Source organism: Loktanella sp. D2R18 (assembly GCF_003318235.1).
Taxonomy (GTDB): Bacteria; Pseudomonadota; Alphaproteobacteria; order Rhodobacterales; family Rhodobacteraceae; genus Yoonia.
In genome coordinates, this window is the sequence record NZ_QOCG01000029.1 from 1 (window position 1) to 55,498 (window position 55,498).

General features: G+C 54.7%; 63 protein-coding genes, 2 tRNA genes and 1 pseudogene (1 of these 66 cut by a window edge). 27 read left to right on the forward strand and 39 right to left on the reverse strand.

The window, feature by feature from the left end:
• The 13 genes and pseudogenes from DS901_RS12965 to DS901_RS18785 form a co-directional block, all read right to left on the reverse strand.
• Positions 1-243 (reverse strand): annotated as a pseudogene (locus tag DS901_RS12965) (tyrosine-type recombinase/integrase); the annotation flags it as partial.
• 383 nt (positions 244-626) lie between these two features.
• A tRNA-Phe gene (locus tag DS901_RS12970) sits at positions 627-701 on the reverse strand.
• Positions 702-795: 94 nt separating this feature from the next.
• Entirely contained in the window at positions 796-981 is a 186-nt protein-coding gene (locus DS901_RS12975) for a DNA gyrase inhibitor YacG (protein ID WP_113777365.1), read from the reverse strand.
• Positions 981-2,015 (reverse strand): ribonuclease E/G, encoded by a 1,035-nt coding sequence (locus DS901_RS12980; protein WP_113777366.1) that lies wholly within the window; start codon positions 2,013-2,015, stop codon positions 981-983. The genes DS901_RS12975 and DS901_RS12980 overlap by 1 nt, the downstream gene beginning before the upstream one ends.
• Positions 2,012-2,590, reverse strand: coding sequence for a Maf family protein (locus tag DS901_RS12985; protein WP_113777436.1), 579 nt, complete (start codon positions 2,588-2,590; stop codon positions 2,012-2,014). Before DS901_RS12985 ends, DS901_RS12980 begins: the two co-directional genes overlap by 4 nt.
• Positions 2,591-2,668: 78 nt before the next feature.
• Positions 2,669-2,887, reverse strand: coding sequence for a translation initiation factor IF-1 (gene infA, locus DS901_RS12990; protein ID WP_090196658.1), 219 nt, complete (start codon positions 2,885-2,887; stop codon positions 2,669-2,671).
• Positions 2,888-3,021: 134 nt separating this feature from the next.
• Entirely contained in the window at positions 3,022-3,504 is a 483-nt protein-coding gene (locus DS901_RS12995) for an arsenate-mycothiol transferase ArsC (protein WP_113777437.1), read from the reverse strand.
• 1 nt (position 3,505) lies between these two features.
• Positions 3,506-3,985 (reverse strand): UPF0262 family protein, encoded by a 480-nt coding sequence (locus DS901_RS13000; RefSeq protein WP_113777367.1) that lies wholly within the window; start codon positions 3,983-3,985, stop codon positions 3,506-3,508.
• Positions 3,982-5,292 carry a histidinol dehydrogenase gene (gene hisD / locus DS901_RS13005; protein ID WP_113777368.1) on the reverse strand — a complete coding sequence of 437 codons (1,311 nt, stop codon included), beginning with the start codon at positions 5,290-5,292 and terminating at the stop codon, positions 3,982-3,984. The genes DS901_RS13000 and hisD overlap by 4 nt, the downstream gene beginning before the upstream one ends.
• A gap of 184 nt (positions 5,293-5,476) precedes the next feature.
• Positions 5,477-5,824 carry a CPCC family cysteine-rich protein gene (locus tag DS901_RS13010; protein ID WP_113777369.1) on the reverse strand — a complete coding sequence of 116 codons (348 nt, stop codon included), beginning with the start codon at positions 5,822-5,824 and terminating at the stop codon, positions 5,477-5,479.
• Between the two features lie 141 nt (positions 5,825-5,965).
• Positions 5,966-6,439 carry a DUF2948 family protein gene (locus DS901_RS13015; RefSeq protein ID WP_113777370.1) on the reverse strand — a complete coding sequence of 158 codons (474 nt, stop codon included), beginning with the start codon at positions 6,437-6,439 and terminating at the stop codon, positions 5,966-5,968.
• Positions 6,439-7,704: a UDP-N-acetylglucosamine 1-carboxyvinyltransferase gene (gene murA / locus DS901_RS13020; protein ID WP_113777371.1), complete on the reverse strand. Its 1,266-nt coding sequence runs from the start codon at positions 7,702-7,704 to the stop codon at positions 6,439-6,441. Before murA ends, DS901_RS13015 begins: the two co-directional genes overlap by 1 nt.
• A 6-nt stretch (positions 7,705-7,710) precedes the next feature.
• Positions 7,711-7,860 (reverse strand): hypothetical protein, encoded by a 150-nt coding sequence (locus DS901_RS18785; protein WP_181820867.1) that lies wholly within the window; start codon positions 7,858-7,860, stop codon positions 7,711-7,713.
• Positions 7,861-7,946: 86 nt separating this feature from the next.
• Between DS901_RS18785 and DS901_RS13025 the strand changes: the two genes are divergently transcribed.
• From DS901_RS13025 to DS901_RS13045, 5 genes are all read left to right on the forward strand, one after another.
• Positions 7,947-8,021 (forward strand) — tRNA-Thr (locus DS901_RS13025).
• Between the two features lie 358 nt (positions 8,022-8,379).
• Positions 8,380-9,267, forward strand: coding sequence for a hypothetical protein (locus DS901_RS13030; RefSeq protein ID WP_113777372.1), 888 nt, complete (start codon positions 8,380-8,382; stop codon positions 9,265-9,267).
• Between the two features lie 180 nt (positions 9,268-9,447).
• Positions 9,448-10,497 carry a pyridoxal-phosphate dependent enzyme gene (locus DS901_RS13035; protein WP_113777373.1) on the forward strand — a complete coding sequence of 350 codons (1,050 nt, stop codon included), beginning with the start codon at positions 9,448-9,450 and terminating at the stop codon, positions 10,495-10,497.
• A complete protein-coding gene (locus DS901_RS13040) occupies positions 10,490-11,650 on the forward strand; it encodes a M24 family metallopeptidase (protein WP_113777374.1) in 1,161 nt (386 codons plus the stop codon). Before DS901_RS13035 ends, DS901_RS13040 begins: the two co-directional genes overlap by 8 nt.
• Positions 11,647-12,393 (forward strand): maleate cis-trans isomerase family protein, encoded by a 747-nt coding sequence (locus DS901_RS13045; protein WP_113777375.1) that lies wholly within the window; start codon positions 11,647-11,649, stop codon positions 12,391-12,393. The genes DS901_RS13040 and DS901_RS13045 overlap by 4 nt, the downstream gene beginning before the upstream one ends.
• Before the next feature lie 70 nt (positions 12,394-12,463).
• On the opposite strand, the gene DS901_RS13050 is transcribed toward DS901_RS13045, so the two are convergent.
• Positions 12,464-13,834, reverse strand: coding sequence for a tetratricopeptide repeat protein (locus DS901_RS13050; RefSeq protein ID WP_147249931.1), 1,371 nt, complete (start codon positions 13,832-13,834; stop codon positions 12,464-12,466).
• A 134-nt stretch (positions 13,835-13,968) separates the two neighbouring features.
• Here DS901_RS13050 and thyX point away from each other — a divergent pair, with 134 nt between their 5' ends.
• The 6 genes from thyX to DS901_RS13075 all read left to right on the forward strand — a co-directional run bounded on the left by thyX (position 13,969) and on the right by DS901_RS13075 (position 17,226).
• A complete protein-coding gene (gene thyX / locus DS901_RS13055) occupies positions 13,969-14,874 on the forward strand; it encodes an FAD-dependent thymidylate synthase (protein WP_113777438.1) in 906 nt (301 codons plus the stop codon).
• A complete protein-coding gene (locus DS901_RS13060; RefSeq protein WP_113777377.1) occupies positions 14,871-15,458 on the forward strand; it encodes a hypothetical protein in 588 nt (195 codons plus the stop codon). The genes thyX and DS901_RS13060 overlap by 4 nt, the downstream gene beginning before the upstream one ends.
• A 267-nt stretch (positions 15,459-15,725) precedes the next feature.
• Positions 15,726-16,049, forward strand: coding sequence for an arsenate reductase family protein (locus DS901_RS13065; protein ID WP_113777439.1), 324 nt, complete (start codon positions 15,726-15,728; stop codon positions 16,047-16,049).
• A 202-nt stretch (positions 16,050-16,251) separates the two neighbouring features.
• Positions 16,252-16,413, forward strand: a complete 162-nt coding sequence (locus DS901_RS18790) for a hypothetical protein (protein ID WP_181820868.1) — start codon at positions 16,252-16,254, stop codon at positions 16,411-16,413.
• A 72-nt stretch (positions 16,414-16,485) separates the two neighbouring features.
• Positions 16,486-16,815, forward strand: a complete 330-nt coding sequence (locus DS901_RS13070) for an arsenate reductase family protein (RefSeq protein ID WP_113777378.1) — start codon at positions 16,486-16,488, stop codon at positions 16,813-16,815.
• A gap of 42 nt (positions 16,816-16,857) precedes the next feature.
• Positions 16,858-17,226, forward strand: a complete 369-nt coding sequence (locus DS901_RS13075; protein WP_113777379.1) for a hypothetical protein — start codon at positions 16,858-16,860, stop codon at positions 17,224-17,226.
• Here DS901_RS13075 and DS901_RS13080 read toward each other — a convergent pair.
• The 8 genes from DS901_RS13080 to DS901_RS13115 all read right to left on the reverse strand — a co-directional run bounded on the left by DS901_RS13080 (position 17,210) and on the right by DS901_RS13115 (position 23,651).
• Positions 17,210-17,761, reverse strand: a complete 552-nt coding sequence (locus tag DS901_RS13080) for a DoxX family protein (protein ID WP_113777380.1) — start codon at positions 17,759-17,761, stop codon at positions 17,210-17,212. The two genes, DS901_RS13075 and DS901_RS13080, sit on opposite strands and share 17 nt — an antisense overlap.
• 11 nt (positions 17,762-17,772) lie before the next feature.
• A complete protein-coding gene (locus DS901_RS13085; protein WP_113777381.1) occupies positions 17,773-18,504 on the reverse strand; it encodes an HvfC/BufC N-terminal domain-containing protein in 732 nt (243 codons plus the stop codon).
• A complete protein-coding gene (bufB, locus tag DS901_RS13090; protein WP_113777382.1) occupies positions 18,501-19,355 on the reverse strand; it encodes an MNIO family bufferin maturase in 855 nt (284 codons plus the stop codon). The genes DS901_RS13085 and bufB overlap by 4 nt, the downstream gene beginning before the upstream one ends.
• Positions 19,356-19,417: 62 nt before the next feature.
• Positions 19,418-19,717 carry a BufA1 family periplasmic bufferin-type metallophore gene (locus DS901_RS13095; protein ID WP_113777383.1) on the reverse strand — a complete coding sequence of 100 codons (300 nt, stop codon included), beginning with the start codon at positions 19,715-19,717 and terminating at the stop codon, positions 19,418-19,420.
• A 235-nt stretch (positions 19,718-19,952) separates the two neighbouring features.
• The gene (gene thrS / locus DS901_RS13100; protein ID WP_113777384.1) at positions 19,953-21,899 is read right to left on the reverse strand and encodes a threonine--tRNA ligase; all 1,947 of its coding nucleotides are present in this window, start codon (positions 21,897-21,899) and stop codon (positions 19,953-19,955) included.
• A 126-nt stretch (positions 21,900-22,025) separates the two neighbouring features.
• Positions 22,026-22,445: an MAPEG family protein gene (locus DS901_RS13105; protein WP_113777385.1), complete on the reverse strand. Its 420-nt coding sequence runs from the start codon at positions 22,443-22,445 to the stop codon at positions 22,026-22,028.
• A 1-nt stretch (position 22,446) separates the two neighbouring features.
• Positions 22,447-22,893: an SRPBCC domain-containing protein gene (locus DS901_RS13110; protein ID WP_113777386.1), complete on the reverse strand. Its 447-nt coding sequence runs from the start codon at positions 22,891-22,893 to the stop codon at positions 22,447-22,449.
• Positions 22,894-22,907: 14 nt separating this feature from the next.
• Positions 22,908-23,651: an ArsR/SmtB family transcription factor gene (locus DS901_RS13115; RefSeq protein WP_113777387.1), complete on the reverse strand. Its 744-nt coding sequence runs from the start codon at positions 23,649-23,651 to the stop codon at positions 22,908-22,910.
• A gap of 91 nt (positions 23,652-23,742) precedes the next feature.
• Here DS901_RS13115 and DS901_RS13120 point away from each other — a divergent pair, with 91 nt between their 5' ends.
• The 3 genes from DS901_RS13120 (at position 23,743) to DS901_RS13130 (ending at position 26,180) form a co-directional block, all read left to right on the forward strand.
• Complete coding sequence (locus DS901_RS13120; protein WP_113777388.1) at positions 23,743-24,504, forward strand: alpha/beta fold hydrolase; 762 nt, start codon at positions 23,743-23,745, stop codon at positions 24,502-24,504.
• Positions 24,497-25,369: an alpha/beta hydrolase gene (locus tag DS901_RS13125; protein ID WP_113777389.1), complete on the forward strand. Its 873-nt coding sequence runs from the start codon at positions 24,497-24,499 to the stop codon at positions 25,367-25,369. The genes DS901_RS13120 and DS901_RS13125 overlap by 8 nt, the downstream gene beginning before the upstream one ends.
• A 94-nt stretch (positions 25,370-25,463) precedes the next feature.
• On the forward strand, positions 25,464-26,180 hold the full coding sequence (locus DS901_RS13130) for an alpha/beta fold hydrolase (RefSeq protein WP_113777390.1): 717 nt from the start codon (positions 25,464-25,466) through the stop codon (positions 26,178-26,180).
• On the opposite strand, the gene phaZ is transcribed toward DS901_RS13130, so the two are convergent.
• Complete coding sequence (gene phaZ, locus DS901_RS13135; protein ID WP_113777440.1) at positions 26,177-27,451, reverse strand: polyhydroxyalkanoate depolymerase; 1,275 nt, start codon at positions 27,449-27,451, stop codon at positions 26,177-26,179. The genes DS901_RS13130 and phaZ overlap by 4 nt on opposite strands.
• 66 nt (positions 27,452-27,517) lie before the next feature.
• Here phaZ and phaC point away from each other — a divergent pair, with 66 nt between their 5' ends.
• From phaC to DS901_RS13155, 4 genes are all read left to right on the forward strand, one after another.
• The gene (phaC, locus tag DS901_RS13140) at positions 27,518-29,314 is read left to right on the forward strand and encodes a class I poly(R)-hydroxyalkanoic acid synthase (RefSeq protein ID WP_113777391.1); all 1,797 of its coding nucleotides are present in this window, start codon (positions 27,518-27,520) and stop codon (positions 29,312-29,314) included.
• 146 nt (positions 29,315-29,460) lie between these two features.
• Positions 29,461-29,907 (forward strand): phasin family protein, encoded by a 447-nt coding sequence (locus tag DS901_RS13145; protein ID WP_113777441.1) that lies wholly within the window; start codon positions 29,461-29,463, stop codon positions 29,905-29,907.
• 166 nt (positions 29,908-30,073) lie between these two features.
• Positions 30,074-30,610, forward strand: coding sequence for a polyhydroxyalkanoate synthesis repressor PhaR (gene phaR, locus DS901_RS13150; RefSeq protein ID WP_113777442.1), 537 nt, complete (start codon positions 30,074-30,076; stop codon positions 30,608-30,610).
• Between the two features lie 107 nt (positions 30,611-30,717).
• Positions 30,718-31,677, forward strand: a complete 960-nt coding sequence (locus tag DS901_RS13155; RefSeq protein WP_113777392.1) for a LysR family transcriptional regulator — start codon at positions 30,718-30,720, stop codon at positions 31,675-31,677.
• Here the strand turns inward: DS901_RS13155 and DS901_RS13160 are convergent.
• Positions 31,674-32,858, reverse strand: a complete 1,185-nt coding sequence (locus DS901_RS13160; RefSeq protein ID WP_113777393.1) for a DegT/DnrJ/EryC1/StrS family aminotransferase — start codon at positions 32,856-32,858, stop codon at positions 31,674-31,676. The genes DS901_RS13155 and DS901_RS13160 overlap by 4 nt on opposite strands.
• Before the next feature lie 68 nt (positions 32,859-32,926).
• Complete coding sequence (locus DS901_RS13165) at positions 32,927-34,231, reverse strand: NAD(P)/FAD-dependent oxidoreductase (protein ID WP_113777443.1); 1,305 nt, start codon at positions 34,229-34,231, stop codon at positions 32,927-32,929.
• Between the two features lie 82 nt (positions 34,232-34,313).
• Here DS901_RS13165 and DS901_RS13170 point away from each other — a divergent pair, with 82 nt between their 5' ends.
• A complete protein-coding gene (locus DS901_RS13170) occupies positions 34,314-34,754 on the forward strand; it encodes a GFA family protein (protein WP_113777444.1) in 441 nt (146 codons plus the stop codon).
• Between the two features lie 60 nt (positions 34,755-34,814).
• Here the strand turns inward: DS901_RS13170 and DS901_RS13175 are convergent, their stop codons facing one another.
• From DS901_RS13175 to DS901_RS13215, 9 genes are all read right to left on the reverse strand, one after another.
• Positions 34,815-35,621 carry an ABC transporter permease gene (locus DS901_RS13175; RefSeq protein WP_113777394.1) on the reverse strand — a complete coding sequence of 269 codons (807 nt, stop codon included), beginning with the start codon at positions 35,619-35,621 and terminating at the stop codon, positions 34,815-34,817.
• Positions 35,618-36,502: an ABC transporter permease gene (locus tag DS901_RS13180; RefSeq protein WP_181820870.1), complete on the reverse strand. Its 885-nt coding sequence runs from the start codon at positions 36,500-36,502 to the stop codon at positions 35,618-35,620. Before DS901_RS13180 ends, DS901_RS13175 begins: the two co-directional genes overlap by 4 nt.
• A 63-nt stretch (positions 36,503-36,565) precedes the next feature.
• Complete coding sequence (locus DS901_RS13185; RefSeq protein ID WP_113777395.1) at positions 36,566-37,288, reverse strand: transporter substrate-binding domain-containing protein; 723 nt, start codon at positions 37,286-37,288, stop codon at positions 36,566-36,568.
• 21 nt (positions 37,289-37,309) lie between these two features.
• On the reverse strand, positions 37,310-38,083 hold the full coding sequence (locus DS901_RS13190) for an ABC transporter ATP-binding protein (RefSeq protein ID WP_113777396.1): 774 nt from the start codon (positions 38,081-38,083) through the stop codon (positions 37,310-37,312).
• Positions 38,084-38,217: 134 nt separating this feature from the next.
• Positions 38,218-38,655 (reverse strand): TerB family tellurite resistance protein, encoded by a 438-nt coding sequence (locus tag DS901_RS13195; protein ID WP_113777397.1) that lies wholly within the window; start codon positions 38,653-38,655, stop codon positions 38,218-38,220.
• Positions 38,656-38,690: 35 nt separating this feature from the next.
• Positions 38,691-39,479, reverse strand: a complete 789-nt coding sequence (locus DS901_RS13200) for a 23S rRNA (adenine(2030)-N(6))-methyltransferase RlmJ (protein WP_113777398.1) — start codon at positions 39,477-39,479, stop codon at positions 38,691-38,693.
• Positions 39,480-39,494: 15 nt separating this feature from the next.
• Complete coding sequence (locus DS901_RS13205) at positions 39,495-41,138, reverse strand: CTP synthase (RefSeq protein WP_113777399.1); 1,644 nt, start codon at positions 41,136-41,138, stop codon at positions 39,495-39,497.
• A 158-nt stretch (positions 41,139-41,296) separates the two neighbouring features.
• Positions 41,297-41,647: a preprotein translocase subunit SecG gene (gene secG, locus DS901_RS13210; RefSeq protein ID WP_113777400.1), complete on the reverse strand. Its 351-nt coding sequence runs from the start codon at positions 41,645-41,647 to the stop codon at positions 41,297-41,299.
• A 77-nt stretch (positions 41,648-41,724) separates the two neighbouring features.
• The gene (locus DS901_RS13215) at positions 41,725-42,120 is read right to left on the reverse strand and encodes a DUF6524 family protein (RefSeq protein ID WP_113777401.1); all 396 of its coding nucleotides are present in this window, start codon (positions 42,118-42,120) and stop codon (positions 41,725-41,727) included.
• A gap of 138 nt (positions 42,121-42,258) precedes the next feature.
• Between DS901_RS13215 and DS901_RS13220 the strand changes: the two genes are divergently transcribed.
• Both DS901_RS13220 and DS901_RS13225 read left to right on the forward strand, forming a co-directional pair.
• On the forward strand, positions 42,259-43,551 hold the full coding sequence (locus tag DS901_RS13220; protein WP_113777402.1) for an adenylosuccinate synthase: 1,293 nt from the start codon (positions 42,259-42,261) through the stop codon (positions 43,549-43,551).
• A complete protein-coding gene (locus DS901_RS13225; RefSeq protein WP_113777403.1) occupies positions 43,551-43,766 on the forward strand; it encodes a DUF2842 domain-containing protein in 216 nt (71 codons plus the stop codon). The genes DS901_RS13220 and DS901_RS13225 overlap by 1 nt, the downstream gene beginning before the upstream one ends.
• 57 nt (positions 43,767-43,823) lie before the next feature.
• Here DS901_RS13225 and DS901_RS13230 read toward each other — a convergent pair whose 3' ends face one another.
• Entirely contained in the window at positions 43,824-45,545 is a 1,722-nt protein-coding gene (locus tag DS901_RS13230; protein ID WP_113777404.1) for a hypothetical protein, read from the reverse strand.
• Between the two features lie 121 nt (positions 45,546-45,666).
• Here DS901_RS13230 and DS901_RS13235 point away from each other — a divergent pair, with 121 nt between their 5' ends.
• Positions 45,667-46,344, forward strand: coding sequence for a thiamine diphosphokinase (locus tag DS901_RS13235; protein WP_113777405.1), 678 nt, complete (start codon positions 45,667-45,669; stop codon positions 46,342-46,344).
• Here the strand turns inward: DS901_RS13235 and DS901_RS13240 are convergent.
• The 3 genes from DS901_RS13240 to DS901_RS13250 are packed head-to-tail and all read right to left on the reverse strand — an operon-like array spanning position 46,289 to position 49,237.
• On the reverse strand, positions 46,289-47,194 hold the full coding sequence (locus DS901_RS13240; RefSeq protein ID WP_113777406.1) for a DMT family transporter: 906 nt from the start codon (positions 47,192-47,194) through the stop codon (positions 46,289-46,291). The genes DS901_RS13235 and DS901_RS13240 overlap by 56 nt on opposite strands.
• Positions 47,178-48,551, reverse strand: coding sequence for an L-serine ammonia-lyase (locus DS901_RS13245; RefSeq protein WP_113777407.1), 1,374 nt, complete (start codon positions 48,549-48,551; stop codon positions 47,178-47,180). Before DS901_RS13245 ends, DS901_RS13240 begins: the two co-directional genes overlap by 17 nt.
• The gene (locus DS901_RS13250; RefSeq protein ID WP_113777408.1) at positions 48,551-49,237 is read right to left on the reverse strand and encodes a glutathione S-transferase family protein; all 687 of its coding nucleotides are present in this window, start codon (positions 49,235-49,237) and stop codon (positions 48,551-48,553) included. Before DS901_RS13250 ends, DS901_RS13245 begins: the two co-directional genes overlap by 1 nt.
• A 156-nt stretch (positions 49,238-49,393) precedes the next feature.
• Between DS901_RS13250 and rpiA the strand changes: the two genes are divergently transcribed.
• The 5 genes from rpiA to DS901_RS13275 all read left to right on the forward strand — a co-directional run bounded on the left by rpiA (position 49,394) and on the right by DS901_RS13275 (position 55,378).
• The gene (gene rpiA / locus DS901_RS13255; protein WP_113777409.1) at positions 49,394-50,182 is read left to right on the forward strand and encodes a ribose-5-phosphate isomerase RpiA; all 789 of its coding nucleotides are present in this window, start codon (positions 49,394-49,396) and stop codon (positions 50,180-50,182) included.
• A 28-nt stretch (positions 50,183-50,210) separates the two neighbouring features.
• On the forward strand, positions 50,211-51,566 hold the full coding sequence (gor, locus tag DS901_RS13260; protein ID WP_113777446.1) for a glutathione-disulfide reductase: 1,356 nt from the start codon (positions 50,211-50,213) through the stop codon (positions 51,564-51,566).
• A 77-nt stretch (positions 51,567-51,643) separates the two neighbouring features.
• On the forward strand, positions 51,644-52,828 hold the full coding sequence (gene hflK / locus DS901_RS13265; RefSeq protein ID WP_113777410.1) for an FtsH protease activity modulator HflK: 1,185 nt from the start codon (positions 51,644-51,646) through the stop codon (positions 52,826-52,828).
• Positions 52,828-53,709 carry a protease modulator HflC gene (gene hflC, locus DS901_RS13270; protein ID WP_113777411.1) on the forward strand — a complete coding sequence of 294 codons (882 nt, stop codon included), beginning with the start codon at positions 52,828-52,830 and terminating at the stop codon, positions 53,707-53,709. The genes hflK and hflC overlap by 1 nt, the downstream gene beginning before the upstream one ends.
• A gap of 241 nt (positions 53,710-53,950) precedes the next feature.
• Positions 53,951-55,378, forward strand: coding sequence for a Do family serine endopeptidase (locus DS901_RS13275; protein WP_113777447.1), 1,428 nt, complete (start codon positions 53,951-53,953; stop codon positions 55,376-55,378).
• A 56-nt stretch (positions 55,379-55,434) separates the two neighbouring features.
• Here DS901_RS13275 and DS901_RS13280 read toward each other — a convergent pair whose 3' ends face one another.
• Positions 55,435-55,498, reverse strand: partial view of a GFA family protein gene (locus DS901_RS13280; protein ID WP_113777412.1) — the 3' portion only. It continues 320 nt past the right edge of the window; 64 of the gene's 384 nt are visible here — the last part of the coding sequence; its start codon lies beyond the right edge, outside the window; its stop codon occupies positions 55,435-55,437.

A 55,498-nucleotide genomic window follows, 5' to 3' on the forward strand; every position in this document is an offset into this window, starting at 1 on the left:
ACTGATGCGCCAGAATGGTAGAGACAGGACCTTTCGGATGATGACGACATGTTTGGATTTGGTCGATTGAGCCAGTGGCCTGTCTCGATTGTCATCAAGATGTAGCAAGTATTCACGGATCATGCCTGTCGTGATTTTCGTCACATCGTGTTTGCCAAAATAGATAATCAGTCCATCCTTCTGGCGGTTCAGCAGTTTGCCGTCGCCATCAGACCACTTCGATTTGCCCTTCTGCGCAGCCATCAGCAGTTTGGCGTAATGCTCAAAATTTGTGGACTTTTGTTGCGCAAACGCGGTGTTGGCCTTGCTACGGTAGTTGTCAGCAAACTCATGGGCGGTTTCGATGGCATCAAGGCGGGATGTCTCTTTAGATGACCGAACAATATACTTACCAGCAAGCGGATCTCGCAGCCGAATAAACCAGAAAGGGCTTCGGCCAGTCTTGTAGATGGCGAGCCCTTTACGCAGATGTTTGATCGACTTAATTGAATCGAATGACTTTTTTTGGGGTCTTCGATATTCGGGCCAATATCCGCTCTTTCAAAGTGTATAACTGTGTATAATTTATTCGAGCTTTCAATTTGCATCAACGAAAATGAATTTATCCAGTAATGTCAAGGTTTTAATGGTGCCCAGGGGCGGAATCGAACCACCGACACGAGGATTTTCAATCCACTGCTCTACCCCTGAGCTACCCGGGCACGGGATGGTGTTGCTATCTGCAACCCCTTGGGTAGCGGCGTTTTAGACGTGGGGGCGGGGGGTGTCCAGAGGGAAGTTGCGATTATTCGCACCTTAGTGTGGTTTCTTTTCGCTTGCAGCCTTCAGTTCGTTTTCGAGGTTCTCATCATCCTCAGATGCGGCTGCCGGGATCGCGTAGCTGCCGCTGAACCATTTGCCCAAATCAATATCTGCGCAGCGTTTTGAACAAAACGGGCGGAACGCTGTTTCGGTTGGCTTTTTGCAGATTGGACAGGGCATTAGAGATCCGTGAACAGCTGTTTTGGGAATGGCGGGCGTTCGCGTTTGCGCTGAAGTTCAAACAGGCCCATGGGGCTCCATCCGACAAGTGAGGTTTCAATCGGGTCGTTCCGAAACGCGGCGCGCAGCGTTTGTTCAAGCTGTTTGCGATGGGCTTTGGACATCGACACGAAATCCACCGTGATTTGCCCGGCAAGGCCGCGCAAGCGCAGGGCGCGGGGCAGGGCGCGTGCTGCTGCCAGATTGGTCTTTAGCGCGGCGGCGGGCGATGTGTCGTTGCCTGTGTTCACGTCGACGGCCACCAGCGCGCGCGTGGGTTCGACGTACATTGTGCCCTCGCCCAAACGCACCAGTGGACCGTCGAGCATTGCCAGTTGATCAAGCGCGCCGTGGGTGTCAAAGCTGCCTGGATCTGTGACGACTGTTGCCACGCTTGCCCATTCGCGCCAAGCGATTGTGTGTGGCCCGTCGCCTTCGGTCAGCGCTTCGGGGGTGGTTCCTGTGGCATCTGCAAGCACCGCATCGGCAAGTGACAGCATCGCGATGATATCGTCGGCGATTTCTTCGCCATCGGCCCCTTCGCACGACGAGCGTAGGATCAGCCCGTGTTCGCTGTCAAAGACGCTATGGGCGATGGCCATGAGGTTATCGCGTGTGTCTTCATCGGTGATCTGGCGCGAAATGTTCAGGCCCGGTTTGCCGGGGGTCACAATCGCGTAGCGGCTTTTGAACAGCACCCGGTCGGTGACGGGGACGGCTTTGCCATCTTCGGCATGACCGGTAACCTGTACCAACAATGGCTGGCCCGGGCGAAGACCTTTACTTGCACGTAAAAATGCGGTTTCGCCTTCAGGCAAGCGCAGCATCATGCCGCCTTGGCCCTTGATCGGGCGATCACAAATGCCGCGGTAGATCGCGCCTTGGCGCGGTGCATCTGGGTGGTCAATCAGCAGATCGTCTAGCTTGCCATCGATCATATAGGCCGCAACTTCGACATCGCCGATATGGTCAAGAATAATTGCGCGACCCTTCATGTGTCACCTTTGTGCAGGGGGAAACCCGCGGCGGCCAAAAGCCCAGCGGTTTCGGTCAGTGGTAGGCCAACAATGCCAGTATACGATCCGTTAATCCATGGGATGAACGCGCCAGCGGGGCCTTGAATGGCATAGCCACCGGCCTTGCCTTGCCAATCACCTGAGGCAAGATAAGCGTTCACTTCGGCGTCTGACAGGCGTTTCATTGCGACCGTGCTTTGCACATCTTTTTGCCAGACCTGATCACCGCGTTTCACAGCAACCGAAGTGATGACCTTGTGACGGCGGCCCGATAGCGCATATAAAAATGCAGCGGCTTCACCTGCATCCGCAGGTTTGCCCATGATCCGACGGCCAAGCGCCACCGTCGTATCGGCGCACAGCACGATTTCATTTTGGTTCATTGGGACCGCAGCCGCTTTTTCAGCGGCAATCCGGTTGACATAGTCGCGCGGCAATTCAGCCTTGCGCGGATCTTCGTCAATATCGGGGGCGCGGATATCGCTGGGCACGACACCAAGCTGCGCCAATAGCTCAAGCCGCCGGGGCGAGCCTGAGCCAAGTACGAGCGACAGCGTCACAAGGACACCGGTTTGCGTTTAAGATATATCAAAACGTTCACCCAAGCACGACCGCACAGCATGCGGAGCGCGCTATTTGAAGCGATAGTTGATCCGACCTTTGGTCAAGTCATAAGGGGTCATTTCGACCTGTACCTTATCGCCTGCCAAAACGCGGATACGATTTTTACGCATCTTGCCTGCCGTATGCGCGATGATCTCATGGCCGTTTTCCAGCTCGACCCGAAACGTCGCGTTTGGCAGAAGTTCTATGACGACACCTGGGAATTCGAGCAGTTCTTCCTTGGCCATGTGATCTCCTGTATTTCACTTCCGCCCAAAGTCTGGCGGACGGCGTCTAAATGCGCCCGAACCCACAAGTTTTCAAGGCCTAATCGGCAAGAGGTAGAGGATATGATGGTTTTGCCACGCAACTGCGCTGAAATTCAGTCGGTTTCAGCACTTGCGCCGGGCCCCCACCGCGCAATCAACCGCTCTTTGATTTGATCGCGGGTCTGTCGGTACATGTTGAGCCGCGCGTCGCGGTCATCACCTAGGCCTGTGGGGTCCAGAATGGGCCAATATTCCACCTCTAGATGGTAAAACTGGGTCAGATCGAGCGCGCGGCGCTGACTGGCCGGCGATAGTGCCAGCACCAGATCGAACGACGAAAGATCATCGCCCCATTCTTCCATTTCATCAAATGTGCGCGCGCGGTGACGGGACAGCTCTACGCCAATTTCGGCGCAGACGGTAATCGCAAAGCCGTCGATTTCAAGGTCATTTTTGACGCCAACGGATTGGATATAACAATCAGTGCCATAAAGACTTTTCATGATGCCTTCGGCCATAGGGGAACGCACAGAGTTATAGTCGCAACAAAACAGCACCGACTGTGGTAGGGGGGCGAATTTGGCGTCCTCCCCCAAATCAGCCACCGAAATGCAAGACACAGATCAGGGTAAACAGGCGGCGTGCCGTGTCAGTATCGACCTCGGCCTTGCCTTCAAGTCGCTCTTGCAGAATGCGTGCACCTTCGTTGTGGATGCCGCGCCGTGCCATATCGATCGTTTCGATCTGGCTGGGTGGCATGGTTTTCACCGCGTCAAAATAGCTTTCACATATCTGAAAATAGTCTTTTACAACCTGCCGAAACGGCCCCAGCGACAGGTGGAATTCGCCAGCGGGGTCTTCGGCTTCGGTTTTGATATCAAAGACAAGGCGCCGCTCTTTGATCGACAGGCCCAAACGGTAGGGGCCAGCGGGTGCTGCGCGGTCACTACGGTCGGGCAGGGCAAAACTATTGTCTTCGAGCAAATCAAAAAGCGCGACTTTGCGTTCTTGTTCGATCTCTGGCGTGGGGGCAGGCAGGCCGCTGTCATCAATCGTGATATGGCTCAGCTTGTTCATGTGTCACCTGTGTTCAAACGGTCCAAGCGCGCGCGCACGGACAACCCATGCGCCTCTAAGCTTTCAGATTGCGCAAGCCGTTCGGCCGCAGGACCAATCGCGGCAAGCGCCTTTGGCGTCATTTTAGACAAGGTTGTGCGCTTAATGAAATCCATAACAGACAATCCGCTTGAGAACCGCGCAGACCGGGCAGTCGGCAGCACGTGGTTTGGCCCCCCAATGTAGTCACCGATTGCTTCGGGTGTCCAACCCCCAATAAAGATAGCACCAGCGTGGGTCACTTGATCCGTCAGTTCTTCAGCGTTTGCAGTGCAAATCTCTAGGTGCTCGGGGGCAATCCGATCAGAAAGTGCGACGGCTTCATCCATATTGGCCACGGTAATCACCGCGCCAAAGTCGCGCCAGCTAGCCCCGGCAATGGCGCGGCGTTCCAGCGTTTCAAGGCGCTTTTCAACAGCGGCAACGACGGATTGTCCAAAATCTGCATTATCGGTGATCAGCAGCGATTGCGCGCTTTCATCGTGTTCGGCTTGGGACAAGAGGTCAAGCGCGATCCAATCGGGGTCATTGTCTTTGTCGGCAATCACGAGGATTTCTGACGGGCCCGCGATCATATCGATGCCCACCTTGCCAAACACCCGGCGCTTTGCCGCAGCGACAAATGCGTTGCCTGGCCCGGTGATCTTATCGACAGGCGCAATTGTTTCGGTGCCATAGGCAAGTGCGGCGACGGCCTGCGCACCGCCGATACGGTAAATCTCGTCCACGCCAGCGATCTTTGCGGCCATCAGCACCAGCGGGTTTGTGATCCCATCTGGGGTCGGCACGACGATGGCCAAACGGCCTACGCCCGCGACCTTGGCCGGGATCGCGTTCATCAGGACCGAAGACGGATATGAGGCCAAGCCGCCCGGCACGTAAAGGCCCGCCGCCGAAACTGGTGTCCAGCGCCAGCCAAGCGTCGCACCCGTGTCATCGGTCCACATATCATCTGCGGGCATCTGGCGGGCGTGATAGGCACGAATGCGGCTCGCGGCCAATTCTAGGGCTGCGCGGTCTGCTTCACTGACTTTTGCGCATTCGGCCTCAATTTCAGCAGGGGAAAAACGCATGGTTTCAGGCGTCAGATCTAGGCGATCAAATTTACTGGTCAGTGCGATCAGCGCCGCGTCGCCGCGCGTGCGCACATCCGCGATAATATCCGCCACGATATGATCAACATCTGGACTATCTTCGCGCTTTGCGCCCAAAAGGGCGGTAAAGCAGGTCTCGAAATCGGCGTCAGATGTGTTCAGAAACTGTGGCATAGTGCACTCCTTCACCGCCGACATACAAGGCAGTGGCGGGCGCTTCAATGCGGCATTGTTATCAGGTCGTGTGGGTCCGATGGCTTTGACCGTTTCTCCGACAATTGAGTTAATTCTGAAAGATGCGGAAACTGCCGTTCGTTTAACCGTAGGGGATGGCTGCTAGGTGCACAAACTACCGAAGTTAGCGTGACAGTCGCTCTTTCTCTAACAAACGAAAAAGGAGTTCCAACTCAATCTTGGCCGCGCTTTCGACGGAATCAACGTAGCGAAGAAGTTCCTTCCGCGCGCGGCTGGGGTTCTCGACGACGTCGATACCTTTACCCACGTCGTACATATGTCCGTGTCTTTTGAAGTTTGTTCGCGCTCTCGCCAATGAATACGGGCCGTTAGGTCCTCCCCAAACTTGATTGGCGGTTTCATTGTCCTGTCCATCATCTTCCCACCAACATATGGTGCAAATATCATAACTCCCACGTTCGGAGAGTGTCGGAAACTGGCAACAGGGGCAGGCAAAAAGGAATTGATCCATGGCTGATTTATGCTGGCAACTTGCTCGAATTTCAACGGTATAAATGTCAGATCGACTGACCTTAGCGCACGCCACGCCGTAGGTCAGCTCAGGTCCAAAAACGCATGACGCTTGGACCCGTACCGCATGACGCCGCCCACATCACGTTGGATGCGACGGTGCCTTGCCTGATGGTGCGCCGTAGGGGCGGGTGACGTCGCGTAGGATGACTTCGAGTGCTTCGACCTCAAGCGCGATGGCCCCGTCGCCTGCGAGCGTCAGTTCAATGCGGCCTGTGCCGTCTTCGCCGGGGGTGAAGGTGATGGACAGCAGAGAAAACACCATTTCAGGTTCAGATTTATCAACCCCTTGGCTTTGCACGCACATCACATCCTCGAACACCAGCACGGATTGCACGCGTTCATGGCCGTGGCGCGGTGCGTTATCCGCGTCCTCCCAGCGAAAGCGGTTCAACAATAGCGCAAAGCGGCGTGCCTTGCGGTCCCATTGCATTTCAGCAGCCGGAAACACCGCATCTTGGACCAATGCGGCGATGACGTTCAGATCGTCCGCATCCAACGCCTTAAGGCGCAGGGGTGATTCTTTGCCGTCTTCAAACCGCGCGTCTTCAACCATTATTCGGATACCCGTTCAATTTGCGCGCCAACCGCGCTCAGTTTTTCTTCGATATGCTCGTAGCCGCGATCAAGGTGATAGACGCGGCTGACCACGGTTTCGCCTTCGGCGGCAAGCCCTGCCAAAACCAGCGAAGCAGAGGCGCGCAAATCCGTCGCCATCACGCGCGCGCCCTTAAGGCGTTCAACGCCGTGGACGGTTGCGGTGCCGCCTTGGACTTCGATATTTGCGCCCATACGGATCAATTCAGGCGCGTGCATAAAGCGGTTTTCAAAGATTTTCTCTTCCAACACAGATGTGCCATCTGCGGTGCAGAGCATTGCCATCATCTGCGCCTGAAGGTCAGTCGGGAAGCCGGGGAAGACTTCGGTTGTGACGTTTACTGCGCGTGCGCGGTCATTGCGGCGCTTGACCAACAATCCATCCGGGGTCTCTGACACATCCACACCAGCGGCATCCAGTTTCTCAACAAAGGCCTCGATCAGATCAAGCCGACCACCAAGGCATTCGACCTCGCCACCTGCAAAAACAGGGGCGAGCATATAGGTGCCGAGTTCAATCCGGTCAGTGACCACCGGGTGGGTGGCTGCGCCCAACCGGTCAACGCCATCAATGGTGATCGTGCTGGTGCCTTCGCCATCAATCTGCGCGCCCATGCTGCGCAAACAGCGGGCGAGATCGACAATTTCAGGCTCGCGTGCTGCGTTTTCAATGATTGTGGTGCCTTTGGCCAATGTTGCGGCCATCAGGATGTTTTCGGTCGCCCCCACAGAGGCAAAGCGCAGCGGCACGCGCGCGCCTTTCAGCCCGCCTTTGGCAACGGCATGCAGATAGCCATCTTTCAGCTCAATTTCTGCGCCCATTGCCTCAAGACCCGATACGTGAAGATCCATCGGGCGTGCGCCAATCGCGCAGCCTCCGGGCAGGGATACAACCGCCTGATGATGGCGGGCCAGAAGGGGACCCAGAACAAGATTAGAGGCACGCATTTTGCGGACAATTTCATAATCGGCGGTGGTCGATGTCATGTCGTGCGATGACAGAACCTGCACCTTGCCGTTTTGCATTGACGTGACTTCGACACCCAATGACTGCAAAAGCTGCGTCATTGTCTTGATGTCAGACAAGCGGGGCGCATTGGTCAGCGTCAGCGGCTCTTCTGACAGTAATGTGGCAGGCATCAGCGCCAGCGCCGCATTCTTCGCGCCCGCGATCTGGATTTTTCCGTTTAACGGCGTGCCGCCTTTGACAACAATCGAATCCATGCCTGTCTACTCTTTCTCTTTTTTATCATCACCCGTCGTGCGGGCGCGGGCCTGCGCCTTGCGCTTGGCCATATTTGCCTTGAGCGCCGCCTTTAACCGATCGTCTCGGGATGTGGCGGTCTTGCCCTTACTACTCTGTTGTTGTTTGTCGCTCATGACAGCCCTGTTAGCAATAAGCGTAAAAAGGGTCCAGTCAGGGCTTGCACCAGCGCGCGTTTGCGTCTAATTCCCCGCTCACGGAAGCTGCGGTAGCTCAGTGGTAGAGCGCGTCATTGGTAATGACGAGGTCGGGAGTTCAATTCTCCCTCGCAGCACCATCCCTTTATTTCGCCAAATAACCTGAGTAGCAACGCTATTGGGGATAGGTGTTACCCCTCGAATTGTCTTTTTCTGTCTTGTTTTCCGGCGTTATTATTGATTTTTAACAACGTGTTACGTTTTTTTGAGCTATTTTTAGTCTTTCTTTGAACCGTTTCCTATCTCCAAACGACCTACGACTGTAACGCGGACGAGATGCGGTTACGTCGATGCAATTTGGAACAACGCAGAGGAACGTGACATGAGGGGGCCGCAATTCTAGCAGCGCGCAAAGCCATCCCTCGCGACCATCACTATCATTCGAAAACGTAGGGTTCTTGCCATGCGAAGAACCAATTTCAAAAAAGGATATTACAAATGTTACACAAACTTACACTGACAAGCATGATCGCCCTGATCGCGGGTGCCGCTTCGGCCGAGGATGGCTTGAACTATGCGCACTTGAGCTACGACTACTCTCACTTTGACATTGAAAACGACGAGCGTTCGTCAGGCCGCGTGCAAGGGGGCGCTGAATACACGTTTGGTCAGTTCTTGCTGAGTGCAGATATTGCAAGCATCCAACACGATGTCATCTTTCCGCTTGAGTACGTAGAATACGCGGTTTCTGCCAGCTATATGGCGTCACCGGAAATGTTGTTCGGCGCAGGGTTTACGGGCGTTGATGGTGATATTCCGGCATGGGATGGGTACGAGGTCTTCGGCCAGTACCAAAATGATCAATTTGCCGTTGCGCTGAATTACACAAGCATTGATGACGATGATGCGCTCACATCGCTTTATGCAGAATACGCAGCAACGCCAGAGTTGCGTCTTGGTCTTGACGTGCAGTCCTATACCTACCTTGATGACCCGATTTCAAAACTGAGCGCCTCCTATGACGCAGGTCCAATCCAAGCGCGCGGTTACTACCAAGATAGCAACCTTTGGTTTGACAGCGCGCTGCTTGGCGCCCGTGGTAGCTATGATGTGAACGAAACGTTCCGCGTGATGGCTGCGGTGGAAACATCGCTTGATGACAGTTTTGAAGCACAGACCTATGCGATTGGCGCCGGCTATCAGGTGACAGATGGTGTTTGGCTGGATGCGAGCGCGGGGCAATCGATTGTTGAAACAACGGATATTACCCATATTCAGGCGATGATTTCCTTTGAAACAGGAACGCAAACACGTGTTGACCAACGGTTTAATCAACTCAGCCGTGATGACCGCCGTTCAAGCGTGCTAGCGCTCTTCCCATTGTAATAAAATGACTGGGCCTGCGCGATGCGGGCCCAGTTACATCATTTTGCGGTTGGTGCTGGGCGCCTCCTTCGGGGGCAGTCCAGTTTGTTTGGAGAAGTATGCTGATTGGACATAGGGATTGCGCAAATCGCTGACTAGGGTAGGTTTTTGGTTCCAGCCCGCATAAGTGAAAGTGCGCATATGTCAGATAGTCTTCAGAATCCTTATCGCGGCACAGGGATGCCGGGATTGGATTTTTTCCCAAAAAATGACGCCTCTGCGGTGACGCAGCTTTTGACATTGTGCCCGGCACATGCGCCAACGCCTTTGCGCTGTTTGGATGCTGCGGCGGCCCAGCTTGGGATCGCGTCGCTTTGGCTGAAAGATGAACGCGCGCGCATGGGGCTTGGCAGTTTTAAGGCGCTTGGTGCGGCCTATGCGATTGCTGCGCTTGCCGCAGAGAAAGTCACGGATGACAATTGGGCGCAGGCGCTTGTGGGGGATGTGTTTATCACGGCCAGTGCGGGCAACCACGGATTGTCAGTTGCAGCGGGTGCGCGGATTTTTGGAGCAAAGGCGATCATCTATCTTGCCGATTCTGTGCCCGATCCCTTTGCTGAAAGGTTACGTGCGGCCGGGGCACAAGTTGAACGGGCAGGCGACACATATGAAGACAGTTTGGTCGCGGCAGAGCGGGCGGCAGATGCAGGTGATGGCACGCTTTTGTCGGATGGGTCATGGCCGGGCTATGTGACCTTGCCAACAAAAGTGATGGAAGGCTATTTGCAAATGGCCGTCGAAGCGGCGACCCAAATTGATAGCCCCCCAACCCATATTTTTCTGCAAGCAGGGGTCGGCGGATTGGCCGCTGCCGTTGCTGCCTATGCGCGGGTGGTTTGGGGTGACGGGCCTGAAATCATCGTGGTCGAACCCGATGCAGCCCCGGCGCTGATTGAGAGCCTCAGGGCTGGTGAGGTCGTGACAACAACAGGCCCCGTGTCCCAGATGGGGCGGCTAGATTGCAAAACCCCGTCGATGGTGGCGCTGGCGGGGTTGGCGCGCGACGCGAACAGCTTTGTTACCGTCACCGAACAAGAGGCGGCAGATGCCGTCGCGTTTCTTGGCACCCACCGGACCGCAACAACGCCTTCCGGGGCCGCAGGGGTCGCAGCGGTACTTGCAACGCGCCCGGCGCTTGGGTCGGATGCGCGGGTTCTGTGCATTATCAGCGAAGGCTCCGAGGATGGCTGAGGGGCTTTTCCCTGCCGCGGAATTTGAAACCCGCGTCGCCCGGATGCAGCGCCAGATGGCCGCCGCAGGCCAAGATGCGCTGCTTTTGACCACGCCTGCCGATGTGTTCTATGTCACCGGCTTTCTGACGCGGTTTTGGGAAAGCCCGGCCCGCCCTTGGTATATTTTGGTACCAGTATCAGGCGCGCCCATTGCCGTTATTCCGGCGATTGGGGCAGCATTGATGGGGCGTAGTTGGATCACGGATATGCGGACATGGGATGCGCCTAACCCCGCTGATGATGGGGTCAGTCTGTTATGTGATGCCATTTGTGAACAGGTGCCAACGCACGGCGCGTTGGGGATTCCGATGGGCTTAGAGACGCATCTGCGGATGCCGCTTGCGGATTATTTGACCTGCACAGCCAAAATCGCGCCACGGCGGATTGTCGATGCAACGGATACAGTGCAGCGCACACGCGAAATCAAGTCCGCGGCAGAGATCGCCAAGATCAAAGCAAGCTGTGCGATTGCTGACCGTGCGTTTGACCGGGTGGCGACATTCGCGCAAAAGGGGCGGCCCTTGGATGCTGTGTTCCGCGATTTTCAAATCGCGCTGCTGTCCGAAGGGGCTGATTGGGTGTCTTATGTGGCTGGTGGGGCCGGGCAGGGAGGCTATGGTGATGTGATTTCACCGGCCTCAGATCGGGCTTTGCAAGACGGCGATACCCTAATGCTTGATACAGGTGCGGTGCGTGACGGGTATTTTTGCGACTTTGATCGCAATTTTGCGATTGGCACCCCTGATGATGCGGCGCGGCGGGCCTATGATGTGGCGTATCAAGCCACTGATGCGGCATTATCAGCGCTGCATCCCGGCATGACAGCGGCTGAACTGCACCACGTGATGTGCCAAAGCATCCTGTCCCAAGGTGCGCGGCCCGGCGGCGGGCGCTTGGGGCATGGGTTGGGGATCACGCTGACGGAATGGCCGTCTCTTACGCCGCATGATCACACACCTTTGCGCGCGGGCATGGTGCTCACGCTTGAGCCGGGGGTGGAAATCGCGCCGGGCAAGATCATGGTGCATGAAGAAAACATCGTCCTGACTGCGGCTGGTGCGCAGCTCTTGTCACGCCGGGCGCCGCCCGCATTGCCGGAAATCCACAGGTGAAGACATATCCTTACCATCTAACAGGGCCGATCGGGACAGCCGCAACGCTGGGGCTTGTGGTGTTGCAGGTTGATGAAACGATTGAGCAGGATTTTCGGCGACTGTTCCCATCGGATGAGATTGCGCTTTATGTCAGCCGGGTCGCATCTGGCGAGGCGCTCACGCGTGATACAATCGCGCAAATGGCGGTGGACTTGCCGCAAGCCGTCGGACTTTTGCCGTCTGCGGTGGCGTTTGACGCGATTGGCTATGCGTGCACCTCGGGGACGACATTGATCGGCGCAAAGAAAGTCGCGCAGATGGTCGCCGCAAATGCGCAAACGCGGGCGGTTTCTGACCCGCTGAGCGCCTCTATCGCGGCGTTAACAGCGTTGGATACGCGCGCCGTTGGGATCGTGTCTCCCTATGTTGCGGATGTGGCTTTGCCGATCCAGCAGGCGTTTGTGGATGCAGGCTTTGCAGTGCCGCATAGCCTGTCATTCGGCGAAGAGATCGAACAGCGCGTGGCGCGTATTGATCCGGCATCCATCTATGCTGCGGCGCTGGATGTCGGACAGCACGCAGATGTGGATGCGGTGTTTCTGTCTTGTACAAACCTGCGCACGCTCGACATAATTGCTGATCTTGAAGTGCAGCTTGGCAAACCCGTGGTTAGTAGCAATCAGGCTTTGGCGTGGCATATGGCGCGTCGCGCTGGGGTGGCTTTGGAGGTGGGGTTTCCCGGTCAATTGGGGGCGGTCTAGCGTCAACGCTGGCCATCTGGGAATCTGTCGGGGCGTACTTAAAATGATGTGACGGCCCAAGATTTTGAGGTTAAAATTGCGAGGTCAAGGTGAACCCAACCGCAAGCGTGTCGCGCGTAAACCTGCTGACGTTGCTTTCGGCAAAGCTGTGTTTTACCGACACGCCCGGCGTAAATCCGGCATATGAAAGATCAGCGAACCGCATATTGACCGTGTAGAATAGGGTCGTGTCTTGTCGACCGCCTGTGACGGCGAAAAGTAAACTGTAATCAGGGTAATCTGCCCATGTGACACCCGCACCAGCCGAGAACGTGACCGGACCAATGGGGTCGCGCCAATTGTAGTTCCCCTGTAGGGTTATGGTTTCGAACACATAGTTCGCCGATGCACTATCGCTGTCGGTATAACTGATCGCGGTACGCCAACTGTCCCCACTGTCGGTCCGCCTTGTGTAGGATGCACTAAGATTAACGCGGTCGACCTCGCCTATATTGGCGGTTTCATAGGTCAGTTGTTCGGACTGTACGCCAAAGCCAATTTCGGATTGCGCATTTAAGGGAAGACGGTACCGCATGCCGATGCGCACGATATCATATTTGTAGGTTTCAACGTCGGGTTCATCTTCTTGTCCGGTCGCGTAATTTGACACGCCCGCTGCGGCCGTAACGCTGATCACACCTTTGGGCAGGGCGCGTTCATGGGTTAAGTCAATAAGCGTTGTGTCCGTACTAAACGCCGCGTCCGGCAGTGGCGCGCCTTCTTCCAGCCGCACCCGTAGGGCGTTGAATTGCAAACCAACGGTCGTGCGATTTTTCGGGGTCGCATGCAGGCGATACTGGGTGCGAAATCCAAGGGACGCGCGTATGCCCGCCAATGCCAGCGCGTCAGCTGATAGTTGGCCGTCAAAATTGCCGGGCGCGGTTAATGTGTCATCATCGGCGCCGCCATTCACGTTGTTCGACGGGACAACCGAAAACGACAGCGATGTTGACCACGGGTTGCGGCGCGATATGGCGCGTGCGTCTGTAATAGTACGCTCAATTTCCGTATCGTTGGGGGCCACGGTCAGGGCACGACGCAACCAGATCGTCGACAGCGTGAAACGTTCGGCATTTGCGGCGGCCAGCGCGGTCAGGCGGGCGGCCTCGTATTTTTGAACATCTGTTTGCGACACACGCCAAGCCCGCGCGCCAGCGCGCTGCCCGGTATCAAAATCACCAACCTGCGGCGCGGCGGCAGCCATCACAATCAACGCGGTCCGGTCATCGGGGTCTTGGGCAAGCAATTGCTTGGCAATCTCAATCGCTAATGCGAAGTCACCAGCCTGCGCGGCACGGGTCGCAATAACGCGGGCTTGCGCATTCGGAATATCGACCGTCGATTGGGCCAACACCGGGGCGGCGGCAAGGCAAGCCATCACGGCAATCATACGCAGTGCCATCGTTTGATCCTTAGGTAGGTCGGTTTTGCGGCATAATGTCATAGCTTAGAACGGGCAGCTAGCCTATCTTGGGTGTTTGAAATGATTTCACACACTATAGTGAGCCAAACCGAATCTAACTGCCGGAGATGAAGATGCCTATAAGCCCCGAACAACAGGCCGAAATCGACGCCTTGCGCGCGCAAACCCAACCAACCTTGCGTGCGGTGTCCGAAGGGATGGAAGCGCATCTGTACAACGCGCACGAGGTTCTAGACCACGGGTTTATCCGGGTCATCGACTATATGGGCGACGATTCCGCGATCTGTCAGGCGGCGCGGGTGTCATACGGGAAAGGCACGAAATCAGTGCAAAACGATGCCGGGCTGATCCGCTACCTGATGCGGCACTGGCATTCGACACCGTTCGAGATGTGCGAAATCAAGCTGCACGTCAAACTGCCCGTCTTTGTCGCGCGCCAATGGATCCGGCACCGGACGGCGAATGTGAACGAATACTCTGCGCGCTATTCGATCCTTGACCGGGAATTCTATATCCCTGAGGCCAATAAACTGGCCGCGCAATCCGTGATCAACAATCAGGGCCGGGGCGAAGCGCTCACCGGCGAAGAAGCCGCGCGCGTGCTTGAATACCTCAAAGGCGATGCTGCGCGCTGCTATGATCACTATGCGGAAATGATCGACCAAGAAGGACAGCAAGGGCTGGCGCGCGAGCTTGCCCGCATGAACCTGCCCGCCAATATCTATACGCAATGGTATTGGAAGGTCGATCTACACAACCTGTTCCACTTCCTGCGCCTACGCGCCGACGCCCACGCGCAATACGAAATCCGGGTCTACGCCGACGCAATCTGCAAAGTCGTCGCCGACTGGGTCCCCGCCGCCTACGGCGCATTCGAAGACTACCGCTTGGGCGGTGCCAACCTCTCAGGCAAAGCAGTCGATTGCGTTCGCCGAATGCTGAAAGGTGAAAAGGTCACGCAAGAGACATCCGGGATGTCCAAGGGCGAATGGCGGGAGTTTGAGGGGATTATTGGGTGAAGGTTAACTCTAAAGACTTAATCACTCGCCCAACGATAGCCGCAGCGCGAATACTTACAATATTTGGCGCGGCCATCGTCTTTGGTGAAACCTATGGTCTTCGGTTAACCAATATACCACTAATTGAAGGCGAATTGCCCGCTGATGGGTATATCGTCGCCTCGGTTACTATTCTTGTTTTTTCGTGGGTTGCGCTGTTTGTCAGTTGGCGCGGAGATTGCATTGTCTACTTGAATTGGTTTAATTCGGTCAATGTTGGTCGAGGTTCTTTATTGAGTGATTATTCCCTCAAAGGTGAGACGCCAATCGACGGCCTGAAGCGAAGGTTGCAAAATCTGACAAGTGAATTGTCGGAAGAGGTGACAGAATTTAAGTCCGCTGACATTCGAGATTTGGAGATTCAGCTTGATGCTGTTGCTGAGTTAGTCAGCGAAATCTCTCCCAAGTTTGAGCGGGTTGCGTCATGGGCATGGATGACAGTTTATGTTTGGTACCTAGCTGTACCGACGCTTATCGGACTGTCTGGAGTAATCATGTTGTTGTGCCCCGTTTCGTCACAATGGGTTTCGGGCATTCTAAGATAATTGTTTTCCCGCCCGGTATAGCCGGGCAGCGCCCGGACCTCCCCCATGGGGAGGGCGCTTCGCACCCACCCCGAGGTCCAGACGCTGCCCTACGGATGGGACACCGCACTAACGCAACGCACCCCGGGGCTCCGCCCGTTCGCACCTGAAACGATCCCCCGGATCGTTTCCAAGACGGTGCTCACCCCCTCGGTCCAAACGCTGCCCTTGCGTTGAACGTCTGAGCTAAGCCAAGTAGATAAAGGCAACCAACGAATGGAACCCAAAATGATCCTCTACGGCCTGCCCACATGTTCTGACTGTAAAAAAGCGCTGCGCGCGCTGGGCGACGCGGGGCATGATGTGGCCTTTCGTGATGTGCGTGCGGACCCATTGTCGGAAACCGAATGGGCGCCGTTGATTGCGGAATTTGGCGATAATCTGGTCGACCGCAAATCCCAGACCTACCGCAATCTCAACGCGTGGCTGCGCGAAAGCGAGGCCGAGGATCAGCTTGCCGCGCAACCCGCCCTGATGGCCCGCCCGATCATTACCGACGGCACAAAATACACGCGCGGTTGGGACGAAGACGCACACGCCGCGTGGCTTTGACACGATTCGCGGCGTCCTAACCTAAAGGACAGGTTGAGTGAAATTAGCGGTTGTGGGGTGGCGTGTTAACCTTATTTATAAGGGATATGACCTTGCGTCACATGGCGGATTTGCGCGGGTTTCCCGTCACAAGTGCCGGCCGTCATGCTATAAATAGGGCAGTAATTATGTCCCAGCTATCCTTTCACAGCCAGGTATTGTCATGCGTAGAAAACAAAGCAGAGCCCGTAAATCAGACGCCAACGCAAACAATGCGTTTTCGCCAATCCGCGCGGATTTACTTGATCGTCTGACCCAGACTTGTGACCAACTGGAACGCGATGATGCGCCCTCTTTCCTGACCAACGTCAAGATCGCAGCATAATATTGTCGCGGCGGCGGAACTGATTTATGCCTCCTTAGACAAATGCTGTTTGCTGTCTTAAGGAGAAGAGAAATGCGGTTCTTTGGTCTGAAATCATGTGACACTTGCCGCAAGGCGCTTAAGGCATTGCAAGCCGCCGGGATCGAACCGCAGGTGATTGATGTCCGCGCTGACGGTGTGTCAGATGCCGACCGCGCACAGATCATTGCGCAGTTTGGGGATAAGGCGATCAATCGGGCCTCGACCACGTGGCGGGGGCTTTCGGAAGATGAAAAGGCGGGCGACCCCGCCGAGTTGTTGGCCGCACATCCCACATTGATGAAACGGCCTGTGATCGAAGCAGATGGGCAGTGGAGCATCGGTTGGAAAGCTGACGCGCAGGCGATGCACCTTGGCGGATAGGCCAATGGTTCCTATGTAAGAGCCAAGCAATAGGAGAATTTCATGCGCAATGCCGCACTTACCCTTGGTCTGATCGCAGGTCTCATGGGGATTTTTGTTGGGTTATTTGGCTACGGCTATGCCGAATTGACCGAACGTCACGCCGAGGTCAGCGATGTCTTCGGCGCGCTCGACAATCCCAGTTTTATTCGCTTCGCGAGCTTTATGGCCCCGCTTTTGGCCATCGCAGGTGGGGCAATGGCCAAGGCGCGTGCACTTTGGGGTGGCGGTTTGATGATCCTATCAGCGCTTTGTTTTTATGCGGCTTTTGGCTTTAACGTGGCGACGATGTTCCCGATTGGTTTTGCCGGGCTAGGCGGGATTTTAGCTGTCGCTGCAGGCAAACCAGACGAGCCTAAGGCGCATTTTTGAACAAGAAGCAGTCGGCGGAAATCGCGCCGGCCCCTTTGACCACCAAGATCGTCAGACATAGCACCCAAAACGCGCGTTGGTCCAAGATCAGCGCATCGGGAACCCGGTCGAACCACGCGCCAAGCGTGCCTTCATGTGCGATCCCGCCGTGGCCGTAAAGATCGGTCAGCGATTGCACGATGACAAACCCGATCATGCCAAAGGCTGCCAGACGGGTCAGCAAGCCAATCACGATCAGCATCGGCAGGATAAATTCAGCGACCGTGCCACCAAATACGACCGCCCAGTGAAAGAATGAAAGCTGAGAGGTGTCATAGCCCGCAGCTTCCATCGCGCGCGGAAAAATTTGGACGTAGCCGCCTGACGATGGGCTGAAAATTCCAAATATCCCGTCACCTAATTTCGTTGTGCCTGATTTCCAAAAATAGCCAAGCAGCACCCCAGCAAACACAAGGCGTGCGAGGAAGGGGAGTAACTGATCGCCAAAGCGGCTTAACTTCATAGCGATCCGGTCGAAGACTGCGGGCAATAACATGGAAGTACCTTTCAATAGATATCGGTCACGGCCGATTGGCCAAGCAAAAGCGCAAGGGTCACGCCCAAATCGAGTGTTTCGTCGGCGAGCGTGTCAGCCAAGGGTGACCCATCAATCAGCGCGCAAATGCATTTGGCTGCGGCTGCGTCGATCAGGTGGATCTGTGGGTCGAAACCCGCGCGTGTAATCAAAGCGCATTCTGGTTGCATGACGGGCTTGGGGGCTTCGGGCACCGTATTGGCAAGATAGATCGCGTGTATCGGGAAGTCTGACTTTACAACCTGAACTGCGGGTGCAAGCCGGAAACGCGAAGCCAGAAGGGCATCAGGTGCAAGCGCGCCAAGCACCTGAGGGTCAAGCGTTTGCGCATCGGCCGCGTGATAGGCGCGCCGCATAGCCAGTTCTAATTTTGCGATATCGGGCAAATATGGAAGGCTTTGTGCTGGCCCAAAGCGACGCAAAAATTGCGGCATCGCGTCGCCATAAAACATCATCAGGGGGGATTTTGGTGGGTGCTTTCGTAGATAAACACCTGCCATCGCGCGAAAGAACTGATCGCCGACAAGTTTGCGGATCACCGGGAACGCGGCCTCTAGCGCGTCAGACAGGCTGACGGCAACGTTGTTGCGGTAGACGTCAAAGCGTTTGGTCGCTTGCGCGCCGTCCGGGTTACATAGGCCAACAGGGGCAAGGCGGTCGGGGTCCAATATTCCGGCTCGAAATGCTTCTTGGGATACATTCATGCCGGGATACCAGACAGCGCGCGCGCTGCACGCTTTGCTTCATCCGCAAGCGTGCCCCATTCAGGGACATCATTGTCCCATTCGATCAACAGCGGTTTTGGGCCGGCCCGCGCGAGCGTATAGTCCAACAGCGCCCAGACCGGATCAACGATAGCTTTACCGTGGCTGTCGATCAGCAGGGGAGCGCCTGTTTCGTCTTTATCTTCATCGTGGCCACCAAGGTGGATTTCACCCACGGCTTCGACGGGGAAGGCATCGATATAGGCCTGCGGTGAGGTCTTCAGGTTTGTCGCGCTAACAAAGACGTTGTTCACATCAAGCAACAATCTGCAGCCCGTGCGGGTCACGATTTCGCGCAAGAAATCGGGTTCAGAATAGGTGGATTCTGCGAAGGCCAGATAGCTAGAGGGGTTTTCAAGCAGCATTTGACGGCCAAGCGCCTCTTGAACTTGGGAAATATGGCTGGCGACCTTTGCAAGCGTTGTCTCTGTATAGGGTAGTGGCAATAGATCGTTCAGGAAATGGCTGTCATGCGTCGACCACGCGAGGTGTTCGGAAAAACTGGCTGGGTTGAGCCAATCAATAAGGTGTTTCAACCTGCCCAGATGATCTGGGTCTAGATCGCCTTCTGATCCGATAGAAAGGCCAACGCCGTGCACGGAAATCGGAAAGCGTTCGGCAAGATGGCGCAATTGCGCTATCGGACGACCGCCATCACCCATGTAGTTTTCAGCGTGGATTTCGAGCCAACCCACGGGATCAGGATCTTTGATAATGTCGGCATAGTGCTGCGGTTTGTAGCCAACGCCGGGTAAGGCAGGAAGCGGGGCATCACGGGACTGGTCAAACATCACTTGCTCCTAAGGTGGGGCGTAGGGTGGGTTTCAACCCACCCTACCATATTTGGGGGCGCTTATGCAGGGATGTCGCGCTCAAGCGCTTCAAGTGAACCCATGCGTGCAGAACCGTCAGCCATGTCTGGCAGTTCCATTGATGCGCATGTGCCTTCTGGAACAAGTGTCCAAGCGTTACCTTGGTAATCTACAGAAGATGTACCCGCACATGATGTACCTGGGCCAGCTGCACAGTCGTTTTCGCCTGCCAGTGAAACACCGTAGCATTTTTCATCAGCAGCGTGGGCAGTTGTTGCCATACCAGCAATCGCTGTTGCGACAGCAGAAGCGAGGACGATTGTTTTTGTTGTGTTGGACATAAGACGTTCCTTTGTTTTGGATCAAATTTCGGACACCGCCAGTGAGCGGCGATGTCCAAAGATTAGCCGCTAGGATTGTTACTATTCTATTCACAGAGGCGTGCATCACGCTGCCGTGAGGGGTTGTGTAGGCAAATTTCTGCGCGAATTTCACATCTGAGGTGCGGCTTTAGGCAAAAGAAAACCCGCCGATCACAGGGATCGACGGGTTTGTTACAGGTCAAACGCCCGAATGTTACAAAAGGTCGGGTGCTGTGGCCGCTTTTTGTAGCTCGCTCACGATTTCATCCAGAGATGTTACAGAAGTTCTGTTTTCACCCAGCCGACGCACAGTGACTGTTTTCTGTTCAACCTCGCGCGCACCCAAGGCCAAGATCACCGGAACCTTACCGACAGAGTGCTCGCGGACCTTATAGTTGATCTTCTCATTGCGAGTATCGACCTCGGCCCGCACGCCAACGGCGCGTAGGGCGGCTGCGACCTCTTCGGCATAGTCATTTGCATCTGAAATGATCGATGCAACCACCACCTGACGCGGGGCGAGCCAGAACGGCAGTTTGCCTGCGTGTTCTTCGATCAAAATACCGATGAACCGTTCAAACGATCCCAATGTCGCGCGGTGCAGCATGACAGGGCTGTGCTTTTCACCATCGGCCGCGACATAGGTGCTGCTCAGGCGCTCGGGCATGTTGGTATCAACTTGCAGGGTCCCGCATTGCCAGTTCCGGCCAATTGCATCGGTCAGTGTGAATTCAAGCTTTGGCCCGTAAAACGCACCTTCACCCGGCAGCAATTCGTAGTCATAACCCGCAGCGTTACAGGCCTCGCCCAGTGATTTCTCAAGGATGTCCCATGTCTCATCGCTGCCGATACGTTTTTCAGGCCGTGTGGACAGTTTGACCGACCAGTTCTCAAATCCAAGATCGGCATAGACACCCGCAAGGAACGAGATGAACTTTTTGGTCTCATCCTCAATCTGATCCATCGTGCAAAAGATGTGACCATCATCTTGGGTAAACCCACGAACACGCATGATCCCGTGTAGCGCGCCCGATGGTTCGTAACGGTTACATGATCCAAACTCGGCCATGCGCAGGGGCAGGTCACGGTAAGATTTCATACCGGTGTTGAAGATTTGCACATGGCATGGGCAGTTCATGGGCTTAAGCGCATTGACCGTCTTTTCGCGCGCATGATCTTCGTCGACTTCGACGATGAACATGTTTTCTTGGTATTTATCCCAGTGGCCGGATTCTTCCCACAGCTTGCGGTTCACAACCTGCGGCGTGTTCACTTCGACATAGCCATCCGCGCGCTGTTTGCGGCGCATATAGTCTTGCAATTGTGTATAGATGGTCCAGCCGTTCGGGTGCCAGAACACTTGACCGGGGGCTTCTTCTTGCATGTGGAACAGGTCCATCTCGCGGCCCAGTTTGCGGTGGTCACGTTTGGCGGCTTCTTCCAGCATGTGCAGATGGGCTTTCAGCCCTTCTTTATTTGTGAAGGCCGCGCCATAGATGCGTTGCAGCATCGGGCGGTCGCTGTCACCGCGCCAATAGGCACCCGCGATGGACATCAGTTTGAACCCGTCAGCGGGGACTTGGCCTGTGTGCTGCAAATGCGGGCCACGGCACAGGTCTTGCCAATCGCCATGCCAATACATGCGCAGTGGCTCATCACCCGGAATGCTTTCGATCAGTTCGACCTTATAAGGCTCACCGCGGTCTTGATAATAGGCGATGGCTTTGGGGCGCTCCCAAATTTCGGTGCGGACTTCATCACGCTTGTTGATGATTTCCTTCATCTTCTTTTCGATGGTGGCCAGGTCGTCAGGGGTAAACGGTTCTTTGCGGTCAAAGTCATAATACCAACCGTCTTTGATCACCGGGCCAATGGTCACTTGGACATCTGGCCAAAGTTCTTGCACCGCGCGTGCCATGATATGTGCCAGATCGTGACGGACGAGTTCAAGCGCGGGCTCGAGGTCTTTCATTGTGTTGATCGCGATGCGGCTGTCTGCATCAATCGGCCATTGCAAATCCCAATGCTGGTCATTGACCGTGGCAGAGATTGCTTTTTTGCGCAGGCTTGATGAGATGTCAGCGGCGACTTCGGCGGCGGTGATACCGGCCTTATAGACACGGCTATTGCCATCAGGAAAAGTAAGAGAGATTTGGGCCATCTATTGGGCTCCTCGTCAGTTTGGCGCCCACGGAACGCCCGGTTGCGGGTTATGTGTGGGACGCAAAATGGAGCCAATAAAATCGGCTGTCAAGCAATGCCTGACAGCCGTTACGTTTCTTTGGGGTTAAGCGGCTGTAAAGACGGCATATCCCATGATCAAAATACACAGAACACCAAGGTTGTAGACAATCGGACGAAACGGCATTTTCAGGAAGCCGGCAATCATGCCGAAAGCATGGATAACCCTGATCCAGAAAAATGCGATCGCCGCCCAATAGGTCAGCGCGGTGAAGCCATTAAGCCGGTCAACGATGAGCACCAGAATTGCAAAGGGCAGAAGCTGTTCCAGCAAATTCAGATGTGCACGATACGCGCGGTGAACCCACGCAGGAAGCATGCGTAAATCGTAGGGGCGTTCAAACGGATCAGGCGCATTTTGTAATGGCTCCATTTTCGAGATGCCGACAATATAAGGAATCCAGAGTAACCCAGCGAATAGCGCAAGGCACGCCAAGATTCCCAATTCTGCAGGAAGTGCCGCCATTTCACATACCTTCCATCAAATATGCACCGCCAAAATGCGCGGGCTCACCCGTTTCGAGCCAAGTTTTGAGCCCAGCGAGGCTGCGCACCCAGCCATCACCGGTGCCGTCTGACGGATCATTGTTCAGGTCTTCATGTAACACGGTGAGGCAACAAAAATCCCCTTCGACAGCGATCTCATAGGTAATCTTTGATGGCGGCGCGTCGGGTTCCCATGTTGGCTCGAATGTCGTGACCAGTTTTGTCTTTGGTGTCACCTCTAGGTCGCGGGCATAAAGCGTGGCCGTGCCGTCGGGCATCATATAGGTGACCTTGCCGTCAACGCGCTTGGCTGTTTGTTCAAGGAAATCGTAGTGCTGGAACTGATCGGGGTCCGTCAGCGCATCCCACAATGCGTCTTGGGTGCAGCGGATATAGGTTTGCATCATGAATTTTGGTTTGTCGGTCATTGTTATGTCCTTTGTTACATTGCGGCTTTTAGCGCGGTGCCGGTTTCAAGGTATGATTTGAGAGAGGCAGCAAGACGCGCCCAGCCTTCGCCAAACCCTTCTTGGCCGGGGGCGATATCGTAATGTTCAATCGTCAGTTTGCATTGGCCGCCTTGGTCTTCGATCAAATAAACCATGTGGCTTGATGGGGCATCGGGGCCCATGAACAAGGGTTCAAACGTCATCGCGATCCGCGATTTTGGGTCAAGCGCTGTCGTGATCTGGCGCAGCATCGCATCGCCATTGGGAAGAATGAACGCGGTGGGCTGGCCAACCTGCGCGTTGCCTTGCACAGCGTTGCAGGCAAAATGATAGGCGGCCATTTGGTCAGCTTCGGTCAGCGCCGACCAAAGCGCGTCTTGCGTGCAGCGAATGAAAGTCTGCATAACAAAATCGGGTTTTCCCATTTTCGTATCTCTTTCAAGTTTTTGTTTGAGTTCAGAAAGGTGCCGGGCCTGCGGTTGCAAGAACGGGGCAACCCAACGGTCCATCAGTTCCTGCAAGGGCAGGGCGTTTAAATAGTGGTATTTGAACCGACCTTGTTTGCGCGTGACGATTAGCCCGGCCTCTTCCAGCAGTTTCAGGTGTTTCATCACGCCAAAACGGCTCAGGCTCAGGTCTTGTTCGAGATCGCTCAGGCTTTGGCCGTCTTGGCGGCGCAGGCTATCAAGCAATGCGCGGCGCGTTGGGTCGTTGAGGGCTTTGAATATCTGGTCCATAGAATCGCTTATAAGTTACCTTATAGTCACGTGACAATAGAGTAACCTAATTGTGCTTGCAGAGCGGCTTGGCTTGTGATGCTGTCACGGCATGAATGATCGAATAAACACCCCGTCCTTTGTCACGCCTCAAGGGCGCCAAATTGCTTATCATCAGACCCAAGGCACCGGACCTACGGTGGTCTTTCTTGGCGGTTTCAAATCCGACATGGGGGGCACAAAGGCTGTTTATCTCGAAAATTGGGCACGCGACCAAGGGCGCGCATTCCTGCGGTTCGACTATTCCGGTCACGGCGAAAGCAGTGGGGAATTCACCGATGGGGCAATCGGCGATTGGTTCGAAGACGCCTGTGCGGCGCTGACCCTGATAGACGGGCCGCTTGTTCTGGTCGGATCGTCTATGGGGGGCTGGATTTCGTTGCAAGTCGCGCGCGCGATGCCTGAACGGATCGCTGGGTTGGTCACCATTGCGGCCGCACCAGATTTTACCGAAGATAGCATGTGGGGTGGGTTTTCTGACGCGCAAAAGGCGGAATTGATGGCAGGGCAGGTGGCGCTGCCCTCTGAATACGGCGAACCCTATACCATCACGCGACGGTTGATCGAGGAAGGGCGCGACCGGCTTGTGCTACGCACGCCGCTTTCATTGCCGTTCCCGGTGCGGTTTTTGCAAGGCACAGCCGATGCCGATGTCGATATGGCCGTGGCGCTGCGGCTCTTGGGTCACGCGCAGGGGCCTGACATGCGGTTGACCCTTGTGGATGGGGCGGATCACCGGTTTTCAGACGATACCTGTTTGACGCTTATCGGGGATGCCGTATCAGAAGTGTTGAAAGCTGGCGGTGATGACTGAGGGTGCACAGATGGATATCGCAACAGTTGAAAAAGAGCTTGCCGATGCAGAGGCTCGTGTGCCTAAACTACGTCCCGGCTGTGAAGCGCGCATCGTTTGGGCGGATCAACCTGCCGTTAAAACGCCGCTTGTGATCCTGAATATTCACGGGTTTTCAGCCTCTCCGGCAGAGTTGCGCCCCTTGCCCGACCTTGTCGCGCAGGAATTGGGGGCGAATATATTCTTTGCGCGGCTCACAGGGCATGGCCAAGATGGCGCCGCGATGGGGGCTGCAACTCTTGCCGATTGGACCTGTGACGTGGCCTTAGCCCTAGAGCGGGCACAGACCATCGGAGATGAAGTTATTTTGATGGGGTGTTCGACGGGATGCACATTGGCGACATTGGCGCTCGCTAATGGCGCACATGCGAAAGCTGCAGTTTTCATTTCACCCAATTTTGGGCTGCGAAGCCGGATCGCGCAGACATTGTTGGATTTGCCGGGCGTGCGCCACTGGGGGCGCTATATCGTCGGCAAGACCCGCAAATTCACGCCGATCAACGAAGGCCACAGCGCCTTTTGGACAACCAGCTACCCGACCGAGGCACTGTATCCGATGGCAGATGCTGTGCGCGCAGCGGCCCAAGCAGATCTGTCGCAGATCACGACGCCCGGACTGTTTGTGATGAATGAAGACGATATTGTCGTGCATCCGAAATTGACGCGCAAGACAATGGCGCGTTGGGGGGGCGCAACCACAGAACATGTTGTGACGCCCGGTCCGGGGGACGATGAAAACGGCCATGTTATGGCGGGGGACGTGTTTAGCCCGAACCAAACAACGCCGCTTGCCCAGCGGATTTCAGCTTGGCTGCGGGAACTATAGATGCGCAATAAGGTTGCCAGACCGGGGCGATCGGGGCAAAGTTGACAAAACAATAGCCCGAAAGATTGGGCATGCTAGACAGGTCAACGCTTAAATGCCAAGTGAAACGCTGGTGATGATACCGCCAATGCTGTGCGATGCACGGATATTTGAGCCACAGATACGTGCGCTTGGGTCCGAGCATGCGGTGATGTTTGCACCCACAACCAAGGGTGAGCGGATGGAAGAGATCGCCTCGCAAATTCTAAGTTGGGCGCCGTCAAAGTTCGCGCTTGCGGGCATGGGCATGGGGGGCATGGTCGCAATGGAAATCTTGCGCCGTGCGCCGGAACGGGTCACGCGGATTGCGTTGATCAGCACTAGTCCACTGGCTGAGACGCCTCAAACCGCCGCATTGCGTGAACCACAAATTATCGCGGCGCGGGCTGGGCGCTGGGCGGATGTGCTTCAGCATGAAATCCATTCCACTTGGATGTCACCCAATGTCGATAAGGCCGCCTTTGTCCGGCTGCTAACGGTGATGGGGAATGCGCTTGGGCCAGAAGTCTATGTGAAACAAGCGCGCGCATTACAGCGGCGCAAGGACCTTCAGGCTGAACTGCGCAAGATCGCCCAGCCCGCGCTGGTGATTTGCGGGCGCCATGACGGGCATTACCCGGTTAAGCGCCATGAAACGATGGCAGAGTTGATCCCCTACTGTGATCTCGAGGTCATCGAAGACGCGGGGTATCTGCCAACCATCGAGGCACCGGAAAGTGTGACGGCGGCGCTGGGCGCGTGGATGCGCAGGCCGCTGATGCTACGCAATTAAGCCGCAGCGTTTTTATTGGCGGCTTTTACTTTTTTGGGTGCTTCCGAATTTGCATCAATAAAGTCCAAAACAAGCGGGCGAATGTTGTTGCGCCAGCTACCGCCCGCAAAAATACCGTAGTGCCCGGCGCCCGGTTCAAGGTGCGACGCCTTTTTGCTATCAGGCAGGTTGGTCAGCAAGTCCAGCGCGGCAAGACACTGACCGGGTGCCGAAATATCGTCCTCTTCGCCTTCAACGATCTTGACCGCGACGGTCGTGATCTTGCCCATATCGACCTTGCGGCCAGCAACGGTAAAGTCGTTGCGCGCGATGTCGCGGTTTTTAAAGATACGTTCGACCGTGGACAGGTAGAATTCAGACGTCATGTCCATGACGGCCAGATATTCATCGTAAAACGCGTTATGCTTGTCGTGTTCGCTTGCTTCGCCTTTGGCCGTCTTGATGATTTGATCGCGAAACGCATCTGCATGGGTTTGGGCATTCATTGAAATGAACGATGAAAGCTGCAAAAGACCGGGATATACTGTGCGGCCAACGCCAGCGTATTTGAAACCAACACGTTGGATCATCGTCTGTTCAAGCTGCCCCATTGTAACAGAGCGCCCAAAATCGGTAACTTCGGTATGGTTCGCCTCGGGGTCAACAGGGCCGCCGATCAACGTGAGCGAGCGTGGTTGTGCCTTGGGGTCTTCTTCGGCCAAATAGGCCGTGGCTGCGAGCGCCAAAGGTACGGGCTGGCAAATGGCCATGACGTGAATGTCTGGCCCCAATTCACGCATGAAATCAACGAGGTATAATGTATAGTCTTCAACGTCGAACTTGCCTTCGCTGACGGGGATGTCGCGGGCGTTGTGCCAGTCGGTAATATAGACGTCACAGTCTGGAAGCAGGCTGATGACGGTTTTGCGCAGCAATGTAGCATAGTGGCCTGACATCGGGGCGACAACCAGAACTTTGCGTTTGCTTGGCGTGCGTCCGGGCATGGTGAAATGTATCAAATCGCCAAACGGCCGTTTCAGGACAGTTTCGATGACGACGGGGTGGTCTTTCCCTTTTTCGCAAGTGACGGTTGGTAGGTTCCAGTCAGGTTTAACAACCATGCGGGCAAATGAGCGTTCTGTCACCTCGCCCCATGCCATCAGCATGTCCATCGCCGGGTTCGCAGCCAGCGACATCATCGGGTATGAGGCAAATGCGCGTGCTGTGGCCCCAAGCCATTGGTTTGTGTTGCGCGCACTTTCCATCAGGTCATAGGTCATCATATACTTCATTGTAACATCTCCGGTTAAGGCGCGCAGCTTATGCTGCACGTGCAGCATAAGCATAGGAACGTTAATATGACAACAAACGATTTAGACCCGCATGCTGCCACTGATAAGAACTTTACAAAGCTCGAAGCTAATATTGCAAAAATCGAAACGCTGACACAACGTCTCCTAAAGGCTATGGGACACGGGCGCGCGGTGCCGCCGTCCCTGCAAGGGCCAAGCCAAGAGCTTTATACAAAGGCGGCGACTGGATATTTTACCGAAATGATGCAAAATCCGGCCAAATTGGTTGAACATCAAGTCGAATTTTGGGGCAAATCTGTTAAACATTTTGTTGAGGCGCAGCACCTTTTGGCGCAAGGGAAACTTGAGCCGGCCACAGATGAAACCCCAAAAGATCGGCGGTTTGCTAATGAAATGTGGGACACGAACCCCTATTTCAATTTTATCAAACAACAGTACATGATGAATGCCGCTGCAGTGCAGCAAGCGGTCGAAGACATCGATGCGCTTGATCCGGATGAAAAGAATCGCTTGCGCTATTTTAGCCAGCAAATCGTGGATATGGCATGTCCCACCAATTTTTTGGCAACTAACCCAGAGGCGCTTGCGCTTGCTGCTGAAACCGAAGGTGAAAGTCTCATTGCCGGGTTGGAAAACATGATTTCGGACCTCGAAGCCAATAATGGTGATCTCGTTGTTACATTGGCCGATAAGTCAGCGTTCAAACTGGGTGAGAACCTAGCGACGACACCGGGGTCGGTGGTGTTTCGGAACCGGCTATTTGAGTTGATCCAATATGCGCCGACAACCGAAAAGGTGCATACGACACCTTTGATTATCTTTCCGCCGTGGATCAACAAATTCTACATCTTGGACCTTAAGCCGCAAAACAGCCTGATCAAATGGGCGGTCGATCAGGGGCATACGGTGTTTGTTGTTTCTTGGGTCAACCCAGACGCCAGTTTCAGCGGGACGACGATGACTGACTACATCGAAGAGGGGTATTTGGCGGCGATCGGCGCGGTCAAGGACATCTGCGGGGTCAAAAAGGTGAATGCGGTGGGGTACTGTATCGCGGGTACGACATTGTCTCTCGCGCTTGGCGTGATGAAAAAGCGCAAGGATACTTCCGTGAACTGCGCCACGTTCTTTACCACATTAACTGATTTTTCGGACCGGGGTGAAGTTGGCGTGTTCTTAAACGATGATTTTGTCGATGGGATCGAGGCTGAAGCAATGGAAAGCGGCATCCTTGATTCATTTTATATGTCTCGCACGTTTTCTTACTTGCGCGCGAATGACCTGATCTATGGGCCCGCGATCAAGAGCTATATGATGGGGAAAGCCCCGCCAGCCTTTGACCTGCTATATTGGAATGGGGACGGAACAAACCTTCCTGCATCGATGGCCGTGGATTACCTGCGTGGGCTTTGTCAGGGTGACCGTCTTGCCAACGAGGGTTTTGAGGTGTGTGGCGAAACGATACAGCTTAAAGATGTGACTGTGCCGCTTTGTGCGGTCGCATGCGAGACGGATCATATCGCGGCTTGGAAAAGCAGTTATACGGGTGTTCAGAAAATGGGATCCAAGGATAAGACATTTATTCTATCTGAATCTGGGCATGTCGCCGGGATCATCAACCCACCATCCAAGAAGAAATACGGGCATTATACGAACCCCGAACAAGGGCTGACCGCAGATGACTGGTATGACGCTGCGGACAAACATGATGGGTCTTGGTGGCCGCGTTGGGAATCATGGCTCGCGGAAAAGTCGTGCAAAAAAGTCGATGCGAGACAACCAGGAGGCGAGTGCTATCCGGTTTTGGCGGCGGCGCCGGGTACATATGTCCTCGCTAAGTAGCCGATTGGACTGCATTTTCTGCGAGCGCGAAAATATTTTATGCTGCAGTGCAGAAAGAACTTGAAATGCTGCGTTGCAGCATGCATATTGGTATCAGAAATTCACAGCGGGGAACGATCCTCGCCCCCTTTGAAAAGGCTGATATCATGGCTGCGAAAACACAAGATTTCACTGCGATCTTTAAAGACGTCACAGATGCGTTCCCCGTCGACACGAAGGCGATGGAAGAGCAGTTCAAAAACCAAACTGCACTGGCTGAGAAAATGTCAGCTGTTGCGCTGGATGCGGCTGGCAAATCTGCAGAGCTGTCCGCGAAATGGACGCAAGACACGATCGCTAAGATGGAAGCAATGTCAAAATCAAAAGCAGAGCCTGCTGATTACGCTAAGGCAATGACTGACTTCGCATCAGCAACCGCTGAATCTGCTGCTGAAAACATGTCGGCTTTCGCTGAAATCGCGAAAAAAGTACAAACACAGACGATGGAGCTCGTTCTTGCTGCTGGCAAAGACATGTCTGACGATGTGGCTGCCGCTGCGAAAAAAGCGACGTCCGAAGTAACTGCTGCTGCGCAAAAAGCGACAAAGAAGTAATAACAGCGAAATCTGCCTTTGCCTCCCTAGAGGCATGATTTCTTAGAACGGTCCGCAGAAATGCGGGCCGTTTTTTTGGTTTTAGCGGCACGATACTAAAATGCTTTCTTTTTGCGCAGTTGCGGCATAGGCTTCTCTGCACCGCAATATATCGGGAGTGAACGCTGTGGCCGAAACGAATAAACCGCTTCTTATTAAGCGCTACGCGAGCCGTCGTTTGTACAATACCGAGACAAGCGATTACGTGACGCTAGAAGATATCGCGCTGTTCATTCGCGAAGGCCGCGAAGTGCAGATCGTGGATTTGAAATCTGGTGATGATTTGACTCGTCAATATCTGCTGCAAATCATCGCCGAACATGAAAGCCGCGGTGAAAGCGTACTGCCTGTCGGCGTTTTAACTGACCTTGTCCGCAGTTACACCAGCCAAGCCGCGTCCGTCGTGCCTGACTTCTTGCAAGCCAGTTTTGAAATGCTGCGTGAAGGGCAATCAAAGGCGCTTGATAATATGGGCGCTGCGAACCCAATGGCTGCAATGCCCGGCTTTGAAGCCATGCAAGCCCAGCAAGCGGCGTTTTTTAAGGCGATGACAGGTGGGATCATGCCCACAGGCAGCGTGCCTGAAAAAGAGGGTGATGACCTTAGCGAAATCAAGGATCAGCTCGCGGCATTGCAAGAAAAGCTCGCTAAAATGGTGAAGTAACCGCGCTGGAATAACGTCCGTAATCTGTCGCAAAAAAACTTTACGATGGCTTGATTGATGCCCAAGGCATTTCCCCCTAGCGTGGCGACAAGGTGCAAGAGGATCAGATGACGACAACAGGTAAAATCACGCTTTGGGGGGTCGAAGTTTTTGTCGCTACCGCCGAGGAGGCCTCTATTTCGGGTGCAGCCCGGCGGTTGGGCAGTTCGGCAGCGACGGTAAGCCAGCAGCTCAGCAACCTTGAAGGGGCGATTGGCACCACACTGCTTAACCGGAATGCGCGCCCGGTCACGCTGACCCCCGCTGGTGAAATGTTTTTGCGCCGCGCCAATACGATCCTGAACGAAGCCGACCAAGCCAAGGCAGAATTGGCGATGGCGGATTTTAGCCGCTTGACCCGGTTCCGGCTCGGGATGATCGAAGATTTTGACGCCGAAGTCACCCCCGGCTTGCTCACCGCCATGAGCGACGATCTTAAGAACTGCCAGTTTTTGCTGGAAACCGGCGCGTCACACCGGCTGTTTGATTTGCTCGATAGCCGCGCGATTGATGTTATTGTTGCGGGGGATATGGGCCAAGCCAGCGCAGGTATGGAAGTCCACCCACTGCTCGAAGAGCCTTTTGTCGTTGCTGTTCCAAAGGGCGCAATCAGTGGCGAAGACGTGGCCCGCCAGTTGCGCCGGATGCAGTTGATCCAATACACGACCCGGCACCATATGGGCCGGATAATTGCGGGGCACCTTGCGCGGCAAAACCTGCGGATCACGCATCGATTTGAACTCGATAGCTATCACGCGATCATGGCGATGGTTGCGGCAGGGACCGGCTGGACCATTCTGACGCCACTCGGGTGTTTACGCGCGCAGCGGTTCGCGGATGCCGTTGATCTACTGCCAATGCCCTTTGCACCGCTGTCGCGGGTCATTTCACTGACAGCGCGCCGCGATATTTTGGGCGACATGCCGCAAACGATGGCCGCGCGCCTTAAACCGCTCGTGAACGAAATGATCGTGCAACCCGCTGTGCAGCGTTTCCCTTGGCTGCAAGACGAGATGCGCCTGCTTTAGCCGTAGGCGCGGGCAGGGGTCATGGCGACGGACGCTGCTTCTGTGATGATTTGCGCGATGATATCGCATTCGGGCAGCGTCAAACGGGCGGGCAGGCGGACATCGCAGGCTTTCATCAGCATTGCGCGCGTTTGGGGCAGTTTGGGGACATCTCCGATAAACTGCCAATTCCAAAACGCGCGGGCGTTGTCGGTGCTTTGACCAAAGACTTGAATTTTGACACCTGCCGCTGCGGCTGCGTCGACAAATGCGGCAGCTTGGGTATCGGACATATCGACGATATTGAACTGAATGGAATCTGGCGCGCGTACCTCGGGGGCTAGGCATTCAGGTACGGTCAACCATAGCGATGCGTTTAGCTGCGCTGCGACGTGATCATGATTGCGCCGCCCATCCGTGACGCGGCGCGCTAGTTCGGCCAATTGGGGCCGGATCAATGCCGCCGACATATTGCTTAGACGTTGATTATAAAGCGGCAGCTTGTTTTGCCATTTGGCAAAGCTTTCCATCAGAACCGGGTGTTTTTTCCAGTTATGTTCATAGGCGCCTGACATGATAACCGCACGCGCGATCAAGTCAGGATCGTCGGTGATCATGATGCCACCTTCGCCTGCGTTCAGCAGCTTGTACGACTGAAAGCTAAAGCAACCAATCTTGCCAATCGTGCCGATGTTCTTGCCGTGCCAAGTCGTGCCAAGAGAATGTGCCGCGTCTTCGATCACAGGTATACCTGCCGCATCGCATAACTGCATAATTGCATCCATGTCAGATGTATGGCCGCGCATGTGGCTGATGATCACTGCATCTACGCCAGGCAGTTTGGCCGCGAAATCTTCTAGATCGATACGGTAACTGTCGCCGCATTCACATAACACAGGCTGGCAATCTGCGTGTACGACTGCCGAAGGCACCGCGCCAAATGTAAATGCGGGAATCATGACCCGGGCGTCGCGCGGTAGGCCAAGCGCCTTGAGCGACAAAAACAACGCCGCCGAACACGAAGAAACTGCAAGCGCGTATTTCGCCCCCAGCAGGTCCGCGAACTCTTGCTCTAGAAGCGCAACGGGTGCGTTTTCAGAGGTATAGCGAAACAAATCACCTGATTTCAAAATGCGCGAGACCTCGGCCATGGCTGATTCTGGAATAGGCTCTGCGGCGTAAACATCTGGGATATTGGTCATATATTCAGCATTTCCAAAACTATATTTCGGAAATGCTTAACATGTAAGTGATTACAAATCTATGACAGTTACACCCCAAGCCGGTCGCGCAGCGCGTACCATGTCATTGCAAGCGTCAATAGTGGTGCGCGAAATGTCGGCCCGCCAGGAAAATTTGGCACCTTAAGCGCTGATAACGTGTCAAACCGCGCGGCTTGGCCGGCGATAGCCTCTGCCATGATTTTGCCCGCCAGCCCGGAAAGTGCGACACCATGCCCCGAAAACCCTGCGCCCGACACGATATTGGGCGCGACGCGTTGTACGGCAGGCAGCCGGGTCATGGTGATGCCTAATGTGCCGCCCCAAGAGTAATCGATTTTTACACCGTTGAGCTGCGGAAACAATGTCGTCATGCGCTGGATGAGGGCAGTGTTAATATCCGTAGGAAAGCCAATCCCATAGGATTCGCGGCCCCCAAACAAGAACCGATTATCTTCGGACATGCGGTAGTAGTTCACGACGAATTTGCTATCCGCCACGGCAATATCACGTGCCAAAACGGTCGCGGCGCGGTCTCCCAAAGGCTCCGTTGCGCAGATAAAGCTGTTGATTGGCATGACCTTGGCGGCGGTTTTGCGATCGATATTGGGTAAATACCCGTTGCCCGCGATAACCACATGCCGCGCGGTCACAGTGCCATTGGGGGTGCAGAGCCTGACGGGTGCACCTTGGGTTATCTTTGTGACTTCGGTTAATTCAAAGATACGCGCGCCGGCCTCTTCGGCCAATCGCGCAAGCCCGATCACATAGCGTAAAGGGTGCATATGCCCCGCGCCCATGTCCAAGATACCACCGTGATAAAGTGGGGATTTGACCAGTTCACGCATGTCAGCTTCGCCGACAACAGAGATTTGGTCGTAGCCGTAGTTTTCGGATAGATATTCAGTGTCGCGTATATAATGCGCGGCCTCTTTTGCAGAATAAAACCCATGTGCCACGCCGGGCCGAAACCGTGCCTCTGGGATATGGGCAGCGCAGATGTCGCGAATATCTTGTTTGGCCTCTTCGGCAAGCGTCCAAAGCCCCGTCGCCGTTTCATTTCCCAGCGATTTAGCCAGTGTGCGCTGGTCCCAATTGTACCCGCTACCGACCTGCCCGCCGTTGCGCCCTGAGGCACCAAAACCCACACGGTGGGCATCCAAAACGACAACATCAAACCCCCGCGCAGCAAGATCACGCGCAGCGGACAACCCGGTAAATCCGGCACCAATCACGCAAACATCCACCGTCATATCAGTGTCAAGGGACGGGCGCGCAGCGGGTGTGTCTGCACTTGCGGCATACCAGCTTGGCGGAAACTGGCCAGGTTTATCGTTGCGATAGAGCGGGTTCATCGGAGTATCCAGCGCTTGTGTTGATACGGCATTGCTGGGCATGCTGTCAGAAACCCGAAACGACAACAAATGGAAACTGATCATGGCCAGCAACACAGAAACCTATGACGCGGCCTGCCATTGCGGCACCGTACAGTTCCAAGTCACACTGAAAGGCGGGCTTGCAAGTGCGCGTCGATGTACCTGTTCGTTTTGCAGCATGCGCGGGGCGGTGGCGCTGACGGCCGCGTTAGATGGGCTGCGGTTCATCGCAGGTGAAGAGGCGCTGACATTGTACCAGTTTAATACACGTGCCGCGCGTCACTACTTTTGTGCGAAATGCGGGATCTATACCCACCACAAACGACGCTCGAACCCCAATGAATTTGGGATCAATGCGGCCTGCCTGACTGGCGTCAGCCCATTCGATTTTTCGGAGGTGATCGTGAACAACGGCGTCCAGCATCCGAACGACCATCCAGATGCCCCAGATATTGCGGGCATTTTGCGGTACGAGAGAAACGAGAACTTTAGCAGCGGCTAAGGGCGGCTACGATAGCGATCTGGTTTGATCCTGAGTCGGAGCAATTTCGCGCCGCGCCGATTATCTGATAATTTGGGGCCTGATACGCAGTTTCTTGCGCCGTTCTTGCGGAAGATGTCGATTAAGCCGGGTATTCACCAATCCAAAGACCCCAATCACGACCATTGTCAGCAAAATGAAATACCCTGCTAGAATTGGGTAGGGGACAAAGGGGTTGAACGTCTTGTCGGCAAAGTAGTTTGCATAATAAAGCGCATCGCCGCGTTGTTTGAGGATTGGAAACCCACCAAAGAAGGCCAGCGTTGTTGCGTGAAACAAAAAGATGGCCTCGTTTGTATAGGCGGGCCAAGCAAGCCGCAGCATCGTTGGCCATATAATTTTGCGGAACCGTGCAAAGCCAGACAGGCCGTATGCGTCGGCTGCCTCGGTGTCGCCCTTTGGGATCGACTGTAGCGCCCCATAAAAAATTTCGCCCGTATAGGCCGAGGTGTTCAAAAATAGCACAAACAACGCGCCGTAAGCGGCCGAGGTCAGGGGCGTGAAAAACGGCACCTGCGCCTTGAGCGACAGGAATAAGAAATAGGCAAAGAAGAATTGGATGAACAAGGGCGATCCGCGAAACACGAAAATGAACCATTCAGAGGGTTTGCGGACCCAAAATGATTTTGACGCCTTGCCCATGGCGACGGCGGTCGCCAGAAAAAAGCCAAGCACAAGCGCGAAAAATCCAAAGTAGATATTCCACAGCATCCCAGAGCCAATCAGCGTGAACTGTTGGCAAAGTGTGAAATCGCTGCGCGGCAAAAGCTGTTCGCCGATCCCAATACTGCGCAGGCCGTAGGCGGTGATTGTGTCCCAACAGTTCATGCCCGCGCCTTTCTTTGTGCTTCGCCTGCGGCGGTTGCTTGGCCGTGGGTGAGCCGGGTCATGATCTTGTCCAAGACGACTTCAGAGACTTTGGTAAAGCATAGGTAGAACACCAGCAGGGCCAGAAAATACCACATGCGCCATTCAGGGTGCGGGTAGTCGGTGAACCGTGGGCTTTTGAATGAGCCCAACTCGCGGGCCCAATATACGATGTCTTCGACACCGAGCAGAAACAACAAAGGGGTGGCTTTGATCAAGACCATCCAAAGGTTCGACAGGCCGGGCAGGGCAAAGACCCACATTTGCGGCACCAAAATGCGCCAGAACGTCTGACGGTGCGACATGCCATAGGCTGCGGCTGTTTCTAACTGTCCCTTGGGAACCGCCTGCATGGCGCCATACATCACATTGGCGGCAAAGGCCCCGAAAACGATGGCAAAGGTCAGGACCGCCAAAAGGAACCCGTAGGTTTCATGCACCCATTGGGGTGCATTGCTGAGCGGCAGTTTCGCGGCGGCACAGACAACAAAGTCACTGCCTTGGCGGATGGGTTCATCCCAGTCTGGGCATTTGACGCGGTGGCGCAGGTATTCAAAGGCCTGATCTAAGGCGATGACAAAAAACAAGAAAAATGCGATATCTGGGATGCCACGGACCACCGCGATATAGGTTTTGCCAATCCAGCGCAGCGGCGCGATAGGGCTGCGGGCGGCTGCGGCGCCGCCAAAGCCAAATATCAAGGCGACAGGGGCTGTGATGCCGAGCAAAAGCAAGACCGTACTGACCGACCAATACATGCTCATATGCTTGCCCGTGGTCAGGTAACACGACAACCATGACAACCCTTCAAGGGTCGCGGGATCGGAACAATAGCTAAAAATGGGAGCGGCCTATCTAGAGCGATTGCCCCGGTCCGGATTGCGCCGGGCCGGGGCGAATGTGGATTAGTAAGTTGCGGTTTCTTCGCCGAACCATTTGATCAACAACGCGTTGAGCGCGCCGTCTTCTTTCATCGACGTGATCGCCGCGTCGAATTTCTCGCGCAGCTCTGTGTCGCTTTCGCGGATGCCAAGGCCGATGCCGCCACCCAGTGGGACACCTTCGCCGACAAGCATCAGGTCAGGCTCGTCTGTGTAAGGCAGCAAAAAATCGAGATCGGCAAACACTGCTTCGGCTTCGCCGTTGCGGACCGCCGCGATGGTTTCGTCGCCTGTTGCGAACTCAAGCAAAGTTGCGCCAGTTTCAGCGACATAACCCGCCTGAATGGTGCTTGTTTGTGCTGCAACAACGCCGGTCAGGTCTGCACCTTCGGACAACGCAACATAGACAGATTCTGTTGGCGGGTAGTAGTCTTGGGTAAAGTCGATGACTTCGTCGCGCTCAGCCGTGATCGACATGCCCGCGATGATCGTGTCGTAGTTGCCGGACACGAGGTTCGGGATGATGCTATCCCATTCGTTTGTCACCCATTCACAGGTCAGTTCAGCGCGCGCGCAAAGCTCGTTGCCAAGGTCGATTTCAAAGCCATCAACTTCGCCATCATCATTAATGAAGTTATACGGCGCATATGCGCCTTCGGTGCCCATACGGACAACAGAATGGCCTTCGGCCATTGCCATGCCGCCCACAAGAGCCAGTGCTGTGGTGCTCAGGATTAGGTTTTTCATCAATTCTCTCCTAGTTGGTGTTTATGAAACTGTTGCGGATAAAAATCCGCGTAGACGTTCGGTTTTGGGTTGGCCAAACAAAGTCTCCGGCGGACCTTCTTCTTCGATTTTGCCTTGGTGTAGGAAAACCACCTGATCGCTGACATCTGCGGCCAAACGCATGTCGTGGGTTACGATCAGCATGGTGCGCCCTTCGGCGGCCAAATCTTTGATGACTTTGACAACCTCTTGTTCCAATTCAGGGTCAAGCGCACTGGTGGGTTCATCAAAAAGTAGGGCCTTGGGTTCCATACAAAGCGCGCGCGCAATCGCGGCGCGCTGTTGTTGGCCCCCGGATAGCTGGGCCGGGTAGACATCGCATTTGTCACCGATCCCAACCTTTTCAAGATATTTACGCGCGCTGGCTTCGACCTCGGCCTTGTCACGTTTAAGGACAGTTACCGGGGCTTCCATGACGTTTTGCAAAATCGTCATATGGGCCCATAGATTGAACTGTTGAAATACCATCGACAGGTTGGTGCGTATTCGGATCATCTGCGCGTGATCGCCGGGATGCCGGTTTGCGCCTGTTCCCTTCCAGATCACCGGCTCACCGCAAAACAAAACCTCTCCAGCTTGACTGTCTTCAAGCAGGTTTGCGCAGCGCAGCAAGGTTGATTTACCTGACCCAGAGGACCCAATCAGCGACACGACATGCCCGGCGGGTGCGCTGATATCGACACCTCTCAGGACTTCAAGGTCGCCGTAAGCTTTGTGCAGGTTTTGGATTTCGATAACGGGGGCTTGGTCGGTCACGATGGGTCGCTTTGTATTGGTTGCCGGGATTAGGACCTAATTCACGACCATTTGCAACGTGCGCTTCGCGTCAAATGCCGTTTTGTGCGGCAGCTGCCTTACTAATGGGCGATTTGCAGAAAGGCTGGGCAATCTTAGGCTGGGGTAACGCGCAGGCGCGCGGCGTTGCTGTCTTTGTCGGACACGCCGAGCAGCGAGGCGATCATGCGCATATTGCTATCTTCCGCATCATCACGTTCGCCATCAGCCATCACAACAGCCCACATGGCTTCGATCACGCCGACACGGTGGTCAAGATCGACCGCGTCTTTGATTGCGCGCGTAAAGCGCACAGTGTCGGGCGCCTTTGCCTCAAAAGCTTCGCATTCGAGCCGCAGGGCTTTTGTTGCCTCATCAGACAATCCAAACCGTGCCGCCAAGGTGGCGTCAATTTGCGCGATTTCTTCGGGGGCGTAGTCACCATCGGCACGGGCGAGACGAACAAGCAAAGCTCCCAGCGCAAGGCGCGCATCAGAATCAGATTGTGGGGCGGGTGCGGGGGCGGTCAAACGCTGCAGGAACTTCGAAATCATAACTTACCTTAGCTGAGTTATTGGGGGCTGCACAGTCAAACTGACTTCAGGTTTTTGTGAAACAGCGCTTTGAGACGCCCGGATTCTTCGGCAAACCCGTAAGGCGCATTCACTACAAACAGCCCAGATCCAACCATACGGTGACCAGGGCGGGCGGGGGGAAAGGCCACTTCGGAAACAAGCCCGTCTGGGATCGCGGATTTGAGCGCCTTAATCATTGGGATATGCGGCCCATCCGTCAAAATCGGATACCAAAGCATGATCACCCCAACGCCCCATTTGCGGTGGATTTTCGCGATGGTATCAGGGATCGTGTCGTAATCTGATTTCACCTCAAACGAAGGATCAATCAGAAGCAAGCCACGGCGCGGATCAGGTGGGCAGAGCGACAGCGCCATTTCCCAGCCATCGCGCTGGCGGTAAATCCCACCGTAAGGACCCATCGCGGATTTGAGCGCCGCAAATTCCTGTGGGTGCAGTTCTGATAGGTGGATATCATCCATCGGCCGCAGGCTTTCTGCGGCGACAAGCGGTGAGCCGGGATAGGCGGTCGCCCCATGTTTCGCCCGAATCCGGTCCAAAACCTGCGCATACGGATGATCGCGCGCAAACCAACCTTCGGCAATTGTGATGCCTTTGGCTGCCTCGCCGGTTTTGACTGCTGCCTCATCCGTCGTGTCGTACAAACCACGGCCCGCATGGGTTTCGAGATAGCTAAGCGGCTTATCCTTGCGGGTCATATAGGCCAATGACCACGCAAGCAGCGCATGCTTATGCACATCCGCCATATTGCCCGCGTGATAGCCGTGTTGATACGACAGCATCAGTTGATCACCCGCTTAGACAAGGCGGGAAACCTCGACCGCTGCACGTACGAAATCGGCGAACAGCGGGTGCGGGGCAAATGGTTTTGATTTGAGTTCCGGGTGGAACTGGACGCCGATAAACCATGGGTGGTCTTTCCATTCCACGATTTCGGGTAGCTTTCCATCTGGTGACATGCCCGAGAACTGCAAGCCTACTTTTTCAAGCGCATCGCGATATTTCGTGTCTACCTCGTAACGGTGACGGTGGCGTTCTTCGATGGCCGTATCGCCGTAGATTTGCGCGACGTGCGATCCTTCGGTCAATGTCGCGTTATAGGCGCCTAGGCGCATAGTGCCACCTTTGTCATCACCCGCTTTGCGTGCGACTTTGTGGTTACCTTGGACCCATTCTTTGAGGTGGTAAACAACCGGTTCGAACCGTTTTTTGCCTGCCTCGTGATCGAATTCTTCGGACCCGGCTTTTTCCATGCCTGCGACGTTACGCGCGGCCTCGACCACGGCCATTTGCATGCCTAGGCAGATCCCAAGGTAAGGGATTTTCTTTTCGCGGGCGAATTGTGCAGCTTTGATTTTGCCTTCGGTGCCGCGTTCGCCAAATCCGCCAGGCACAAGGATCGCGTGGAACCCTTCAAGATAGGGGGTCGCGTCACCCTCATCGAACAGTTCAGCATCGACCCATTCGATTTTGACCTTCACACGGTTGGCCATGCCGCCGTGGGTCAGTGCCTCTGCAATTGATTTATAGGCGTCTTCAAGCTGCGTGTATTTGCCAACAATCGCGATCTTAACCTTACCGTCCGGGTTGTGGATACGGTCATAAACATCGTGCCACACATCCAATTTCGGACCGGGCGCAGGCGAAATATCAAACGCATCTAAAACCGCCTGATCAAGCCCTTGTTCGTGATAGGCCAGCGGTGCCTCGTAAATGGATTTCAAATCGTAGGCCGCAACGACGCATTCTTTGCGCACGTTACAGAACAATGCGATTTTTTCGCGTTCTTTTTCCGGAATCGGGTGTTCAGAACGGCAGACCAGCACATCGGGGGCGATGCCGATGGATTGCAATTCTTTTACGCTGTGTTGGGTTGGCTTTGTCTTTAGTTCGCCGCTAGCCGCCAAATAGGGCAGCAGGGTCAGGTGCATGAAAATGCATTGCCCGCGCGGTTTGTCGTGGCTGAACTGGCGGATTGCCTCAAAGAAGGGCAACCCTTCGATATCGCCGACTGTGCCGCCGATTTCGCAGAGCATGAAGTCAACTTCATCTTCTCCGACGCTTAAGAATTCTTTAATCTCATTGGTGACATGCGGAACGACCTGAATTGTTTTGCCCAGATAGTCGCCGCGTCGTTCTTTTTCGAGAACGTTGGAATAGATGCGGCCAGAGCTGACCGAATCTGTGTTGCGCGCTGGAACGCCTGTAAAACGTTCGTAATGGCCAAGGTCCAAATCCGTTTCCGCGCCATCATCGGTCACAAAGACTTCGCCATGTTCAAATGGCGACATCGTGCCTGGATCAACGTTGAGATAGGGATCAAGTTTGCGCAAACGCACAGAAAATCCGCGTGCTTGCAAAAGTGAACCGAGCGCTGCCGATGCGAGCCCTTTGCCAAGCGACGAAACAACGCCACCGGTAATAAAAATATAGCGCGCCATATGCAGGAGACCCCCGTGAAAACTTACATTATTGCAGGAAAACGAACGTCAAAATTCGTACCATCACGGGATTTAACTCTTACCCGAAAAGGGAGAGGTGCGCAACCGCTGACGCAAGATCATGTTGCCGAACGTTCCCGCCCGGCAATCTATTGTGGTTAGTCGGCTGAAGGAATCAACGGTGCGTCATCGCTTGAAGGCGGCAACAGGCTTTCACCTAGGTCTGGTACAGTTGTTTCTTCGGTCGCTTCTGTGTCGACCCGGTCAACGACAGATGAATTTGCTGAATTGCTTGCTGAAATCAATGTCAGCGCAATGGATGTGCAGATAAACGCAATCGCCAAAATCCAGGTGACTTTGCTCATCGCTGTGGGGGCTGGACGCCCGCCTGTTGCGCCACCGCCGCCACCGCCCATGCCAAGACCGCCACCTTCGGACCGCTGCAATAGAACAGTGCCAATCAGGCTCAGAGCCAGAATCAGGTGGATGACAAGGACGACATTTTCCATAAAGGAGCCTTTCGGGCGAACGTGAACAAGCGGTATCTAAAAGCTGCGCGCCGCTGCTGCAACCCCTGAATACCAGCTTATTCGTCTATATCATCGACATCTGCTTGTCCGCTCAGGCGGCGACGCACGATTGACCAGCTTAAGCCTACGGCCAAAACGATCGACAGCGCGACAATTGCGATCCAAGTATTCAACGTCGGATTGTCCAAGTTAATCAGACCTTGATCATACATCACCCAAAGCAATGTCGCGACAACGGCAAGAATCAAGATCATTCCGAAAACCCCGATAGATCGGAGCGTCGCGCGCAGATAAATGATGTAGCCCACGAATAAGATCAGCCCAAATAACACCGTGAGAGATAGGCTGGTGTTATAGTTTGTCATGCTCCAATGCACAAAATTCCATTGTGTCGGGTTATAGGTGGTCGCAAGCAGCGCAAATGCGAAAATCCAGCGTATGATAAAGCCCATTTGTGCCTCTTTGAATAAATTTCGGCCAACAATGCCGTTCTGATTACGTGCTGTCTAGCAGATAGGCGTAAATTTGCGGTTCCCCATATGGGCTTGCAACGATATAGGGGGCACGAAGTTCAAAAAGGACGTATTCTTATGGCAAATGTGGTTGTTGTTGGTGCCCAGTGGGGCGATGAAGGCAAAGGCAAAATCGTTGACTGGCTTTCAGAGCGGGCCGACGTCATTGCGCGCTTTCAAGGCGGGCACAACGCGGGTCACACTTTGGTTGTTGATGGCGAGGTCTATAAGCTGCACGCGCTGCCATCTGGTGTTGTACGCGGTGGTAAGCTGTCGGTGATCGGCAATGGTGTTGTGCTGGACCCTTGGCACCTGCTCAAAGAAATCGAAACGATCCGTGCGCAGGGTGTGTCCATTACCCCTGAAACGCTGATGATCGCCGAAAACACGCCGCTGATCCTGCCGTTCCATGGCGAATTGGATCGTGCCCGCGAAAACCAAAATTCGGTCGCGAAAATCGGCACGACAGGGCGCGGTATTGGTCCTTGCTATGAAGATAAGGTTGGCCGCCGCGTGATCCGTGTTGCCGATTTGGCTGATGCGGCGACGCTTGAACTGCGTCTTGATCGGGCGCTGGTGCACCATGATGCATTGCGCCGCGGGCTTGGGCTTGATCCAATTGATCGCGACGGCATTCTTGCGCAACTTCGTGAAGTTGCAGCAGAAATTCTGCAATACGCGGCGCCGGTGTGGAAAGTGCTCAACGAAAAACGCAAAGCCGGAAAGCGCATTTTGTTTGAGGGTGCGCAGGGTGCGCTTTTGGATATTGATTTCGGGACCTACCCGTTTGTGACCTCATCCAATGTCATCGCTGGCCAAGCCGCCACGGGCGTGGGTGTCGGGCCGGGCGCAATTGATTTTGTGCTTGGTATCGTCAAAGCCTACACAACTCGCGTCGGCGAAGGCCCTTTCCCAACAGAGCTGGACGATGCCGATGGGCAGCGTCTGGGTGAGCGTGGTCATGAATTTGGCACCACAACAGGCCGCAAGCGCCGCTGCGGCTGGTTTGATGCCTGCCTTGTTCGCCAGACATGCGCGACATCGGGCGTGTCGGGGATATCTTTGACCAAACTGGACGTGCTCGACGGATTTGAGACGCTTAAAATTTGCGTGGGCTACGAGCTTGACGGCAAGTCTTTAGATTACCTGCCGACTGCCGCCGACGAACAGGCGCGCTGTACCCCCGTTTATGAGGAGATCGATGGCTGGTCCGAATCGACTGAGGGCGCACGCTCTTGGGCTGACCTTCCTGCGCAGGCAATCAAATACGTGCGCCGTATCGAAGAACTGATCGATTGTCCGGTTGCATTGGTGTCCACATCTCCAGAACGTGAAGACACCATCCTTGTTACCGACCCGTTCGCAGACTGATGGCGGTGGGATATAAAGCCCGCAAACGGCTCGCGCTGTTTATTTTAGTCATCGGGCTGCCCGCCTATATCGTGCTGGCGGTCACTATGATGGGGATCGCGCCGGGGTTCTCAAAGCCGATTGAGCTGCTGATCTATGTGCTGCTTGGCGTGGCGTGGATATTCCCCATCAAATGGGTGTTCAAAGGGATCGGGCAACCTGATCCGGATGCATAAACACAAAGAAGGCGCGAGGATTATCCCGCGCCTTCTTTGTGTTCTAGGGTTTGCTATTTAGGTGCCGCTGGGCCGAAACCGTGTGCTTTCAGCGACTTGGAAGCGGCCGTTGTTCAATTTCACGATCTTGTTCTGGCGCAGTAGGCGACCAAATTGACGCAACCCGTCTTCGCGGCTTACCTCTTCTTGAGACGCGCTTTGCACTTTCTTCATGACCTGCGGGCGCGAGAAATCATCATCGCCTTCGACAAAGGAGATATAGGCGGCAGCCGCCTCGAGCAGATCATCCAGTTCGGTCGCGCCTTGTTCGGCCGCGAATTCGGCAAACCCTCCAGATGTGGGCGCCATGTTTTCTTCGACCTTGGCGGCGATTTGACGCAAACGGTCTGCCGCAGCATCCGTTGGTGCGTCGGTGGTCGCCGATGGGACCAATTGCAACGGTGCCGGGGTCGCTGGTTTTTCTTCGGCATCATGCGCGCCAAGATCTTCGCGGAAAGCATTGTCTTTTGCATCGGTGGGGCTGTCATCGCCAAGTTCGCGCGCGGCTTCGGTTGCCGCAACAGCCGCCTTAAGCTGTGCAAATGCATCGCGGTGGCGACGGCCCTCTGGCGCGTTGAGGTGCTCGTCGGTTTGGTTCAGTATGCGGGTAAATGCGGTTTCAGGGCTATCGGGAAGATCCGCACTTTTGGGGCGGGTTGCGTCGCGGGCTTCGATTTCGCGGGTGACTTCGCTCAATTCAGCTGACAGATCAAACGAATCCACGTCCACCTCGGCGTCGTCTTCTTCAAATTCTTCGGGCGCGTCTTCGTCCGTTTGCGGGGCCGCTGTTAGAACCAGCGGATCATGGGCGACGTCTTCTTGTGAATCGTCATCCATTTCTTCGTCTGCGGCTTCGGAGGAAACCTCGGCTTCTAAAAAGATCGCTTCATCTTCGTCGTCCGCAGCGGCAAACTCTTCCGCTGCGTTTGGCTCTTCACTTTCTGCATCTGCTTCTTCGTCCTGAGCAGCGAACTCTGCGTTGCGTTTGGCAAGGTCAGCAAGCCGTTGCGCCAAAGGGTTCACTGCGGGCGCATCGTCGTCACCTTCTTCATCGCTATCAAGGCCATCATCCGACTCGACAGGGGCAGAGGGGGCTTGCACGTGACCACGGCCGACAACGGCGCGAATGCGCTGAAGCTTGGCGGCAATGCTTTCTTCCTCTTCATCATCAACGTCGTCGGACTCTACGGTTTCGACCGTTTCAGCGGCAAGCGGCGCGTCGTCGTCAAACTCTTCTAAATCTTCGACGTAATCATCTGCCTCGGTGATGTTGCCAAAATCGTCGTCGTCAAAGGCTTCGTCATCATCGGCGTCAGTTAGAACAATGGGATCGTCTTCATCATCATCATCTTCTTCAAAAACGTTTTCTGGCGTGTCGTCGATATCATCAGCCTCATCGACAGCAATGTTTTCGATTTCTTCAGCAACTTCAGCATCGTCCTGAACATCGTCCTCGGCGACCAAATCCACATCATCTTCTTCATCGTCAGCCGCGCGCAGCGTGACATTTTGACCTTCGCCTGCGATCTCGATATCTGTGCCTGCTTGCTCAGCAGTTAGCAGCGCAAGCGTTTCCATGTCAGGCGCTTGCGGTTCGACATCCATGAAACGATCATGGCCAGCGAGGTCGTGAAAATAGGAAACGACAGTTTTCATCGTCTCAACCGAATCTTCAAAACCTTCAAGTCGGCAGGAAAATGTCCCATAGGCGACGTCTAAAATCTGCGTACTCTTTGTCATTGGTAAAGCGCTTTCTTCGATTTTCGGGGTCCGTCTGCTCGGCGGACGTGTGTTCTTAGTTAGATTTACGTTGCGGTGACATTCCGGATCATTTTATGTCCCTTTTAGGGAATGTTTGTGAATGGGTGTTGAATCTTTGCTGGAACCGTTGATTGTTTCGCGTAACCATACGGTTTGCTTGGTCGGGGGCGCAAGGGTCTCTGCGCAGGTTATTTCGTCTATTTTACCGATAGTTGATCAATTTGTTGCCGTTGACAGTGGGGCTGACCACTTGCTCGCAGCGGGGATCACGCCTGCGGTGGTGGTCGGTGACCTCGACAGTATTTCTGATCACGCCCGTGCCACATTTGCTGGGCGGCTTCACCCTATCGCAGAGCAATCCACGACAGATTTCGAAAAAGCGCTAAGCCGTGTAGAGGCGCCAATGGTCATTGCTCTGGGCTTTACCGGGGGGCGCATGGATCATGTCTTGGCGGTTTTGAACGTGCTAGCACGCTATCAATCGCGGGCGATAATTTTGCTTGATGACACCGACCTTTGCTTTGTGGCACGGGCCGGCGAAACACGGATTGCGCCGCCGGTGGGCACGCGCATGTCTTTGATGCCGCTTGCAGCGTGCCGGGTGACCGCGACGGGGTTGCGCTGGTCGTTTTCGGATCAAGATATGCAACCAACTGGGTTTATCAGCTCCTCAAACGAGGTTGCGGGTCCGATCACCGTGCAGACCGATGGGCCGTTGCTGATTACGATGCCGGCGGCGCTTTTGTCGCTTGCACAGAAAGCCGCCCTTCGCGAATAATCACATAAAGCCCTGCGGCCATTGTGATGAAAATTCCGATTGTTGCCAGCCCGTTCGGCAGATCAGCAAAGACGGCCCAACCAATGGCCGTGCCAAAGGGGATTTCCAGATATTGCATTGGCGCAAGCGTTGAGGCGGGTGCAAAACGCAGGCTCCAGGTCATGAACAAATGCGCCAAAGTGCCGATGACGCCAAGAACAAGAAGCATGGCGATTGCTCCGCTGTCCAACGCAGTGATTTCGGCGGACTTAAACATAATAACAGGAAACAAAAGGGCGCAGGCCTGCAGGCCGCTTATGGCTTGCAGCTTCACCGCGTCGATCTGTTGCGCGATTTTGCGGGTGACCATCATAAAAAGCGCGAAGACAAGGGCGACACCCAAAGGCAGCAACGCAGGCGGCCCGACCTCTACGAAATTTGGCTGAATCACGAGCAAGGTTCCAATGAACCCAATCATACAGGCGATCATGCGGTGTTTTCCAACGACTTCACCCATCACAAAATGACCTAAAATCAACATGATAAAGGGCATCACAAAGGCGATGGCAAGCGCATCAGCGAGCGGTAAATAGCGCAAGGCACTGAACATCAGCCCGATCCCAGCGATATGCAGCGCGGTGCGCAGTAGGGTCCAATGCAGCGTCCCCTTGGGGAGCGTAAAGCCCATACCGCTGTGCCAGACGAGCGGCGCAAGTAAGATTGCCTGTACCGCAAAGCGCACAAAGACAAGCATGTTCAGCGACACTGTTCCGCCAAGCAGTTTCGCCATGCTGTCCCCAAGTGGGGCCAGAACGCAAAACGCCAGCATCAACATGATTCCTAGAAATGGGCGATCAGCAGTTTGGGACATTCACAGCCAAACCGCCAAGCGCAGTTTCTTTATATTTTTCAGACATATCCACGCCAGTCTGGCGCATGGTTTCGACGGCCACATCTAGCGACACAAGATGCTTACCATCCCCGCGCAAGGCGAGCGATGCGGCGGACACAGCTTTGATCGCGCCCAGCCCATTGCGTTCAATGCAGGGCACTTGCACAAGACCTTTGACCGGGTCGCAGGTCATCCCAAGGTGATGTTCCAGCGCGATTTCAGCAGCGTTTTCGATCTGTTCCGGGCTGCCGCCCATCACAGCGGCCAGTCCTGCCGCAGCCATTGCGGCGGCACTGCCGACCTCGGCCTGACAGCCACATTCCGCACCCGAGATCGAGGCGTTGAATTTGATCAACCCGCCAATTGCCGCCGCCGTTAGCAAAAATTCGGGCACGCGCGTGCTGGTCGCGCCCGGAACATGATCCAACCAATAGCGGATCGTCGCAGGTACGACGCCTGCGGCACCGTTTGTCGGGGCCGTGACGACCTGACCGCCCGCTGCGTTTTCTTCGTTCACGGCCATTGCGTAGGTCGACATATAGTCGTTTATCGTATGTGGGGCGGTCAGGTTCATCCCGCGTTCCGCCATCAACGCGTCATAAATACCCTTTGCGCGGCGGCGCACGTTCAGACCACCGGGCAGGGTGCCTTCGTTGGTCAGCCCACGGTCAATGCAGTTGTTCATGACCTCCCAAACCCGGTCAAGACCCCGATCTAGGTCAGCGCCCGATATGCGCGACATTTCATTCGCGCGCTTCATTTGGGCAATGGATTTTCCAGATGTTTGGGCCATTTGCATCATCGCGTCTGCGCTGTGGAATGGAAAGGGCACGGGCGGGCCATCGTCTGTGTCTTTGCCTGCCGCAAGCTCCGCATCCGTAAGAATAAAACCGCCCCCAATTGAATAGTAAGTCACTTGGGTAAGTATATCGCCCTGTGCGTCAGTTCCGGCCAAAACCATCCCATTTGCGTGACCGGGAAGTGCGGGGCCATAATCAAAAATAAGGTTCTCTTTGTGGTGGAACTGTAAGGTGCCAAGCCCTTCTGGCTGCACATTATTTTCTTTCTTAATCCGCGTCAGCTCGGCCTCGGCTTTATCTGCGTCATAATCATCCGCCCGAAACCCCGCGAGCCCAAGGATGACCGCGCGGTCAGTCGCATGGCCGACGCCCGTGAACGCGAGACTGCCGTGCAGCGATGCGTGTAAACCAGCGACCTTAAATGGTTGCGCGCGCAGGTGGTCAAGGAACCGGGCCGCGGCGACCATCGGTCCAATCGTATGTGACGACGAAGGGCCAACACCCACCTTGAACATATCAAAGACGGATAAGAACATTAGAGCGCACTTCCTTCGGGGGGCACACAGGGGAATGGGGCAGAGATCGGGGTTAATCCCAGCCCTTCGGATTTAGCGGCTGTGATCACTGCGGGGCGGGTCTCTATGCGTTTTGCGAAAGCCTGCAGATTGGGCCAGCGGGACAGGTCGAACCAGTCGGTTGACCCACCATATAGCGCGGACCACCGCAGCATTGGGGCCAGATAGCAGCCATGAATCGATGGGACATCAGCGTCACGCCACGGAGTCGTGGAGGCATTTTCCAGAAGATCAAGCTGCGCAATCAGCCGCGTCCGGGTCACAACGCGCAATTTTTCTGGGTCGTCGGCCCCGTATTGATCGGGGTAGAACAGCATACGCAGGGTGCCGTGCAATGTGTTCGACAGCCAAAACAACCATTGGAGCGCGGGCACGCGGGCAGGGCTATCTTGTGGCGGTATCATCATTTGCGTGCGGTCCGCCAGCCAAAGTAAAATCGCGGCTGTTTCGAACATCGGACCATCCGGTGTTTCAAGAACAGGGATTAAACCATTTGGATTCATTGACAAAAACTGCGCTGACTTTTGCGCATTTTGCCGGCGGTCTACCAATATTGGGTCGAACGTCAGGCCCATTTCAAGCAACGCAATACGCAGACAAAGCGATGCGTTATCGGGGGCATAGTGAAGGCGAAATTCGGAGTTCATGCGCAAACCCTAGCGTATGATTTTGCCCGACGCGGCCCAAATGCGACACCTTGGCTCAAAAAACGTAGCAAACCTTGGAATAATAACGGCAAATGGGTCTCGCGCCCGGGCCGTATCTTGCCTATACCATCGGAGGGAATTTGAGGGAATGTAAAGATGGCTAGTGAATTGTCACCGATTGATCGGGCAAAATTTCTCGCGGCAAAGCAAGCAACGGAATATGTCGAAACCGGCATGAAGGTGGGTCTGGGTACCGGATCAACTGCGGCTTGGTTGGTGCAATGTCTTGGTGAAATGGTCCGCGAGGACGGGCTAAAAATCAAAGGCGTCCCAACATCTACCCGCACCGCAAAATTGGCGCGCAAGGTTGGGATCGAAGTTGTAACGCTTGATGAGGCCAAATGGCTGGACGTCACCATCGATGGAGCTGACGAATATGACAACGACCTGACCCTGATTAAGGGCGGCGGGGGGGCGCATCTGCAAGAGAAAGTCGTTGCGACTGCAAGCGACCGGATGATCGTCATCGCGGATGCTAGCAAAAAGGTCGATACGCTGGGTGCTTTTCCGCTCCCGGTTGAGGTGATCCCTTTTGGTGCGCAGATCACGAAAAAATTGATCGAAGAAACACTGATCAACATGGATGTGCTCGGGCGCGAAATTACACAGCGCATGAATGGTGATGCCCCGTTCGTTTCTGACGAAGGTAATTTCATTTTTGACCTGCACCTGAAACGCATCGGAAACCCCCAACAATTGAGCCTCGCGCTCAACCAAATTCCGGGTCTGGTTGAAAACGGTCTTTTCATTGATATCTGTGACGTCGTGATCATTGGCTATGGCGACGGGCGCGTTGATGTGCGCGACATGGACAATGATGGCGAAGAGGTTGTGCGGTTTGACCTGCGCGACGATGATAATATTTTTGCCGATTTGGATGACTAATATCCTCGGATGACGAATGGAGACTAAAATGACGTTTGATTATGACCTGTTTGTCATCGGTGGTGGATCGGGCGGCGTGCGCGCTGGTCGTGTCGCCGCGGCCCAAGGCGCGAAGGTCGCTTTGGCCGAAGAATTCCGCATGGGCGGGACCTGTGTGATCCGTGGCTGCGTGCCGAAAAAACTGATGGTATTTGCATCTGGCTATTCTGAAATGTTCGAGGATGCGCGCGCCTATGGCTGGGATTTGACCGCAGGTGGTTTCGATTGGTCGCGCTTTCGCGGTAAATTGGACGCAGAGCTGAACCGCCTTGAAGGCATCTATCGCAAGTTGCTAAATGGCTCTGACGTTGAAATTTTTGACGCCCGGGCGACGATCAAAGATGCGCATACGGTCACCCTATCAACTGGGCGCGATATCACCGCAAAACATATCTTGATCGCTACAGGTGGCCGCCCTGTTGTGCCAGATATGCCAGGTTCGGAGCATGGGATTACGTCAAACGAAATATTCAACCTTGATGAGATGCCAAAATCGATCTTGATCGTTGGTGGCGGGTATATCGCGTCTGAATTCGCAGGCATCTTGAATGGACTTGGCGTGAAGGTGACGCAATTCTATCGCGGCGAACAGATTTTGCGTGGATTCGACGGCGAGGCCCGCGGGCTTGTCGCTGATGGGATGCGCGCCAAGGGCGTTGATTTGCATCTAGGGACGAATATTGTCGAAATGGAAAAACGCGACGCTGGGTTTTGGGTCAAGGCTACTTGCGGTGGCGAAACCATGTATGACCAAGTCATGTTCGCAACGGGCCGTGCGCCGAACTCGGACAATCTTGGACTTGAGAATGTTGGCGTCGAATTGGGCCGCAAAGGCGAGATCATCGTCGATAAGTTCAGCCAAACCAAAGTGCCGTCAATCTTTGCCATTGGGGATGTGACAGACCGTGTGCAACTGACCCCTGTCGCAATCCGCGAGGCGATGGCCTTTGTTGAAACTGTGTTTAAAGGCAATCCAACGGCGGCGGATCACGACCTAATCCCATCCGCCGTGTTTACGCAGCCAGAACTAGGCACAATCGGTCTAAGCGAAGAAGAAGCCGCCGAAAAAGGCCCGATTGAGGTGTATTGTTCGTCGTTTAAGCCGATGAACCATAGCTTTGCGGGCCGCGAAGATCGCGTTTTGATGAAACTGATCGTCTGTGCTGACACCCGTAAAGTGCTTGGATGTCATATCGTCGCTGATCATGCCGGCGAAATGATCCAACTGGCAGGTATCGCCGTAAAGATGGGGGCGACGAAAGAAGATTTTGATCGTACAGTTGCCGTCCACCCAACAATGGCCGAAGAGCTGGTGACAATGAAAGAACCCGTCCGCACTGCTTGATTTTGCAGTTTTTGGGCACACATGGCATAAGATAGCCCAGCACGATGGGTCATGAATAAAGGAAGCTGAGATACAAGATGGCAGGAAATTCAGGTGGCCCATGGGGCGGCGGCGGAAACAATGGCGGCAGCGATGACGAAGATCGCAACCGCAATGACGGGCGCAAACCCGGCAACGACGCGGGAATCCCCGAAATTGATGAGCTGGTGAATAAAGGCCGCGAACAATTGCGCGTTCTCATGGGCGGCCGTGGTGACAACGGCGGCAACCGTCCTGCTGGCAGTGGTAGCGGCGGCGAAGGCCCCGAAATAACCCGTGGTATGGTTGCTCTGGGTATCTTTGGCGCAGCCGCGCTTTGGCTGTTTGCCTCAACTTATACCGTCAAACCTGAAGAAAAATCGATTGAACTGTTTCTAGGGGAATTCACCCAAGTTGGTGAACCGGGCCTGAACTTTGCGCCTTGGCCCATTGTGAAATACGAAATTGTTCCCGTGACCGAAGAAAGACGGATTGCGATTGGCACGTCAAGCAGCGGCCAAGAAGCAGGTTTCATGCTGACAGGCGATGAAAACATTGTTGATGTTGATTTCCAAGTTGTTTGGAATGTCGACAACCCTGCCGATTTCAAATTTACGCTCGAAGATCCAGAGGCCACCATCCGTGCGGTCTCGGAATCAGCGATGCGCGAAATCATCGCACAGTCAGAATTGACGCCAATCTTGAACACGAACCGTGGTCAAATTAGTGAACAGCTTGAATTGCTGATCCAGCAAACACTTACCGAATATGAAAGTGGCGTAAATATTGTGCGGGTCAACCTCAACAAAACCCAAGCACCTGATATCGCTGTTGAAGTCACTGACCTTAACGGCGCAGTTTCAATGCGGTCACCGTTTGATGCGTTCAGCGAAGTCCAGAACGCCGAACAAGAAGGCGAACGTCTACAAAACGTTGCCGACGCTTATGCGAACCGTGTTGTCGCCGAAGCGCGTGGTGAAGCCGCGCAAATCGTTGAACAGGCTGAAGGTTATCGTGCAGAGGTCGTCAACAACGCGCTTGGTGAAGCATCGCGGTTTACAGCCGTACTGGAACAATACCAACTGGCGCCCGAGGTAACCCGTAAGCGAATTTATCTGGAAACGCTTGAACAGGTCATCGGCGGTGTTGATATGATTTTGCTTGATGAAAACGAAGGTGGCGGGCAAGGCGTTGTTCCTTATCTCCCGCTGAATGAAATCCGCCGCTCAGGAGGGTCAAACTAATGAAACGGTCCATTTTTATTCTCCCTGTGTTGGCTGTCTTATTGCTGATCGGTCTGTCTTCAATGTTCATCGTTGATGAGCGTGAAAAGAAACTGGTGCTGCGTTTTGGTCGCGTTGTTGCTGTGCATGAAGATCCAGGGCTGGCGTTTAAATTCCCCCTGCTGGACGAAGTCGTGCCCTATAGCGACCTTATCTTGTCGCGTGACCCGGCACCCATTCGCCTGATTCCACAAGATAACCGCCCTCTCATCGTGGACGCCTTCGCGCGTTACCGTATCGCGGACGTTACCAAGTTCCGGCAAGCTGTCGGTTCTGGCGGGCAGGCCAGCGCGGAACGGTCGCTAGATACCATTCTTGACGATAGTATCCGTGAAGTTTTGGGGTCGGTCACATCAAATGACATTTTGTCAGTCGATCGGGTGACGTTGATGAACCGAATTCGGGACCGGACCAACACGCGGGCAGAAAACCTTGGGTTGACGATCATTGATGTGCGCCTCAAACGCACAGATCTTCCTGACGAAAACCAAAAGGCAACTTTTGCCCGTATGATCGCGGAACGTGACGAAGAAGCTGCCGATTTGCGCGCCCGTGGCCGTGAAGCGCAACAGCGTATTCAGGCCTCTGCTGATCGTACAGCGGTTGAACTTAGCTCTGAAGCGCGCCGGATGGCACTTGTTACCCGTGGTGAGGCAGACGCGGAACGCAACCGTATTTTCGCCGAAGCTTTTGGCGCGGACCCAGAATTTTTTGAGTTCTACCGTTCTATGACGGCGTATCAGACGGCGCTGCAAGGTGGGAATACGACCATGGTGCTTTCACCTGACAATGCATTCTTTAACTATCTGAAGTCAGATACTGGGAATGTGGTTGCTGAATAGCGCAACGCATTTCGTTTAAAGTTTGAAAGGGTCAGCCGCAACGCTGACCCTTTTTTTACAAATAATGCGCGAAAGATCACAAGCAGGTGACATAGTTTGTGTTGAATGTTTTCCCTGCATTGGCGCAGTATAGTATATAGAATTGCGCTGACGCGCGCCCGTTAACAGATGAGGAGTTAACACAGTGAAATCTAAGGCAATCGCACTCCAGCAAGATCACGGCCAAGCGCGCCGTCTGTTTATGGCAGGTTTTGCTATGCTCACATTGGCAGTGCTGTTCGTATTGGGCCAAATCTCTGCCGTGCAGGCCCAAGAACGTCCTGCAACATTTGCAGATCTGGCCGAACAGATTAGCCCGTCAGTGGTCAATATCACGACTTCGACAGTCATTGCTGGCCGGACAGGGCCGGGTGATCTGTTGCCCGAAGGGTCCCCATTTGAGGATTTCTTTAACGATCTTGATCGGGGTCCGGATGGCGGCGCGCAGCGCTCGTCTGCGTTGGGATCAGGTTTTGTGATCTCGTCGGATGGCTACATCGTCACCAACAACCACGTGATCGAGGACGCGGATGAGATCTTGATTGAGTTCTTCCCCGGTGGCGAAGAAGGTGTACCTGCTGAACTGATCGGCACTGATCCAAACACAGATATCGCAGTGCTTAAAGTTGATCTCGAAGATTTACCATATGTGCAATTCGGCGACAGCAACGCGGTTGGTGCACGTGTTGGCGATTGGGTGATGGCAATGGGTAACCCGTTGGGGCAGGGGTTCTCTGTCTCTGCTGGGATTGTGTCCGCACGTAACCGTTCGCTGCAAGGCACCTATGATGATTACATCCAGACGGATGCGGCGATTAACCGTGGGAACTCTGGTGGTCCATTGTTCAATATGGACGGTGACGTTGTTGGCGTGAACACGGCGATCTTGTCACCCAATGGGGGATCTATCGGGATCGGCTTTGCGATGTCATCTGCTGTCGTGGAAAACGTTGTCGATCAATTGATCGAATTTGGCGAAACCCGTCGCGGCTGGTTGGGTGTACGCATCCAAGACGTCACGCCTGATATGATTGATGCGATTGACGGGCTTGAAGTGGCGCGCGGCGCTTTGGTTACAGATGTGCCGCCTGGCCCTGCTGAAGACGCTGAAATGCTGGCTGGTGATGTGATCGTTAACTTTGATGGCGTTGCAATCGAAGACACCCGCGAATTGGTTCGCATCGTTGGTAATTCGCCTGTCGGCAAAGAAGTGCCTGTGACAGTGTTGCGCAATGGTGAATTGGATGAATTGACTGTGGTACTTGGTCGCCGCGAAACATCCGAAGCAGTGGCATTCCCAGCGTCAACTGAAGAGCCTGAAATCGCCCCCGAAGATGCCGAAATTTTGGGTCTGGTGTTGTCACCTGTGACGCCGGAGCTGTCCGATCAGTTCGGTTTGGATATCGCTGAAGGTCTCGTGATCACGGCGATCAACCCAAGCTCTGAAGCGGCATCAAAAGGGTTGCTTGAAGGCGATGTCATTACCGAAGCGGGGCAACAGCCTGTAACGGCGATCACCGATCTTGAAAGCCGTATCCAAGAGGCGAAAGATGGCGGGCGCAAATCGTTACTGATGCTTGTGCGTCGCGGCGGCGATCCGCGCTTTGTCGCGCTGCCGCTCGACGAGTAAACGAAACAACCACTCACGAAAAAAGGCGGGCCGCATGATATGCGGCCCGCCTTTTTTTATGTTTCGTTTTGCGGCAACTCGTCGCCAATGTCGTAATAGTCGCCTTTTTCGCTGACATAG

Bases quoted from the DNA above. Each gene is read 5' to 3' on its own strand.
- DS901_RS13065 (WP_113777439.1), top strand. From the start codon at position 15,726: ATGATCCTCTACGGCCTGCCCACATGTTCTGACTGTAAAAAAGCGCTG.
- phaC (WP_113777391.1), top strand. From the start codon at position 27,518: ATGACAACAAACGATTTAGACCCGCATGCTGCCACTGATAAGAACTTT.
- DS901_RS13035 (WP_113777373.1), top strand. From the start codon at position 9,448: ATGTCAGATAGTCTTCAGAATCCTTATCGCGGCACAGGGATGCCGGGA.
- DS901_RS13215 (WP_113777401.1), bottom strand. From the start codon at position 42,120: ATGGGCTTTATCATACGCTGGATTTTCGCATTTGCGCTGCTTGCGACC.
- DS901_RS13175 (WP_113777394.1), bottom strand. From the start codon at position 35,621: ATGAACTGTTGGGACACAATCACCGCCTACGGCCTGCGCAGTATTGGG.
- DS901_RS13160 (WP_113777393.1), bottom strand. From the start codon at position 32,858: ATGACCAATATCCCAGATGTTTACGCCGCAGAGCCTATTCCAGAATCA.
- DS901_RS13245 (WP_113777407.1), bottom strand. From the start codon at position 48,551: ATGTTCTTATCCGTCTTTGATATGTTCAAGGTGGGTGTTGGCCCTTCG.
- DS901_RS13075 (WP_113777379.1), top strand. From the start codon at position 16,858: ATGCGCAATGCCGCACTTACCCTTGGTCTGATCGCAGGTCTCATGGGG.
- hflK (WP_113777410.1), top strand. From the start codon at position 51,644: ATGGCAGGAAATTCAGGTGGCCCATGGGGCGGCGGCGGAAACAATGGC.
- DS901_RS13230 (WP_113777404.1), bottom strand. From the start codon at position 45,545: ATGACAAAGAGTACGCAGATTTTAGACGTCGCCTATGGGACATTTTCC.
- DS901_RS13120 (WP_113777388.1), top strand. From the start codon at position 23,743: ATGAATGATCGAATAAACACCCCGTCCTTTGTCACGCCTCAAGGGCGC.
- DS901_RS13080 (WP_113777380.1), bottom strand. From the start codon at position 17,761: ATGTTATTGCCCGCAGTCTTCGACCGGATCGCTATGAAGTTAAGCCGC.
- thrS (WP_113777384.1), bottom strand. From the start codon at position 21,899: ATGGCCCAAATCTCTCTTACTTTTCCTGATGGCAATAGCCGTGTCTAT.
- DS901_RS13040 (WP_113777374.1), top strand. From the start codon at position 10,490: ATGGCTGAGGGGCTTTTCCCTGCCGCGGAATTTGAAACCCGCGTCGCC.
- rpiA (WP_113777409.1), top strand. From the start codon at position 49,394: ATGGCTAGTGAATTGTCACCGATTGATCGGGCAAAATTTCTCGCGGCA.
- DS901_RS13275 (WP_113777447.1), top strand. From the start codon at position 53,951: ATGGCAGGTTTTGCTATGCTCACATTGGCAGTGCTGTTCGTATTGGGC.
- DS901_RS13110 (WP_113777386.1), bottom strand. From the start codon at position 22,893: ATGACCGACAAACCAAAATTCATGATGCAAACCTATATCCGCTGCACC.
- DS901_RS13070 (WP_113777378.1), top strand. From the start codon at position 16,486: ATGCGGTTCTTTGGTCTGAAATCATGTGACACTTGCCGCAAGGCGCTT.
- DS901_RS13015 (WP_113777370.1), bottom strand. From the start codon at position 6,439: ATGGTTGAAGACGCGCGGTTTGAAGACGGCAAAGAATCACCCCTGCGC.
- DS901_RS13250 (WP_113777408.1), bottom strand. From the start codon at position 49,237: ATGAACTCCGAATTTCGCCTTCACTATGCCCCCGATAACGCATCGCTT.
- DS901_RS13095 (WP_113777383.1), bottom strand. From the start codon at position 19,717: ATGTCCAACACAACAAAAACAATCGTCCTCGCTTCTGCTGTCGCAACA.
- DS901_RS13105 (WP_113777385.1), bottom strand. From the start codon at position 22,445: ATGGCGGCACTTCCTGCAGAATTGGGAATCTTGGCGTGCCTTGCGCTA.
- DS901_RS13115 (WP_113777387.1), bottom strand. From the start codon at position 23,651: ATGGACCAGATATTCAAAGCCCTCAACGACCCAACGCGCCGCGCATTG.
- DS901_RS13030 (WP_113777372.1), top strand. From the start codon at position 8,380: ATGTTACACAAACTTACACTGACAAGCATGATCGCCCTGATCGCGGGT.
- DS901_RS13200 (WP_113777398.1), bottom strand. From the start codon at position 39,479: ATGCTGTCGTATCAACACGGCTATCACGCGGGCAATATGGCGGATGTG.
- DS901_RS13010 (WP_113777369.1), bottom strand. From the start codon at position 5,824: ATGGATCAATTCCTTTTTGCCTGCCCCTGTTGCCAGTTTCCGACACTC.
- hflC (WP_113777411.1), top strand. From the start codon at position 52,828: ATGAAACGGTCCATTTTTATTCTCCCTGTGTTGGCTGTCTTATTGCTG.
- DS901_RS18785 (WP_181820867.1), bottom strand. From the start codon at position 7,860: ATGAGCGACAAACAACAACAGAGTAGTAAGGGCAAGACCGCCACATCC.
- DS901_RS13050 (WP_147249931.1), bottom strand. From the start codon at position 13,834: ATGGCACTGCGTATGATTGCCGTGATGGCTTGCCTTGCCGCCGCCCCG.
- DS901_RS13185 (WP_113777395.1), bottom strand. From the start codon at position 37,288: ATGAAAAACCTAATCCTGAGCACCACAGCACTGGCTCTTGTGGGCGGC.
- DS901_RS13145 (WP_113777441.1), top strand. From the start codon at position 29,461: ATGGCTGCGAAAACACAAGATTTCACTGCGATCTTTAAAGACGTCACA.
- DS901_RS13085 (WP_113777381.1), bottom strand. From the start codon at position 18,504: ATGAATGTATCCCAAGAAGCATTTCGAGCCGGAATATTGGACCCCGAC.
- DS901_RS13195 (WP_113777397.1), bottom strand. From the start codon at position 38,655: ATGATTTCGAAGTTCCTGCAGCGTTTGACCGCCCCCGCACCCGCCCCA.
- DS901_RS13240 (WP_113777406.1), bottom strand. From the start codon at position 47,194: ATGTCCCAAACTGCTGATCGCCCATTTCTAGGAATCATGTTGATGCTG.
- bufB (WP_113777382.1), bottom strand. From the start codon at position 19,355: ATGTTTGACCAGTCCCGTGATGCCCCGCTTCCTGCCTTACCCGGCGTT.
- DS901_RS13125 (WP_113777389.1), top strand. From the start codon at position 24,497: ATGACTGAGGGTGCACAGATGGATATCGCAACAGTTGAAAAAGAGCTT.
- phaZ (WP_113777440.1), bottom strand. From the start codon at position 27,451: ATGAAGTATATGATGACCTATGACCTGATGGAAAGTGCGCGCAACACA.
- hisD (WP_113777368.1), bottom strand. From the start codon at position 5,292: ATGCCACAGTTTCTGAACACATCTGACGCCGATTTCGAGACCTGCTTT.
- secG (WP_113777400.1), bottom strand. From the start codon at position 41,647: ATGGAAAATGTCGTCCTTGTCATCCACCTGATTCTGGCTCTGAGCCTG.
- murA (WP_113777371.1), bottom strand. From the start codon at position 7,704: ATGGATTCGATTGTTGTCAAAGGCGGCACGCCGTTAAACGGAAAAATC.
- infA (WP_090196658.1), bottom strand. From the start codon at position 2,887: ATGGCCAAGGAAGAACTGCTCGAATTCCCAGGTGTCGTCATAGAACTT.
- DS901_RS13205 (WP_113777399.1), bottom strand. From the start codon at position 41,138: ATGGCGCGCTATATTTTTATTACCGGTGGCGTTGTTTCGTCGCTTGGC.
- DS901_RS13220 (WP_113777402.1), top strand. From the start codon at position 42,259: ATGGCAAATGTGGTTGTTGTTGGTGCCCAGTGGGGCGATGAAGGCAAA.
- DS901_RS18790 (WP_181820868.1), top strand. From the start codon at position 16,252: ATGCGTAGAAAACAAAGCAGAGCCCGTAAATCAGACGCCAACGCAAAC.
- DS901_RS13225 (WP_113777403.1), top strand. From the start codon at position 43,551: ATGGCGGTGGGATATAAAGCCCGCAAACGGCTCGCGCTGTTTATTTTA.
- gor (WP_113777446.1), top strand. From the start codon at position 50,211: ATGACGTTTGATTATGACCTGTTTGTCATCGGTGGTGGATCGGGCGGC.
- DS901_RS13000 (WP_113777367.1), bottom strand. From the start codon at position 3,985: ATGAACAAGCTGAGCCATATCACGATTGATGACAGCGGCCTGCCTGCC.
- DS901_RS12980 (WP_113777366.1), bottom strand. From the start codon at position 2,015: ATGAAGGGTCGCGCAATTATTCTTGACCATATCGGCGATGTCGAAGTT.
- DS901_RS13235 (WP_113777405.1), top strand. From the start codon at position 45,667: ATGGGTGTTGAATCTTTGCTGGAACCGTTGATTGTTTCGCGTAACCAT.
- DS901_RS13165 (WP_113777443.1), bottom strand. From the start codon at position 34,231: ATGAACCCGCTCTATCGCAACGATAAACCTGGCCAGTTTCCGCCAAGC.
- DS901_RS13170 (WP_113777444.1), top strand. From the start codon at position 34,314: ATGGCCAGCAACACAGAAACCTATGACGCGGCCTGCCATTGCGGCACC.
- DS901_RS12975 (WP_113777365.1), bottom strand. From the start codon at position 981: ATGCCCTGTCCAATCTGCAAAAAGCCAACCGAAACAGCGTTCCGCCCG.
- DS901_RS13155 (WP_113777392.1), top strand. From the start codon at position 30,718: ATGACGACAACAGGTAAAATCACGCTTTGGGGGGTCGAAGTTTTTGTC.
- thyX (WP_113777438.1), top strand. From the start codon at position 13,969: ATGCCTATAAGCCCCGAACAACAGGCCGAAATCGACGCCTTGCGCGCG.
- DS901_RS13130 (WP_113777390.1), top strand. From the start codon at position 25,464: ATGCCAAGTGAAACGCTGGTGATGATACCGCCAATGCTGTGCGATGCA.